A 57,671-nucleotide genomic window follows, 5' to 3' on the forward strand; every position below is an offset into this window, starting at 1 on the left:
ATTTGTGTATAAGAGACAGGCTTAAACCTCCCTATCGAATAATTTGTTCAAGGCGCAGAAGTAATGAATTTACTTACCCAAGGCTTCTTTATAGTGCTGACGACATACCGACACGTATTTATCGTTACCACCAATAGAGACTTGATCACCTTCGGCAATCGCCACTCCATGTTCATCGGTGCGAATGACCATGTTCGCTTTACGGCCACAATGACAAATTGTTTTCAATTCCACCAGCTTATCGGCCCAAGAAAGTAGATATTTACTCCCTTCAAATAGCTCACCTAAAAAATCGGTACGCAAGCCATAGCACAGTACCGGAATGCCGATTTTATCGACCACTTCAGTCAATTGATAGACTTGCTCTTTGGTTAAGAATTGGCACTCATCAACCAAAATGCAGTGACGCTTTTGTTGCTCGTGCAGTGCGTTGATCTCATCATACAAATTCGTTTCAGCGGTAAAAAGCTGGGCGTCTGATTCCAATCCTATTCTTGAACTTACTTTACCAACACCATAACGGTCGTCGATGGCGGCGGTATAGATCACGGGCGTCATACCACGCTCTTGATAGTTGAAAGAAGATTGTAGAAGAGTGGTTGATTTACCTGCATTCATCGCAGAGTAATAGAAATACATTTGAGCCAAAAGAGAGATTCCTGTCACTAAGTCAATTGGCGAGAGAACAAGGTTCACTCAAATAAAAAAGGATAACCCTACGCGGGGGCAAAAAAGAGGGTGACTTTCGCCACCCTGCTACCGTTGCGTTTATTGCGCTTTTTCTTTTGCGACCGTCACCGCAATCGCCAACTCTTCGAGCGACGCTGGGTTAGCCAGACTCGGTGCATCCGTTAGCAAACAAGCGGCTGCGGTTGTTTTAGGGAAAGCGATCACGTCGCGAATATTTTCCGTACCACACAACAGCATCACCAAACGGTCAAGACCGAATGCAAGACCTGCGTGTGGTGGTGTACCAAATTTCAGCGCATCCAATAGGAAGCCAAATTTCAGTTGTTGCTCTTGCGCATCGATACCTAAAATATCAAACACCACAGATTGCATTTCAGCATTGTGAATACGCACCGAGCCACCGCCCACTTCATAGCCGTTTAATACCATGTCGTAAGCATTTGAATTTGCAACCGCGGGGTTGGCTTGCAGCTCTTGCGCGGTTAAGTTAAGTGGCGCGGTAAATGGGTGATGCATAGCATGCAAGTTACCTTCGTCATCTTCCTCAAACATCGGGAAATCAACAACCCATAGTGGAGCCCATGAATTTTCATTGGTGATCGCCAGATCTTTACCCAATTTCAAACGCAGCGCACCCAAGGCTTCAGTCACCACTTTTATTTTATCGGCACCAAACAAAATGATGTCGCCAGACTCAGCGTGAGTCCGCGCCAAAATGCCTTCCACAATGTCAGCCGAAAGGAATTTCGCGACCGGAGATTGAACGCCCTCTAAGCCAGCAGCGCGGTCATTGACTTTCATCCACGCCAAACCTTTCGCGCCATAAATACCAACAAACTCAGCGTAGCTATCAATTTGCTTACGAGTTAATGCCGCGCCACCCGGTACACGAATAACCGCCACGCGTCCTTTAGCATCATTAGCGGGACCAGAGAAAACATTGAAATCCACATCTTTTACAAGGTCTGCAACATCAACCAATTCCAGTGGGTTACGCAGATCCGGCTTGTCGCTACCATAGCGACGCATCGCTTCGCTGTATGGCATCACAGGGAAATCGCCTAGATCAACGTTTAGTAGTTCTAGCCACATGTTGCGAACCATTTTTTCGGTCACTTCACGCACTTGATCTGCCGTCATAAATGACGTTTCAATATCGATTTGAGTAAATTCTGGTTGACGGTCAGCACGTAAATCTTCATCACGGAAACATTTTACGATTTGATAGTAACGGTCAAAACCTGACATCATCAACAACTGTTTAAACAGTTGTGGCGATTGAGGAAGTGCATAGAAACTGCCTTTGTGCACACGACTTGGCACTAAGTAGTCACGAGCCCCTTCCGGCGTTGCTTTCGTCAAAACTGGCGTTTCAATATCGAGGAAACCGTGTTCATCAAGGAAGCGGCGTACAAAGCTAGACGCTTTAGCGCGCAGCTTAATACGATCACTCATTTCTGGACGGCGTAGATCTAAGTAACGATATTTTAGACGTTGCTCTTCTGAGTTCTTTTGGTTGAAATCCAGTGGCAAAACATCACTGCGGTTGATAATCGAAATCCCACTCGCGAGAATTTCTACTTCGCCAGTCGCCATCTCTTTATTGATTTGACTTTCTGGACGCGCGCGTACTTCACCAGTTAGCTTAATGCAGAATTCATTACGCAGTTGGTTAGCTACTGCAAATACATCCGCCATATCTGGATCAACCACCACCTGAACGATGCCTTCACGATCTCGCATATCAATAAAGATAAGACCGCCTAAATCACGACGGCGATTAACCCAGCCGCACAACTCCACAGTTTGTCCTGCGAGGGACTTGTTCAGGTGACCACAATAATGGCTACGCATAATGAATTTCCCAATCTCTAATTAGTTATCAATTCTAAGCCGCTCAGCGTCATTATCTGAGCAGCGCAAAGTTCCATTTATACGCTGAAAGATGTGCAAAATCGACCTTCCAGAATACAATTTGTTGTGTTTTATCAAGGGTTGCTGCTTTTTAAATCAATAATCAACCAAAATAGCAACACCGCTGAGAAATTGCGGCTGATTATAGCGTTAAAATACCAAAATCATCAAAACTCTCGTAGAGTATTTATTTTTAGTAATGGATGAAAGGTCAGTATGATGAATTTACCACTGCGACTCGGCCTTACCATGTGGTCACACGCGGGCTGGCAAAGTACGTTTTACGGCGCGGGAACGCCTGCTGCGCAGCGTCTTGAAAAGTATGCGAGGGTTTTTCATACCGTAGAAGGCAACACTACTTTCTATGCGTCACCTTCCATGAACACAGTGCAGAACTGGCGCGCCGCCACTCATGATGATTTTCGGTTTACGTTCAAACTGCCCAAAGCTATTACCCACGAACATAAGCTCACTGGCTGCCAAGATCAGTTAAAAGATTTTATGATGCTCATGGAGCCTCTGCACTCTCGTGTTGGATTATGGACCATCCAACTGCCAGCTACTTTTGGCCCACAGCACTTAGAGCAGTTGAAAAAATTCTGCGCCTATTTTCCCGCAGGTTTTCCACTGAGTGTTGAAGTGCGGCACCTTGAGTTTTTTGCTAAGGGAGAAGCTGAAAAAGCGCTTAATCAATGGTTAGTTGAATCGTCGGTTGACCGAATCATTATGGATAGTCGTCCTATCTTTTCGGCCAAACCGACAACTGACGTCATCATTGATGCTCAGAAAAAGAAACCTAAAGTCCCTGTTCACGCCATTGCCACGGCACAAACGCCGATGATCCGTTTTATCGGCCACCCAGAATTAGAGGCCAATTACCCCTTTTTTGAAGCGTGGATGACCAAACTGCCACATTGGATCGAACAAGGAAAACAACCTTATCTTATGGTCCACACGCCAGACAATATTGAAGCCCCATTATTAGCCGCCGAACTATACCAACAGCTGCAACAACGACTCACATTACCTACATTGACAACATTTCCAGCCCAAGATGACCAGCACCAAATCACCCTATTTTGATACTAAAACTCACCACTAATACACACCCCCTATTGTGTAACGAAAGGGGGAATCCAGTTCATGCGAACACATAAAAATGTGGGGTAACAAACCATCAGGCTTTTATGAATGCCACTATCTTTTGGTATTCAGTTTCATGAATTCACAAAATTAGACAAACCTTTTATCTTTTTCCATGCGTCTCTATCACCAATTCTCTTTCTTTTTAGAGACAGTTCTGCTGAGCTCAGCATCCAAGGTGTTTTTGTACACACTTTATTCCCCTGAGCTCCTCCTGTGTTCGATTCCTGAATTTGTAAGTTACCACTGTTGAGTAAAACCTTCTGTAGTAGTTTCTGATCTTCACTGCCAAGTGCTCCCCAAGGAGTAACCGATTCATTCTGATGTAATTTAATCACTTCTCGCTTAACTTCTCCGTCAAGAAAACCCGTACGATCTTTACCACTTTTGCAATTCCAAGCAGGAATAATCCCAATTTCATACGTTAATAACACAATGCATCTTGCCATTTTGTATGGGTCACTCTCATCGGTATTATGTGCTTTAGCTTCCCAAATCTCTTTTATTTGTTGTACCAATTGCAAAACAACCGATTTATTTTTAGGGTTATCGGCCAAATATTTACCGACCCAACCTTGTGGATCAGTACTATTGCAAAAACCATCCCCCAACAGAATCTTTAAACCCTCTAGGTTTATACTGTCCGATTTCTTTTGACCAATTTTAAATTTCAAAGAAAGCTCGTTTACTCCAAAATTAAAAGGAATGATCTCTGGTTTAACCTTAATTTTTTGACAATTTCCTGATTTGTCTACCACCTCTAATTCTATAACTTTATTTGATAATTCATTCCATGAATATATTTGGTCCTCTAATTGATCACCTTCAGTGACAGACCAAACATTACCAGCGGTAACTAGAGAGGTTGATGTTAATTGTAAAGGCACCACTTCATCAGGGTTTTGTATAGCAGACTCTAAGATCGCCTGATTAGCATACAAGGCAGCCAATATAACCTCTTTCCCTCGATTGACTCTACCGACTTTGCGCTCTTGACTATTTTTATCAAGTCCATACGGTGACAAAACCCCATGCCTTATACCTTTAAAAAGCACATCTCCCGATGTTGATGTCAGCTCAGACATCCATAGATTTACCGCATGTTCAGATTCACATATACTTCCACTGGAAATACCTTCATCATTGTAACTATGACTGAATATATCACTATCACCTAGCTTCATTTTCCCTGCAGGCGTCATAATATTATTATATGTTTCACCTGTAGGTGTAGTAATATTATTTTTTAAAATAACCCAGCTATGCTTCGTTTTATTTAGCATAGATAACTTCTCTCTCTTCCATTTTTTCTTCATTAATTTAACATCTTTTTTTCTTAAGCGATTTCTGAAGGAACTATCTATTTTCAATGTTTTTTCTATTTTATTTTCTGTAGCTTTTATCATTTCAGCTTCCTCTTCAAGAGGTAGACACTGCTCCTCTTCAGGAAGAGACTCTTGAAGTATTTTTATGCGTCTCTCTTTATTTTTTAAAATACCTTGACTTTCATTTATTGCTTTAATCGCGGTTTCTATAAGAAACGTTCTATAAAATGGTTTACTAAAATCATGTGAGCTATTTTTATTTTTTCTCTTCTTAAGCCGTTTAACTTTTTTAACTTGTTTAGAAAATGAGTTATTATTTTTTTTAATAGCTTGACACCCAATTCCAGAAATAGAGGATGAAAATAGAAAAGAAGGATATATCATTTTTTTGACCTATAAGAAATGTATGTCTTTATGCAAATAATTATTCTTTCACTAGCTCAGTAATTCAAATGCAAAGATGTGAATCTTTCGCGTGCTATTAGATTCATCTTTATTCATCAAAAACGTCTTGACACTGTCAGCGTATGATAGAGTTGTTATCAGCTTAAAAACCCATTAAAGACCGGACCAGTTTTAATTTTAATATAATCTCATCGAGAGTCGTGCGAGGTTAATGACACGCGCACGCTTTTCTCTTAAAATGTGCGCCTTTTTTAAGGTAGTGCAGCCGTCAGCACTGCTTGTTGCGCGCCGCTATGAGGTACACCATGAGCAATCATAAAGACATCATCTTTTCTGCCCCAATCGATAAGATTGGTGATTTCACCTTTGATGAACGTGTTGCTGAAGTCTTCCCTGATATGATCCAACGCTCAGTGCCGGGATACAGCAATATTATTTCGGCCATTGGCATGTTAGCTGAGCGCTTTGTTAAACCACACTCTACCATTTACGATTTGGGTTGCTCTTTAGGCGCGGCTACGCTTTCGATGCGTCGTCATATTCGCCAAGAAGGTTGTAAAATTGTGGCGGTTGATAACTCGTCCGCCATGGTTGAACGATGCAAGCTGCACATTAACGCCTATCGTTCGGATACGCCTGTCGAGGTGATTGAGGCCGACATTCGTGAGATTGAAATTCGTGATGCCTCTGTGGTGGTGCTCAATTTTACGCTGCAATTTCTATCGCCAGAAGATAGGCTCGCGCTGCTTGAAAAAATCTACGCGGGCCTTCGCCCGGGTGGCATACTGATTTTATCTGAAAAGTACATTTTTGAAGATGAAACGGCGCATGAGCTGCTAATTGATCTCCACCATGACTTCAAGCGAGCCAATGGTTACAGCGAATTAGAGATCAGTCAAAAACGCAGTGCGATTGAAAATGTGATGTGCCCAGATTCCATCACAACACATAAAGCTCGCTTTAAACAAATTGGCTTTTCAAGCTATGAAGTGTGGTTCCAGTGTTTCAACTTTGGTTCAATGTTCGCCATTAAATAATAGAATGCAGTTTTGGCTTTTTTCCCTAGAAGGGCCAAAACCTGATTTGCCATTTGTCTAGGGTCTTTTTACCTAATCTAGGAATACGCTTTGCATGTTTAACTTTGCCAATTTTTATCAACTGATCGCTCAAGATACCCGTCTCCAACCTTGGCTAAACGTTTTGCCACAACAGTTGACGGACTGGCAAAATGCAGAGCATGGCGACTTTGATCGCTGGGTTCGTGCGTTAAATAAAATCCCCTCGGGTACACCTGATCTGATTGAGCTCAAACAGTCAGTCACTCTCTCAAATAGCACACCGCTGGCGTTAGGCGAACAGAAGAAATTGGAAAGTTTGCTTAAAACTTTTCATCCTTGGCGCAAAGGACCCTATCACTTACACGGTATCCATATCGACACTGAGTGGCGATCCGATTGGAAATGGGACCGCGTATTGCCCCACATTTCACCGCTGAAAGACCGTTCCGTGCTGGATGTTGGCTGTGGTAATGGTTATCACATGTGGCGTATGCTTGGCGAAGGTGCTCGCCTGTGTGTGGGTATCGACCCTTCGCACCTGTTTTTAGTGCAGTTTGAAGCGGTGCGTAAACTATTGGGTGATGACCAACGTGCTCATCTTCTGCCACTAGGCATTGAACAATTACCCGAATTGAACGCCTTTGACACCGTATTTAGCATGGGTGTCCTATACCATCGCCGCTCACCGCTAGATCATCTGATCCAATTGAAAAATCAGTTGGTCACAGGGGGCGAATTGATTCTTGAGACGCTGGTTATTGAAGGCGACGAAAATGCGGTGTTGGTCCCTGTCGACCGCTACGCACAAATGCGTAACGTCTACTTTTTCCCTTCCGCAAAAGCGCTCAAAGTGTGGCTTGAAAAATGTGGTTTTGGTGACGTGCGTATCGTTGATGAGAGTGTCACCTCCGTTGGTGAACAACGTACCACACAATGGATGACGCACAATTCGTTACCTGACTATCTTGACCCAAACGACCCAAGCAAAACCTTAGAAGGTTATCCGGCACCAAGACGCGCTATTTTGGTGGCAAAAAAACTATAATTGACACAGTTTTAACGCTTGATTCTGCGTATAATATTACCCTTATCGGAGGATGCTACACGCATCCTTTTTTATCAGCTAAACTTCGGTTTATCAGTAGTTATCCATCACACATACATAAGGTCGCAAATGTTTAAGTCAATAGCATCCGTTGTTGCAATTGCTTTACTGTCAGGCTGCACCCTAACAAATGGTGAACAATACCACCAAGCTACCCTAACAGCGATTCAGACTTCGGAATCGAACCTCAACAGTACAATGACCAATCTGGAACTTCAGTTGAGTAACCAGAATGATTACATTGAAAACCTTGAAAATCAGATGTTAAAGCTCGATCAAAAGCTCTCTAAACTCAAGGTGATTGCCGCTAACGCCCAAAAGTCACATACAGAAGCAACAACCGGCGATGACCTTATCGTTCCGGCTGCGACTCCATCGATGCCAAGATCTCGTTATGACGTTATTTTAGGTGAAGTTGAAAAGGTAACGATTGATTCGATCAAACAAACATTTGACGCGCGTGTTGACACAGGAGCCGCGACTTCTTCGCTTAATGCCATTGATATTGAAGAATTTGAGCGAAACGGAAAGAACTGGGTGCGTTTCCACCTTTCCGATGGTGAGAAAGCAACAGATGAAACGAACTGGATAGAATCCCCTATTATTCGCTACGTTAAAATTCGCCAATCGACCAATGAAGAAATGGAACGCAGAGCCGTTGTTGAGCTGTGGGTAAAATTAGGCAGTATTCACGAAAAAGCACAGTTCACCTTGGCTGATCGCTCTCAAATGAGCCATCCTATCCTCTTAGGACGCGAATTTATTCGTGATATCGCCCTAGTCGATGTCAGTCGCAAATACATCCACACCGAAACCAAATAACAGCAAGGATATTTATGACGTCACGAGTTCCATTTTATCTATCAGTCTTGTTACTGATAGCAGCTGGCATTACATTGAGTGTAGTTCGCCACCAAACTTATGGGGTGCCATGGACACCCGGGGAAACTCGCCAAATTTGGGATATTGAAGCACGTGTTGAATTCAATGCGTTAGGCAAAGAAGCCAAAGTCTCTTTAGCTGCGCCTCATACTCAAGATGGATATACTTTGATCAATGAATCGTCATCATCACCAGGTTATGGCGTAGCTTACGTGACTACTGACACGGGCAAACGTGTTGAGTGGTCAATCCGCAAAGCAACTGGCCCACAAACGATTTACTACAAAAGCCAATTTTTAGTCGATCCTCAAGCGAAAGCGGACCCTATCCCCCCGATGGGTGATGTGGTTAAGCCAACCTTTGATGGCCCAGAAGAAGCAGCGGCTATCGCATTAATTGAACGAGCGAATCAACGCTCGGCGGATAACATCACTTTTACCCGCGAACTGATTAAAAATCTCAATGACGCCGATAGCCAAAACGCCTCTTTGCTGCTTAATAAAATGAGCAAAGTGGACGCCACACAAAAACTGCTGTCATACTCTCAAATTCCCAATAAAGTCGTTGGTGTTATCCAGCTCGAAGATGGTCGCCGCCGTCAAACGATTCAACACATGAACGAAATATGGAATGGCGATCAGTGGGTACTTTTTAACCCTGAAACGGGTACGCAGCCCAACCACCCTAACCTACTGGTTTGGGATGAATCCAACGTTTCACTGCTGGATGTCACGGGTGGGCAAAACAGCCAAGTTCACTTCACTATGCTGTCTCAAGATGTTTCACCTCAAACGGCAACCAATAATAAAATTGAGGCCGACAAACTCTTAAACTTCTCTATTCACAGTTTGCCGCTTGAAGAGCAAGCGATGTTCAAGACCATCATGTTGATTCCTATCGGCGCATTAATTGTGGTGTTCTTGCGGGTGATTATTGGGCTAAAGACCTCAGGTACTTTCATGCCGGTACTTATCGCCGTGGCGTTTGTTCAAACTCAATTACTGACAGGTATCGTGGGCTTTCTGCTTATCGTCGGTACGGGTTTGATCATTCGTAGCTATTTATCGAAATTGAACCTGCTACTGGTAGCACGGATATCGGCGGTCATCATTGCGGTAATACTCATCATCTCTGTCTTTACCGTCGTTGCCTTTAAGATCGGGCTGACCGAAGGGTTATCCATTACCTTCTTCCCGATGATCATTCTCTCTTGGACCATCGAACGTATGTCGATTCTGTGGGAAGAAGAAGGAGCAAAAGAGGTGATTTTACAAGGTGGCGGCTCGCTCTTTACTTCCATCTTAATCTACTTAGCAATGACTAACTCTTATGTCCAACACCTAACCTTTAATTTTATTGGCTTACAGCTGATCGTATTAGCTGCCATTCTGCTATTGGGAACCTATACTGGATACCGTTTAACTGAACTTCGCCGTTTTAAACCGTTAGCCGAGGAGTAAAGATGTTTTCATTATCCGAATACACTTCTCCATTTAAGCTACGCCGTAAAGGCATTATGGGCATGAACAAGCGCAACCATAGCTACATTGGTCGCTATAACGATCGCTCAAAATACCCATTGGTTGATGATAAGTTACAAACTAAATTGATTGCGCAGCGTGCGGGTTGTACTGTGCCAAAACTGATTGGTGTGATCAGTAATCAAGCGGATGTGAAGTCGATCCATGCCATGGTTAAAGAGTGGCCGGGCTTTGTGATAAAACCTGCACGCGGAAGCGGTGGTAAAGGAATTTTAGTGATTATGTCGCACAAGGATGGTGTGTACACTAAACCTTCTGGTGCGACCATCAACCAGCAAGATGTTGAGCGCCACATCAGTAATGCCTTGGCCGGACTATTTTCACTAGGCGGTAAAAATGATGTTGCTGTGGTTGAAAACCTAATTAAGTTTGACGATTGTTTCGAAGGCTTTAGCTATGAGGGTGTGCCTGATGTACGCATTATTGTCTTCAAAGGTTACCCCGTCATGGCGATGATGCGCCTTTCGACTTCGGCTTCTGATGGTAAAGCCAACTTACACCAAGGCGCTGTTGGCGTAGGTCTTGATATTGCGACAGGAAAAGCAGTACGAGCCGTGCAGTTTAATTTACCCATCACTGAGCACCCAGATACCGGCAAAGAGCTCTCAACGCTGCAAGTACCACATTGGAAAAAGCTACTCACCTTAGCCTCTAGCGCTTGGGAAATGACTGGCCTTGGTTATATGGGAACCGACATGGTGTTGGATAAAGAAGAAGGCCCGATGGTACTTGAGCTTAACGCTCGCCCAGGGCTTGCTATCCAGATAGCCAATGGCGCAGGGCTGCTACCACGCTTGCAGCATATTGAAAGTTTAGGTACGCAACTTATCTATCCCAGCCCCGAAGAACGCGTGGCTTATGCCGCAAAGCAATTCGGTTCAGGTGAGGTAAGCGAGTAACTCTCACCAAATTTAATCACTAAAAAGCCCAATCTCTATCAGGAGTATTGGGCTTTTTTATTAGCGATGGAGGCGATGCTTACAGCATTTCGGCCATCTGCTGTGCTTCTGATTTTGGTTTTTCAGTTTGACCAAAACCTCGCAGACCGACCACATGAACGTGTTCGTGATCTTTAAACACTTTGCGCACTAATTTATAGGTCGTGCCTTTCTCAGGGCTAATATTCTCTGGCGCAGCAATTAAAAGTTGCATATCTAGACGCTCGCACAGTTCAAACAAGGTTGAAATGGATTTGGCATCCAAACGCGCCGCTTCATCTAAAAACAGTAAACGGCATGGAACGATGTCTTTACTGCGTAGACGACGAGATTCCTCTTCCCAACTTTGAATTACCATCAATAAAATAGACTGCCCAGTACCAATCGCTTCACCAGTCGATAACGCGCCCGATTCTGCTTGCAACCAGCCATCGGATCCGCGATTTACTTCAACACTCAGCTCTAAGTAGTTGCGGTAATCCAATAGCTCTTCACCCAATATTTGCGGTGAACGTTGCCCCATATCGATATGCGGGTTAACACGCTGGAACAATTTCGCCATCGCTTCGGAGAAGGTATAACGAGTACTCTCAAACAGATCTTTATGCTGACTCTGTTTTTCAGATAATCCCGCGAGTAGGATTTCATGGCTCTCGCGCACTTTCACGTTAAGGCGAACGCCTTTCACCTGACCAAAGTTAATGTTAGACAAACCTTGGTTGAGCATCCGAATACGATTTTGCTCACGTTGAATGGTTTTTTTGATGATGCTGGCCACCGATTCAGAGCTTATTGCTAAACGGTTTTCACGTTGAGTCAACTCTTCAGTTAGACGCGCAAGCTCCACTTCCATCTCTTCAATCGCTTCAACAGGATCATCAGTGCGAATGATGTCTTGGCGAATACGCTCACGCAGATGTTGATACACGGCGATGTAGAACAACACTTTGCGTTCTGGATGCGCATTGTCTTCCGACAAGCGCAGTGCATCACGCAGGTCGTCATTACTTGCGACCGCTAAACGCAGCGCGCCCAGTGATTTATCCGACATGGAACGCAGTTCATCGGCCGATAAATACGCCAGCTCACGTTTATGCAAGCGGCGCTCAACATCGTGATCACGCGCCAAACGTAATACAGAGCACCACCCTGCTTTTGCATTCACCACAAATGTGCGCAGATCTTGATAATCTTTCTGCACCTTTTTCAACCGTTTAACTAATGCTTTCATTTCAAGATCAGTTGCGGTTAGTGTACGTTCATACTCGCTCTTACGGGTACGTGAGGCATGCAGACGCTGTTGCAATTCATCACGACGACGTTCAGCACGCTCTTGCGCACCTTCATCGGCATGCACACCAAACTCTTGTAGCTCCTGCTTGAACTCTTGAACCGTTTCCAACTTAGCTTGATGCGAGCTTTTTAAGGCCGCTAACACTTGGTTATATTGGTTCATTTGGCTTTGAGCCTGTTTGAGCTCATCACGAGTACGGGTACGGGCGCTTTCTGCCTCGACCAATTTGTTTTTGAGCTGCTCACTTAGCTCGCTGCTTTTACTGAGCAGAGCAACCGAATCGGAATAGCTAAAATAGTGGCGGCGTTCAATCACGTCTGAAAGTGCAAAGATCTGCACTTTCAATGTCTGAAGAGCTTGATCCGCTTGCTGATATTGTGCAGTGAGTGCATCAAATTGCTGCGGGTCAACCTCAAGCGCTGAAGCAAGCTGTTCTAACTCCGCGATGGCTTTACCGTGCGAGCTTAAAAACGCTTTCGCTTCCGCCAGTTGATTAATGTTCAGCTCGGCTTCATCGAAACGTGCTTGCAATGCCTCATCTTCAATGAGCAACATGTTAGGAGCCAGCTTATCGAGCATCGTTAACGCTTGTTTGCTTAGCTGTAACTGGTTGCGCTGCTGCTGCTCTTTTGCGTCCAATTCAGCCAATACACGGACCAGTTGATTGCGTTGCTCACGTGCCGCTTGCAACGCTTGTTCTGGATCGGCTTCAAAAGCGACTTGGATGTGCGAAGCAACAAACTGGTTAAAGCTGTGGTATAGACGTTGCAGTTTTTGTGAATCAAACGCCGCTTTCGCGTGCTCTTCCACCACTTCTTCGCGCTCGTTACGCAGTAACTCTAAACGTTGTTCGCGCGCGGCGCGGCCAAAGAGTGGGATCTCAGGTAAACGAGAATAACGCATTTGGCGGTTATTGAGCTGTACACATACCGCTCCTTCCAATTCGTCAGCATTGAACGAACTATCATCAAAGGCATCGACATCCCCTTCAATGATGTACAGATCTTCTGGGCAGTCATCAAGCTCGACCAGCTTCTCTTTGATGCCAGATAAATCCGAAACCACAATCGCATGACGAGCTGGGCCGTACATGGCACTGAAATACGGTGCATCGTCAATCGTGATGTCATCGTAAATTTCAGACAATAAAACGCCACCTAAGCTATCCGCTAATCCTTTCAAGCGAGGATCATTTGAGCCACCAGGAGACGCCAAGCGCTCGATTTCATTTTCAAGCTGCGCGCGACGTTCTGCCAGCTTATCTTTAGCGATTGATTGTGCTTTTTCTTGCTCAAGCACTTGCTGCATCTGCGTCATCACAGCTTGGCTATTTTCTAATGTTGCACCACTTTGTTCGCGTAAGGTATGCAATGCATCGTTAGCAGCAATCCAAGTCGGAGCGATCGATTCCAGTCGTTGAATTTCAGCCTGTTTATCTTGCTCGGTACGGCGCTGCTCACTGCGCTGTTCACGTAGCGCTTCTTGTTCATATTCCAGCGATTCAATCAGAGCGGCGTGGCGCTCGCGCTCTTGCTCTAGTGTTAGCTCATCGTGCAAGTCAATATGGTGTTGCTTTTGGTATTCAGCCACGGACTGACGCGCCACTTGCTGCTGATTTAAGCGACGTTCCAGATCTCGCTGCTGCGCATACCACTGTGCTTCATTTTGGCTAATTTGCTGGGCGTTACGCGCTTGCTGCATGATGGCTTTTGCATGCTGAGCGGCATCGTGACGAGACACTTCACCCACCACACTGCGCACCAGTTGCAGTGCCTGCTCAAACTGTTCGACCGCGGCCGAAGACATGTCCAATTTATGCTTTAACGCTAATAAGGTGGTAGTGTTAGCGTCTTGCTGATGCTTGAGATCAGAAACCTGCGCTTGGGCACGCTCTGGTGTTAACTGATCATCATTTAGCAACTGTTTGGCTTTATCGAGCGCCTGTACGGCTTGTTGATATTGCAATGCTCGCGTTTGTTGAACATCTAATGCTTGTTGGTAATCGGCCAATTGACTCTTTAAGCTATCGACCTCATCTTCAGAGATAATCGCTTGCTCTTCAGCCATCATGACTCGCTCTTGCGCCTCTTCCACCACCATCATCTGCTCTTCAAGGCGAATAGTGAGCTCTTGCAAATCCTCTTGATAGCGTTCAATTTTCTCTTGCTGACGCAGTGCGTTTTGCACCAGTTGCAAGTGATCAGAAGCGGCTTGGTGATCTTGCTCTAAGGTAGATTCTTGCTCTAACAGCAGTTCAAGCTCTTCTTGAACTTGATTGAGTAATCGATTTTGCTCAATCAATGTATGGCGAGAGCCGAACAACTCATTACGCAACGCGAGCGTTTGCTCTAGCTTATTGTGGCGATCGTTGGCGTGGCGCATGTAATCCGCGGCCACGTAATTTGTCGATTCGGTAATCAGGTGCTTGAAGAGATCGCGATCCGCTTGCGTGGTTTTGATCGCTTCTAATGTCATGCGGTTTTCACGTAACGCCGATTCCATATCTTGGAATGCTTTCTTCACACCACCATTTTGTGGCAACAGATAATCACGCAACGAGCGAGTAATGGCACTGGAAATACCGCCGTATAAAGAAGCCTCAATCAAGCGATAGAATTTTGAACGGTCACTGCTGTTACGCAGTTTTTTCGGCACCACGCCAAATTCAAACATTTGCGCGTGATAATCCACAATGGAGCTAAATGCTTTAAAATGCGCCCCTTCAATTTTCGCGACAATCTCTTTCACTTCATTGAGTTGACGCACGCGCGCGTGGTTGTCTGAGACGTTTTCAATCAGCACATCGGTTGGTTTGACATGGCTTGGCAAGCCTTGAATCACAAACGGTTTGATATCCACTTTTTTATCGCGCCCCGCCACCTGTTGTAGCTTAACGCCAAACAGTAAACGCTGTTTGCGTGAATTCACTACATCCAACGCGGCGTAACATGCGCCCGCTTGCAGTTTACCGTATAAGCCTTTATCGCGAGACGCTTGTGAGCTGCCCGCTTCGGTGGTGTTTCTAAAATGGAGCAAACTTTGATCTGGGATCAAGGTGGTGATGAATGCCGCCATGGTGGTCGATTTGCCCGCACCGTTACCGCCTGACAAGGTGGTAACTAATCCATCAATATCAAAAGTACGAGCAAAAAAGCCGTTCCAATTGATCATGGTTAGCGATTGATATTTACCTCTCTCAATCATGCTTCACCTTCCCATTCTGTTTGCTCGTTAACATTTTGTTCTTCAATCTCGTCTTCGTTATCCAGCAAGCTGCCTTGATTCGGTTCTTGGGCGTGGACAACCGCTTCACCATCGCGGATCAAACGCAGTTGTGCTTCACGCATGTCGTCACCAATACGCACATCGGCACCAAAACGAAATACGGCTTCGCTAATGCGGAATTTATTGGTATCACCTAAATGGATGATCATCCCCAAACGACGTAAACGACGCAGTGAGGTACGCACTTTTTCAAACAGCTTTTCTTTATCTAAGTCTGAACCGCTGGCTCGGTTGGTGACGAGCTTCATCAGTTTTTTTTCATCGGCCAGAGACAGTAGCTCTTCGTACAATTCTTGATTAGTAAAGATGCCTTCGTGCGCAAGGCGTTCCGGACTCAAATAAAGAAAACAGAGCACTTTGCCGACCAGCATATCCAACTCAGACAGCACGCTACGATTGATTAAAGCAGTAGAGCGAGGACGCAGGTAAAAAAAGCCTTCCGGCGCTTTGACTAATTCGGTGTTATAGCGTTGGTAAAACAGCGCTAAATCGGGCTCAAAATCCAATAAAAAGGTGTGATTATCCAAATCATCACTAGAAACATGACGCCCAGCTCGAAGCTGGCTATCTAGCGCAGGAAATAAAGGATTTGAAATCGCTTTAGCCAGATTTTCTGGCATGTATTCATTAATATCTGTCGATGACATTTGCTTGTACCTTTGCACCAAAATCGTTGATCGCTTGCCAGTCAGGTTGGATGGCTTGGTAATCTTGCTCTGAGTAGCCAAGCCTCACCGCTTGATCAACAATAATTCGAGCTAAATCAAAATGATGTGTATGAGGATGAGTGGCGAGGTAGTCTCTCAGTACTCGTCCTAAATCAATTGGCATCCCTTGATCTTTATGACCTTTGAGCATGCTGCCGATACGCAAGGAGAGCTCATCATTGACTTGCTGGAACTCTTCGTACTCCACTTCTGGAGGCACTTGCCCCATCACCTCATCATCTCTTAAGACGAGAGCTTCATCACGAAGGTCGGTTAAACGCTCAGCATCGGCATAAGTGAGATACCAAGGCGCGTCAAAATAGTCGCTCAGTGATTGACGTAAACGCTGGCTAAACGCTCGGTTTTGGTCCATATCAATGGCGGTACGAATGAATTTATGGACATGTCGGTCGTAGCCAATCCAGAGATCGATCGCTTGTTGTCCCCAACTGGTGATGCGATCAAGTTTCATCTGTAATCCAAACAGGATTTCTTCAATAAATTCGAGTTCAGCTTCGCCATAAACCAATTCTTGGATATCCAAAATTTGCGTTTGCAGCTCATCCCCCGCCGCTTGTAAAGTGTCTTGCAGTTCACGCAGCGTTGAAGAGGTTTCAGACAATAACGATTCACAGTTGTTGATCGCTTCACGCCAATCTTTATTCAGCAACTCTGCGATTTGCAGTTTGACCGATTGCTGCTGCTCGTCCATCACACGTTGGTTTAAATCGATACGATCAAAAATTTCCCCTACCGAGTATTTTAATACGCCGTAGACGTTCTTTTTCCAATGCCCTGGGGTACCACCTTTATTCGCGGCTTCAATCGCCTTTGCCATTTCATCGGCGACCATAGAAAGCTGAATTGAGAGCTTCAGCTTGGAAAACTCTCTATGGCGGACGTAGTAGTCCGTAATACCAATAGCCAACGGTGATAAACGGTAAATGCTAACGCCATCAGTCATCTCGCTGGTGAAGCGGCTCATTAAGCGCTGTTTTACCAACTCATTGATCGCATTATTAGCACGAAACGCGGAGGCTTCACCGGTTTCTTCAAATAAGCGAGTTACGATGGCAAACGCATCGTGTAACTCACCTTCACCTAATTCTTCATCAAACCTTTCGTTACTCAATACTGCAATGGCAATAAGGAACGCCAGTCGTTCTGTCGTCAGGTTCAATGAGAAATCATGCTGCTTTACCCAACTAACCAATTCATCAATAGGTTGCTGTGCAGCGTTCTGAGTCATCTCACTCATTGCTATTCCTGCTCTATTTTCTTTTTCGCCCATACATGAATGTATCGACCTAGCGAGAGGTACGGCTCTTGTCTACATAATTGTTGTTCGAGTGCCAGTACATCTTCATATTGGTAGTCACCCATATTTTTCACATTCCCAATATAGTCACTGAATGATCGGATGCCCGATTTTCCACAAATCTCAAATCCTGATTCTTCGACCCATTGATACACTTCTTCAGGTTTTAGCCCTTGCTGAGGCTGGAGCTTAAACCGCTTGCGATGCGGCATGCCCTCCAATACATGGGGAATGTTGCCGCAGACAACATTTTTGTACACCAAGCCATGATGGTTATAGAACATGATTGATGCCATACCACCTGCCCTAACTTGCTCTAACAAATTCTGCAATGCGGGTTTTGGCTCGGCTAACCATTCCATCACCGCGTGAAACAACAACACATCCACTGGCGCACTAAGGTGCGATTGGATGGATTGCACGGAGGAATGTACCAACCGATACTGCTCAAGCAGACCATTTTTGCGGATCTCTTGTTCGGCTAGCTGGAGCATTTCCGAGGATAAATCACACAGCGTGATTTGGTGTCCCAGCTTGGCTATTTTTTGTGACATTTGTGCCAAACCGCCGCCAGCATCAAGCACTTGCAAAGGTTTTGGGTGGTTGCTCAACAAAGCGAGCAGTTGCTCAAGATCTTGCCAAACAATGACTTGACGAATTTCACCTTTGTCAGAGCCGTATATGTTTTTTGCAAATTTGTGGGCAATATCGTCGAAATTCCGGTCTTCAGTCACAGTGGCTTGAGTTATGATAGCGAATCGTGCTGCTATTCTGTCATAGGAATGGCAGGAATAAAGGGGCTTTGTTCCTTTTTATTATCAAGTGGTGTTTTTTCGGACTATTTTGTATATGTTTGAGCTGAAAAAAGTTATTTCCTCATTATTAATGCCTCTTCCGGCAATGCTAATCCTCGGTTTTGTCGGATTAATGCTCATAATGTTCACCGTCAGACGTAAGACTGGCTGTATGTTTGTCCTCTTCTCTTTAGTGGGGATATTTCTTATCTCTTTCCAACCCTTTGCAACGCGCATGTTAATGCCTTTGGAAAGACAATACTCAGCTTTTCTCCCCGTTGATGGCACCATCGATTATGTGATGGTTTTAGGTAGCGGCCACGTAGTGGATGACCAAATCCCGCCGACCTCGGAACTCAGCCGCACTGCGTTGGTACGCTTAAACGAAGGCATACGTGTCATGCGTATGTACCCCGGCTCAAAGTTGATTTTATCAGGCTACTCTGGCGGGTCGGAATTTAGCCATGCTCGCATGCTAGCCGTGGTGGCACTCGCGCTTGGAGTGAATAAATCCGATATTATTTTGCTAGAAACAGCTAAAGATACTTGGGAAGAAGCACGACAAGCCGCCGCCTTTGTTCAACAGCGTAGGCTGGTTTTGGTAACGTCAGCCAGTCATATGGAAAGAGCGTTAAAAGAGTTTAATTCTGCAGGTATTGACCCAATACCTGCGCCAACCAATTTCTTAGCGCAAACGAATATTGAGCAACCTTGGGAAAAATACGCTCCTCGAGCACGTTATTTAGAACAAACCGAGCGTTACTGGTATGAAACGTTAGGGCTGCTGTGGCAAGACTTACGTGATTGGGCCTCCGGGCATGGCGATACAGAATTGGACATCAATAGCAATTAGCAATTGTATTCAACCCAAAACGGAGCCACTTATGTGCTCCGTTTTTCTTGGTAATCGCGGCTACAAAAAATCATGGGAATAAAAAGGCACGGCCCAACGCCAATTTTACACACACGACCACTCAGCTAATCACCAGCGAACATATAACCTTCACCGTGCACAGTCACAAAGATTTGCGGATTCTTGGGATCAAACTCCATCTTCGCCCTCATGCGTCGAATCAGTACATCAATCGTTCGATCGTTAGGTGCATCCACACGGTGGCTGATCATATTTAAAATACGTTCACGGCTAAGGACTTGATTCGGATATGACGACAAGGCAACTAATAGCTCATATTCCGCTTTGGTCAGTTTTACGGGCTCACCATTACGGCTCAGCGCTCGGCGCTGGATATCAAAGGTCCACTCGCTAAAGCGCACTAAATTCGCATTGTGAGATACACCGCTCTCTTCGTTCAGTTTGTTTTTTGCGGTCGAGATCCGCCACAGCAAGTTTTTCACTCTCACCAGCAACTCGCGCAATTCAAAAGGTTTCGTTACGTAATCATCGGCCCCCATTTCAAGACCAACAATCTTATCAATGCTATCCGTGCGCCCTGTCACTAATATGATGCCAATATCAGATTGGCTGCGTAGCTCACGCGTTAACATTAAACCATCTTCACCGGGTAAATTAATGTCTAGCATAATCAGATCTATCGCGCTGTTTTTCAAAGCATCTCTCATCTGAGTACCGCTTTCCGCTTGCGTTACCATATAACCTTCGCTTTGAAAGTATCCAGCTAGCTTACTGCGAGTGACTGCATCATCTTCAACTACTAATACGTGATAGCTCATTTACACCACTTTACTCTATAGAAATGTTCAAACCTCGGCTCGAGATTCTGTACAAAGCCATTCTATTCATAAATAGTCATAATTCTAGTCGTATCACTTTTAAAATTAAGAAAGATGAGAGTTTATTGATTCAAAACAACCTTCCAGACATCCATTAACTTAATGAAAAAATCACTCATATTTTTTCATTTTCTTAGCGACTGCTATTCATTTTTATTAGTTACACTTAGATCAATTACTTTTTAAAAACGATTTTCGCAAAACCACCCCCTTGGAGAGCCAATACCATGCAAGACATCAAAGCTTTTAATGAACAGCGTGCCGAGATTTATTGGTGGCTTTCGAGCTTATTTGTGAAAGAACTTTCGGAGCATGAATTAGAGCAATACTATACGCCCGCTATTCGCACATTTCTTTCAGGATTAGCAGAAAACGCGACACTTAAACCTGCCATTGATAAATTAGTTGATGCACTGAACCGATTGCAAGACAAAGAAGACGCACAGCTTGAGCTCGCAGCCGATTTCTGTGATCTTTTTTTAAAATCCAATAAGGAGTCCGCGCTACCCTATGCCTCAATTTACATTGGAAAATCAGGGTTGCTCAATGACGAACCAGCCAGAGCAATGTCGGATTTGATGGCAGCCCATCACATTGCAGTCAACGATACACTCAACGAACCCGCCGACCACATTGCGATTGAACTGGATTTCTTAGGTAACTTGATCATTCGCTCCAATGAGCTTGAACAAGAGACACACCTTGAACAAGCCTTTACACAGCAGTGTGATTTTATTGAACAACATTTGCTCTCTTGGATCCCACAATTCCATCTTCGCTGCCAACAAATTGATCAATTTGGTTTTTACGGTGCCGCAAGCGAATTGTTGGTCGCGTTTCTTCACTTAGACCGCGACTATTTATCAAACTAATGAGATAACCTGGTTAATACCTATTACTAAATCGGTCAATTGTGACTGTTGACCGATTTATTCGGTGGATTTTTCGTTGCTTGATGGACATTTGCGGACTAGAATCTTGACCGCAAACGATAAAAAATGAATTTAAGATGCAACCGCTGATTAGAGGCGGTTTTTGTGTTTTTACTACTTTTAGGCTTCAATATAACACCGATAGGCCTAATACCGCTGAATTGCTCTTCGTGACTATCACTTTCAGCAGTTATCGACAGGACAGAGAATTTATGGCTACGATTAAAGACGTTGCACGCTTAGCGGGCGTATCAACCACCACGGTATCGCATGTAATCAATAAAACTCGCTTTGTGGCTGAAGCAACCCAAGAACGAGTGATGGAAGCGGTATCAGAGCTTAACTATGCACCAAGTGCAGTCGCTCGCAGCTTAAAATGCAACACCACCCGTACCATTGGTATGTTAGTGACCCAATCGACAAACTTATTTTTTTCTGAGGTTATCGATGGTGTTGAAAGTTACTGCTACCGCCAAGGCTACACACTTATTTTGTGCAATACTGGCGGTATTTACGAGAAGCAACGCGACTACATCCGCATGCTAGCGGAAAAACGTGTCGATGGTATGTTGGTCATGTGCTCGGACCTCACCCAAGAACTGCTTGAGATGCTTGATCGTCATTCAGACATTCCGAAAGTTATCATGGACTGGGGCCCTGAAAGTTCTCAAGCCGATAAAATTATTGATAACTCAGAGGAAGGCGGATATCTCGCCACCAAATACCTTATTGATCATGGCCATACTGACATTGCTTGCTTAAGTGGACACTTCGAAAAAGCGGCGTGCCAAGAGCGTATTCAAGGGTTTAAGCGGGCTCTTGCCGAAGCAAGCCTAACCGTTCATGAAGATTGGATTTTGGAAGGTAACTTCGAGTGTGATACTGCGGTGCTCGCCGCCGACAAGATCGCCGCCATGGACAAGCGCCCAACGGCTGTTTTTTGCTTTAACGATACAATGGCTCTCGGTTTAATGAGTCGCTTGCAACAAAAAGGCATCCGTATTCCTGATGACATGTCTGTTATTGGTTATGACAATATTGAACTTGCTGAGTATTTCTCGCCACCGTTAACCACGGTTCACCAGCCAAAACGACGAGTAGGGAAAAACGCCTTTGAAATCCTATTGGAACGCATTAAAGACAAAGAGCATGAACGTCGTGTGTTTGAGATGCATCCCGAGATTGTTGAACGCAACACAGTAAAAAACATAACGAAATAGTGTCATTATTTAAAGCAAGCGACAAATGTCAATTTTGTGGATTTTCCTATATTCGAGACAGAACGCCGTATTAAATAATAGTAAATTTGGAATGAGCATCACGCAAATAATAAATAAACGTGATGCTCATCCAAAAATTTATATATTCTTACTATTAGAAGTCACGCACAGGGCAAACCATTTGAAAAGATGGGACGCAAAGCCTCCGGCCTAAACCGACTATTCGGTAGGTAGCGGGGTTGCCGATGGCAAATATGCAAACGTTAAGTTTACCCCTTACTGACACTCTTTCTGCATAAGTTTGCTAATCTCTCGGACCTGATTTTGGTGGCGTTTTTCCCATACACCGAGAATTTACAGCATGGATAAACCAGTACTTAAAGATTCAATGCGACTCTTCGAACAACTTGGACGCGTTAAGTCTCGTTCAATGTTTGGCGGCTTCGGCATTTTTGTCGATGACACCATGTTTGCTTTGGTCGTAAACGATAAACTTCATATTCGCGCAGACGATCTATCAACCTCTCGCTTTAAAGAGCAAGGCTATGAGCCCTATATCTATAAAAAACGTGGGTTCCCTGTCGTCACAAAATACTTCGCATTACCTGACAATTGTTGGGAAAACCCTTCGCTTATTTTACGAGATGCTGCTGTCGCACTCGAAATCGCCAAACAAGAACGAGAAGTTCAAGCCCAAACGAAGCCAGAACGCCTAAAAGATCTCCCGAACCTTCGACTCGCCACCGAACGTATGCTTAAGAAAGCAGGGATAGAATCAGTAACGGATTTGCATACAAAGGGGGCTTTGGAAGCCTATAAAGCGATTCAGCAAACCCATTCTTCTTCAATCAGTCTTGAATTGCTATGGGCCCTTGAAGGTGCGATTGAAGGCAAGCATTGGTCGGTTATCCCACAATCTCGACGCGATGAATTAGCTAAAAGCCTTTAACTTCAGAGTAAATAAATCTCTCGATTAAATAATCAAATACGCTCGCATCACCATGCGGGCGTTTTTTTAATCCCGTTTTGAAATATAAATTCGACTTCCTCTGTCTTCTTCACTATATCTAGTAAAATATGTCGTTTTGAGGAATACCATGAATAAAAAACTTCTCTTAGGCTTGGCTTTATTTGCCTTTATTGTCTTTTTGATTGTAAATTTTGGCCAATATCTAACGTTAGATAATGCCAAAGCACAGCAAATGCTATTAAACGAATACATTAGCCAAAACGTGATCAGCGCTGCTTTGATCTATTTTTCACTCTATATTGTGCTCACCGCTTTCTCTATCCCAGGAGCGGCGGTCGTCACGTTACTGGGTGCTGCGCTGTTTGGTTTTTGGACTAGCTTACTGCTTGTCTCCTTTGCCAGCACCATAGGCGCAACTATCGCCTTTTTGAGTAGTCGTTTCTTACTACGTGAATGGATTCAAACAAAATTTGGTCAAAAGCTGCAAACGATTAATCAAGGCGTTGCAAAAGATGGTGCATTTTATCTATTCTCACTGCGCTTAATTCCGGTTTTTCCTTTTTTCTTGATTAATTTATTAATGGGCCTAACACCCATATCAACCGCTCGCTTCTACCTGATTAGCCAACTCGGTATGCTGCCCGGTACTGCCGTTTATCTGAATGCTGGTACTCAACTAGCTGAAATTGAAAGCTTATCCGGTATTGTATCTCCTTCGGTTTTGCTTTCATTTGCTCTATTAGGTCTTTTTCCTATTCTCACCAAGTGGATTATGGCCAGATTGAACAAAAACCCAACTTCCGCCTGAAGTGAATAATGATGAAAATTTGTGTTTCAAACCACCCGATAGAGGCATATATAGTTTGTCAGTATTTACAGCAATTCAATATTCGCTGTGAAGTGAGAGGCGATAACTTATACGGCTTAGGTGGGGAGCTCCCTTTTTCAGAAGAAACCTTGCCCTATATATGGCTGTTGGATGAAACTCAAATTGCCGAGGCTCAAGCACAATTATTGGCCTATCAGATAGAAGAGATAAACGAAGAACCTAACTGGGTTTGTGGACAGTGCAACGAGGAAAATGGGCCGCAGTTTGCAGCCTGCTGGTACTGCGGTTGTTTAGATTCAGACTAACGAGTCTGATGCTGGCGGATGAACTCAATTGAGTGGTGGTTAAACATCTCAGATTGTTCAACATTACACACGTGGCCGCAATCTGGGATCTCTAATAACACACTTTGTCTATGCATTGCCACCATGTCTTTAACGGGTTGAATGAACATATAGTCTCTCTCTCCCATAAGATAAAGAGTGGGAATGGGCAGCTCTTTATCTTTGAAGCATTTCATCAGAGGATTGACTTCGGAAGTCAGCATAAACCAGCGTTTAAACTCTTTTTGGCACAGCTTCTTCGCTTCTCGAATAAAAAGATGCCGTGACTCTTTTTGGTTGCGTTGTGGCATTACAATGTAAGCAAACAGACGATAAAGCCACATGTAAGGAATGATGTGTTTACTCAAATTACCCAACTTTACGAGCACTTGAGAGCGCACATTCAAACGGGTTATCGCTCCACCCAAAACCATAGAGCAAACTCGCCCAGTCGCCATTTCAGCAAGATTACGTACAATAATGGTGCCGAGTGACATTCCAACAAAATGGGCAGACTGAATTTTCAAATGATCGAGCACTTTGAGAATATCAAGAGTGACGGATTTAAACGTGTAACGATTTGCCATCAACTCTTTAAACAGCTGGTTTGACTTGCCATGACCTCGTAAATCAACTAATAACAGGTTGAAATGCTCACGGTACGCTTTGATTTGCTTAAACCAGATGGATGAACTTCCACCTGCACCATGCACAAAAACAACCCATTCATCACTGGTGGGATGCAGGTAGGTCTTATGGAAAAGTAGGCTATGAGACATACAAAACCGTTAATCAGCTTCAATTTGAGAAACGCAAGACTACCATAAAACGGGGGCTGAATAGCAAAAAATCATGCGGGCTCGTTCGGCTAAACAAGTAAGGCGCCAAAGCGCCTTACTTGTTATAAAAACATCAGTCATGAAACGCGAGATGATACATCTTGATGTACTCTTTCGCTGAATCCTGCCAGCTAAAGTTTTGTCGCATCGCCCTCTGCTGAACCTCCAACATAGTTTCGGGATGTTGAAGATAAAACAGCATCGCTCGCTGCATTGCAATAAGCAGTGCTTCTGGAGAAGGATCATGAAAACCAAAGCCGGTCGCTTCTTCAGGAAACTTATCATAATCACGCACGGTGTCTTTTAAACCACCAACTTCACGAACGATGGGCAGCGTGCCATAAGCCATGCTGTAGATCTGATTCAAACCGCAAGCTTCAAATTCTGAAGGCATTAAGAAGAAATCAGAACCGGCTTCAACCAAATGTGCAAAACGATTGCTATAAGCTTCAACAAACGCAAATTTATCAGCATGCTTCGCCGCCATTTTATGTAGCTGAACAGCAACTTCAGGCTCTCCTGTGCCAACAATAATGAGCTGAGCATCATTGCGTAAGAACGACTCTAGTATAGGTAAAATGTAGTGGAAACCTTTTTGGTGGGTGAGTCGACAAACCATCCCAAACAAAGGCAAGTCACGCTGAGGTAATTGCAGCTCCTCTTGCAACATGCGCTTACTCGCCCGTTTGCCCGCTTGAAGTGATTCAGCTTCATCACAGTAGCCAAGAGGAAGAAATTCATCGTTTTGTGGATCCCACTCGCTATAATCACACCCATTAACGATACCGTGCAAATCTCTAGCTCGGTGAACAAAATCATCTACCAACCCATGAGAGCCAAGCGGTGTTAGCAGCTCGGAAGCATAATTAGGGCTAACGGCATTGATTTTGTCAGCAAAGGCAATCCCTGCTCTTAGCATACTGACGTGATCGTGTCCGTAGCGTAAAAATTCCATGCCAGATAAGTTCAATTCTGGGATGATCTCTAATTGATGATAAGAAAAAATACCTTTAAAAATCGCGTTGTGAACGGTCAATACGCTTTTCATATCAGAAAAATAAGCGTCATGCTGGTAACGCGTTTTCAACAAAAATGGAACCAACCCTGTATGCCAATCATTTGCATGGATAATCTGTGGTTTTTTACCGAGCTTAGGTAAAACATCTAGGCTAGCTGCTGAAAAGAAACCAAAACGCTCACCATTATCAGCGTACGCTTGGTTATTTTCACCATACATTTGTGCTCGGCCAAAATATTGTTCACATTCAATTAAGTACACGGCCACTCCATCTAGCTCCATCTGGCGGACCAGATATGCAGTATGAGGCCAATGGGTAAGCTCAGTTTCTAGCACAACAGGAGCATCTGAAATGCCCAATATAGAACGATAAGCAGGTAGCACAATAGCTACCTGATGACCTAACTCTTGCAGTGCTTTAGGCAGTGCTTTGGCCACATCGGCCAAACCACCACTTTTGATCAAACCTTGAGCTTCTGAAACGGTAAACCAAACATCGATTTTTTCCATTCTAGAATCCAACTTTTGTTCCTTTTGCGATAACAACGATGCCCTCATCAGAAACATGGAAACGTTGTCTATCGAGTTCTAAATCTTCACCAATGATAGTACCTGGTGCTATTTCGACATTTTTATCAATAATCGTACGCTTAATTGTACATCCTTCACCAATTTTAACATCACCGAGGATCACGGATTCACTCACTAAAGTGTTGGCTCCGATGTTACTGCGGTAGCCTAGTACCGATTTATAAATTTTCGCACCTTGAATGTAGCTTCCGCCGGAGATCAAGCTGTCGGTGATCTGTACTTTACGATCGTGTGAATCAACAAAGGTTGCAGGTGGCAACGGTGGATAATAAGTGTGGAGAGGCCAGCTACGGTTATACAACGAGAAATCGGCATCATGCTCTAATAGATCCATGTGCGCTGCCCAGTAGGCCTCAATCGTACCAACATCACGCCAGTAAGTTGTGTCTTTTTCGCCTTTGATTTTATTGGTTGAAAAATCATAGACATAAACCTCCCCTTCTGGGAAAAGTTTAGGAATAATATCTTTGCCAAAATCATGGCTGGAGTGATTATCTTCAGCATCACGACGCAGTTCTGCACAGAGTTTATCTGTATCGAATATGTAGTTACCCATAGAAACAAGTGCAAGGTCTGGGTGCCCAGGGATCGCTTTAGGGTTGCAAGGTTTTTCTTCAAAACCGACCATTTTTCCGGCTTCATCAACTTCAATCACACCAAACTGAGACGCTTCTTTCAGCGGCATTCTCAGCGCAGAAACGGTCAGTTTTGCGTCTACACGTTTATGGAAATCGAGCATCTGGCGGATATCCATTTTATAGATATGATCAGAGCCAAAAATACATACTTGGTCGGGGGTAGAGAGTTCAATAAAACGAATATTCTGGTAGATAGCATCCGCAGTACCTTCGTACCAGCGCTTGCCATCACGCATCTGTGCGGGGATTGAATCGATAAACCGATCAGTGATGCCCGAAAGGTTCCAGCCTTTCTTCATATGTAAATACAACGATTGTGATTTAAATTGTGTAAGCACGTAGATACGCATCAAATCCGCGTTTACAAAATTATTCAAAGCAAAATCGATTAAACGATAACTGCCACCAAATGGCACTGCAGGTTTACTACGAGATTCCGTTAAAGGCATCAAGCGCGAGCCTTCGCCACCAGCAAGGATCATTCCTAAAACACCAGCCATTTTAATTCTCCTTATTTCATTCTTATATTTGCATTCCATACCTTAATTTACAGGGGATGTATGGATGCTATCCTTATTGGCCACTTGCAGTGGGCTGTATGAAACTCCCTCACCACCCTAAATGCAATTGGTTGTTTATACGTTATCGAATTAAAGAAATAATACAATTTTAAATACGCTGTTCTGACTTGTCTGAACCCTTTAGTTTGCTAACTCCTAACCTAGCTCACATTTACAGCTCGGTGTAACATATAAACATAACAATGTATTAACTAATCATTTTTATTCACTTTATTGATGCATTCTTAATTTTATATACACTCTCTTTTTATTAAAAATACAACGAATTTATGACGCTATGTTTACTAGGTTAAAGACATAAATATTAATTACACCAAATAGCTCCATTTTAGTTGTTGAACCGACTGAACAATTCACAACATGCTGGTGCAATAGGGCTATCTCCTGTGTACAAGACTCTGAACATCAGACACTCCGCCCGCTCACGGATAGTTAATCAATACTGCCTTACACATGGAATGTCAAAATATTGGCGACACATTTTCCATGAATAGTATGAATAGTTGAACTTGCTCAAACTCCAGCCAAAAAAAAAGTAGCCCGAAGGCTACCTTTTCGCATTGATCACATTAAAGGCTATTTTTTAGCGTTTTTACGCTTATCGGTAATTTCCCACCGCCCATTATCGTACAACGCCGTCCAACCTGAGGGTTTACCATCTATCTCAGTGCGTACATAGTGTTCTTTTGACTTACGACTAAAGCGTACAACCGCCGCCACACCATCAGGATCATGTGTAGGCGCATCCGCTAAGTATTGATACTTTGGTGCTAGGCGCTCTTTAAAACGAGCCAATTCTTCAACCAATGGCGCACGTGTCTCGCGAGATTTCGGGAAATTGCTCGCCGCAAGAAACAGGCCTGAAGCGCCATCACGCAGTACAAAATACGCATCCGAGTTTTCACAAGGCAATTCAGGGAAATGGATAGGATCTTCTTTTGGTGGAGCAACTTCGCCGCTTCTTAAGATCTTACGCGTATTTTTACAGTCATCGCTGGTGCAATCCATGTACTTACCAAAACGGCCATTTTTCAGTACCATGTTTGACCCACACTTGTCACACTCGACAACTGGGCCATCATAGCCTTTAACTTTAAACTCACCGAATTCTACAACGTAACCTTCGCAGTTCGGATTGTTCCCGCACACATGCATTTTACGTGTGTCATCGATTAGATACGCATCCATCGCCGTTTCACAGATAGGACAACGCTTTTTAGCGCGCAGTGCAGCCGTTTCAACATCTTCTTCCAAGACATTGATGACGCCTTCTTCGTCACCTAGGTTAATGGTGGTTTTACAACGCTCTTTAGGCGGCAGTGCATAACCAGAACAACCGAGGAACACCCCTGTAGAGGCTGTACGAATTCCCATTGGACGTGAACATGTCGGACATTGAATGTCGGTCATCACGATGTGGTTGGGTTTCATACCACCTTGTTCTTCATCCAGTTCAGCCGTTTCTAAATCTGCAGTGAAATCTTTAAAGAAATCGTCCAAGACTCCTTTCCAATTTGCAGATCCTGCTGCAATTTGGTCCAGCTTTTCTTCCATTCGCGCGGTGAAGTCATAGTTCATCAAGTCATTGAAACTGTCATCCAGACGATCGGTGACGATTTCACCCATTTTCTCAGCATAAAAACGTCGCTGATCCACTTTCACATAGCCGCGATCTTGAATGGTAGAGATGATAGAAGCATACGTCGATGGTCGGCCTATACCACGCTTTTCAAGCTCTTTTACCAACGCAGCTTCCGTATAACGTGCCGGTGGCTTAGTGAAATGTTGTTTTGGATCTAACGTTTGCAATAACAACGTTTCGCCCACTTTCACTGGAGGTAAAATTTGGTCTTCATTCTTACCCATTGGACGTTGAACTCGTGTCCAACCATCAAATTTAAGGATGCGACCTTTCGCCTTAAGGGTAAATTCTGCCGCTTTCACGCTCACAGTGGTCGAATCGTATTGAGCTGGCGTCATTTGGCAAGCAACAAACTGATTCCAGATTAGCGCGTATAGCTTATGAGCATCCGCTTCCATACCTTGTAAATCATCGGCTTTAACATCCACACTGGATGGACGAATCGCTTCGTGCGCTTCTTGAGCGCCCTGCTTACTTCCATAAGCTAACGGATTCTCAGGTAAGTAGGCTTGTCCAAACTCACTACCAATATAGCTGCGAACCGCTTCAACCGCTTCAGCACTTAAGTTGGTTGAATCGGTACGCATATAAGTGATGTAACCTGCCTCATACAAGCGCTGAGCTAGCATCATCGTTTTCTTCACTCCGTAACCCAAGCGAGTACTGGCTGCTTGCTGTAACGTCGAGGTGATAAAAGGAGCGGAAGGTTTACTGCTGGTTGGGCGGTCTTCACGTTTACACACTTCGTAAGAAGCTTTTTCTAAAATCGAAACCGCTGATTTAGCTTCCGCTTCGTTGACAGGTTTAAACGCTACATCATTTTTTTGCGCAACCAACAGACGGAAATCCGTTTTATCTTGCGTTTTCGTATCAGCATGGATATCCCAGAACTCTTCAGGGACAAACGCGTTAATTTCACGCTCACGCTCAACAAGTAATTTCACCGCCACCGATTGGACGCGACCCGCAGACAAGCCACGCGCCACTTTTTTCCAAAGTAATGGAGAGACCATAAAACCCACCACACGGTCCATGAAACGACGCGCTTGTTGGGCGTTTACACCGTCGATATTCAATTCACCCGGTGTTTGGAAGGCTTGTTGGATTGCATTTTTAGTAATTTCGTTAAATACAACTCGTTTGTATCGCTGTTCATCGCCACCGATGATCTCACGAAGGTGCCAAGCGATGGCCTCTCCTTCGCGGTCCAAATCGGTTGCGAGATAAATGCAGTCGGCATCTTTGGCAAGCTTTTGCAATTCCGCCACTACTTTTTCTTTACCCGGCAAAATTTGGTAATTCGCTTCCCAGCCGTGATAAGGGTCGATGCCCATCTTCTTAATTAACGAACTGCGGTCTTTCTCGCTTTTCAAGCGTGCTTTCTCTTCAGCGCTAAGGTTCTTTGAAGAAGAACTAGGCGTTGCTTTTTTAGCGGTACTTTGACCTGCGGTTGGAAGATCACGAACATGCCCTACGCTCGACTTAACAATAAAATCTTTACCAAGATATTTATTGATCGTTTTAGCCTTGGCTGGCGATTCCACTATAACGAGTGATTTACCCATAATTGACTCAAATGCCCTTAATCATTACGCGAAAGTAAATCGCATGACGTTCTAAATTATTGCTTCTTTTTTTACTATCGAGCCAGTTAACAAGAAGATCAACATGTTTTTTAAAAATAAAATTCAACCACTCAATAATTGGTCAAAATGCAACCAGAGCTCAGTGGCCTATTCTCCGCCAGCCTTCCAACCTAAATTGAAAAGTTTAAAATCGAGTCCTGTGGCGCTTGTGAGCTTGACTTTCATTGCTGCAGCACTCTACTAAACGTGCTTTGGCGCTCATACTAAAGTGAGTATTATCAGTTCGCGAAATAAATCCAATGAAATATGCCGTAAGTCACACATTCTCATTGCATAAAAAATCGGCTTTCTTGACTAAGCTTAGACGTGACTTCTCTCTTTGGTCAAAGCTTGAGAATCCACTCCATCGAATTTTGCGCCGAATTCTATTTGAAATCATTGAAATTACCTACCCTTTTACGGCACTATCCTCGCACATCTACTCATAGGACCGTAAAAGATGAGCGAAAAACAATCTATTACTGAATTTGATTTGTTACTTATTGCAAACCAAATCATTCAAGAACATGACGCTTATATCGTTGGCATGCGCGCCGATAGCGTTGAAGAAAAAGAGGATGTATTAGTTTTTAAAGGCAACTACTTTTTAGACGACAAGGGGCTGCCAACACCTAATACCACTGCGGTATTTAACATGTTCAAGTACCTTGCCTTGCATTTATCAAAGCAATTTACTCTCGTTCAATCGTAATTCTTGATGAAAAAAAGCCTCATTCGAGGCTTTTCATTATTGGGTTTAAACGCTCAATGCCTAGTGGCTTAGTTGCGCAAGCTGTTCAAAATAATCAGGAAACGTTTTCGAAGTACATTTAGGATCATTAATCGTCACTGCGGTATCGCTCAGTGCAACCAGCGAAAAACACATCGCCATTCGATGATCGTCATAAGTGTCGATTGCCGCATGCTGTAATGACGTTGGTGGTGTAATGATAATGTAATCATCCCCTTCCTCAACCTCTGCACCCACTTTACGCAGCTCCGTCGCCATTGCGGCTAAACGATCGGTTTCTTTAACACGCCAATTATATACGTTGCGAATGGCTGTGGTGCCTTTGGCAAATAATGCGGTCGTCGCAATGGTCATAGCCGCATCAGGAATGTGATTAAAATCGAGATCAACCGCATTAAGCTCTCCACGACGAGCGATGACATAATCATTCCCCCATTCGATGACTGCGCCCATTTTTTCTAGCGCATCGGCAAATTGAATATCTCCTTGGATACTGTTTTTACCAATACCAGTAACTTTTACTTCGCCACCTTTGATAGCCGCCGCCGCGAGGAAGTAAGAAGCAGAGGATGCATCTCCTTCCACCAAAAACTGCCCAGGAGAAACATACGATTGCCCAGCTGGGATCACAAATTGAGTGTAGTTATGGTTGATCACTTTTACACCAAACTGCGCCATGATGTGTAACGTGATGTCAATGTAGGGCTTTGAGACTAAGTCACCGACGATGTTGATCGTCATTTCACCATCAGACAGTGGCGCAGCCATTAAAAAGGCGGTCAAAAATTGACTCGAGATTGAACCGTCAATCGCCACGGTTCCAGCTTTAAGGCCGGTTGCCGTAATTTTTAACGGCGGGAAGTCTTCGTTTTCAAGGTACTCAATATCAGCGCCCGCTTCACGTAACGCCGTAACGAGATGACCGATTGGACGCTCTTTCATCCTCGGCTCACCAGTCAAAATGAATTCACCCTGTCCAAGAACTAATGCTGCCGCAAGTGGACGCATTGCCGTCCCTGCATTACCTAAAAACAGCTCAACGGATTGCTCGATGCTAAAAGGCCGACCCAAACCTTTTATCTCACACACCGTTTTGTCGTCTGACAAACGATACTCCACACCAAGTTTTTCTAGTGCGTTGAGCATGTGGCGAATGTCGTCACTGTCTAACAAGTTCGTTAGCTTAGTCGTACCACTTGCCAGAGCGGCAAGCAGTAGCGCTCGGTTTGAGACACTTTTGGAACCGGGTAAATTGACTTGCCCATTAATTTTTTTTATTGGTTGTAACGTGAGGCTTTCCATTCGAGTTGTGTTTCCTTGCATCTTCCAAAGAGCTCCTGTTTGCTCTGGGAAAATGAAAATTCTTCGTACTTGCAGCCTATCTAAAAATAAAAGCGAACTCCAGTACAAATATGGCCTGATAGTAATGATTGGCAAACTATTGAAAAATCCCTACTATCCTCATTCCGTGGCCTTATCTTGATGGTTAACCCAGATCGGATCGAACATGACTATTTACCTTCCTCAACTTGCGCTTGATGATTTCTCTTTTCCTTCCGCTGATGAGGCGCTAGAAGAGCCAAATGGACTGCTCGCGTTTGGTGGAGATTTACAACCAGAACGTATTTATAATGCTTATCGACACGGAATTTTTCCTTGGTATGGCCCACAAGAGCCTATTCTTTGGTGGAGCCCCGCTCCACGAGCTGTGTTTAACCCACAAACTTTTTCTCCAGCTAAAAGCGTTAAAAAATTCCAGCGAAAACATCAATATAAAATAAGCCTTAACCATGCAACTAAAGAGGTAATTACAAGTTGCGCCAACGTAAGACCCGCAGATCAAACTTGGCTAAATGAAGAGATGCGCAGCGCCTACCTCGCCCTTGCGGCTTCTGGCCGTTGTCATTCGGTTGAGGTGTGGCAGGAAGATAAATTGATCGGCGGGCTCTATGGCATACAAATGGGCCAAATGTTTTGCGGTGAGTCGATGTTTAGTATCAAAGCCAATGCATCAAAAATTGCGCTTTGGTATTTTTGCCAGCATTTTCAATCACACGGTGGACAGTTGATTGATTGTCAGGTGATGAATCCGCATCTGGCATCATTGGGAGCTTTCGAATTAGAGCGCGACGATTTTCTCAAATCCTTGCTATCTTTTAGAGATAGCTCTGTCGATGAGCGCTGCTTTACACCCCAGTGGATCACCTTGCCTAATGAAGGATAACCATGAGCTCAGATTTACAGCAAATACGCATCGGTTTAACCAATAACCACCCTTGTAGCTATTTAAAAGATAGGCAAGAACGTGTCGCTGTGACTTTAGACTCCGCCATGCAATCGCCTGAGAATTATGAAATTCTACTCGCAAATGGTTTTCGACGCAGTGGGGATACCATTTACAAACCTCACTGTGACAATTGCAACTCCTGCCAAGCATTGCGTGTTTTTGTTGACCAAGTCAAGCTATCAACCAGCCAAAAGCGGTTACTCAAAAAGGCACACGCTTTTCAGTGGCAGCTGAAACCGACCATGGATTCGGGTTGGTTTGCACTCTATGCCCGCTATATTGAAGCGCGACATAAAGAGGGCAGCATGTATCCTCCCAACGAGCAGGAGTTTGAAACCTTTTCCGCTTGTCGTTGGCTAGATACTCAATACCTGCATATTTATCAAAATGGACAGCTGGTCGCGATTGCGGTGACGGATATTTTACAAAACAGTGCCAGTGCCTTTTATACCTTTTATGATCCAGAGTCAGATCTGTCACTCGGGACACTTGGCGTTTTATTTCAACTGCAATATTGCCAAGCCACACAGAAACAATGGTTATATTTGGGTTATCAAATTGATGAATGCCCAGCAATGAACTACAAAGTACGCTTTGAGCGCCATCAAAAGCTAGTAAATCAACGTTGGCAAGGGTAGAATACGCCCCAACTTTACATATTTATCTTTTAGCGGCAGAATGCGTCCGTTAAAAATCGCCAAGTTTCTAAAGAGGATTAAATGGCTAAAGAAGACGTAATTGAGATGCAAGGCACTGTCCTTGATACTCTTCCAAACACAATGTTCCGTGTTGAGCTAGAAAACGGCCACGTAGTAACAGCTCACATCTCTGGTAAAATGCGTAAGAACTACATTCGTATTCTTACTGGTGACAAAGTAACTGTAGAGATGACTCCATACGACCTAACTAAAGGCCGCATCGTCTTCCGTGCTCGTTAATCTCTGATTTTCGAACGCAACAAAAAACGGAGCTAAATGCTCCGTTTTTTGTTGCTTATAGAACTGGATTAAATGCAATGCATAGAACAAAGCACGCCTCAGCGTGCTTTTGTTATTAGGTGATAAGCATCGGGATTACCGATTAGTGAACCGCTTCTTCACGAGAACCAATATACTTAAACTTAAGCTCTTCGCCATCTAAATCCACTTTCACTGTGCCACCATCGACCAACGAGCCAAACAACAACTCATTCGCTAATGGCTTTTTCAGCTTATCCTGAATCACGCGGCCCATCGGACGAGCGCCCATCTCAATATCGTAGCCTTTCACAGCAAGCCAATGACGAGCATCCTCAGAAACCTCTAACGATACACCTCTCGCATCGAGTTGAGCTTGTAGTTCAACAATAAACTTATCAACCACTTGATGGATTACACGCTCATCCAAACGATTAAACCAGATGATGTTATCTAAACGGTTACGAAATTCGGGTGTGAATACTTTCTTAATCTCTGACATCGCATCAAAACTATTGTCTTGTTGGATAAGACCAATCGATTTTTTCACTGTCTCTGCAACACCTGCGTTGGTTGTCATCACCAAAATGATGTTACGGAAATCTGCTTTTCGTCCATTGTTATCCGTTAAAGTGCCGTTATCCATGACTTGAAGTAGCAAGTTGAAAATATCAGGGTGCGCTTTCTCAATCTCATCAAGTAGCACCACTGAATGTGGATGTTTAATCACAGCATCAGTTAGCAAGCCACCTTGGTCATACCCAACATAACCAGGAGGAGCACCAATTAAACGACTCACTGAGTGGCGTTCACCATACTCAGACATATCAAAACGCAGCAGCTCAATGCCAAGTAGCTTCGATAACTGCACTGTCACTTCTGTTTTACCCACGCCTGTTGGCCCTGCAAACAAGAATGAGCCCACCGGTTTATTGTCAGCACCTAAGCCAGCGCGTGAGAGTTTGATCGCCTCACTCAATACATCGATAGCGTCATCTTGTCCAAATACCAACATTTTCATTTTTCTATCAAGGTGCTGCAAAATATCTTTATCGGAAGAAGAGACCGATTTTTCTGGAATACGCGCCATTTTAGCAACCATAGCTTCAATATCGGCCACTCCAACGGTTTTCTTGCGGCGACTTGCTGGTGCCAACCTTGAACGTGCTCCCGCTTCATCAATCACATCAATCGCTTTATCTGGCAAATGACGTTCATTGATGTATTTTGCAGAAAGCTCTACGGCCGCACGTAACGCTTTATTGGTGTAACGTACATCATGGTGCGCCTCGTATTTTGTTTTCAGACCCATAAGTATTTTAGTGGTGTCATCCAACGATGGCTCGACCACATCGATTTTTTGAAAACGACGAGCCAGCGCGCGCTCTTTTTCAAAGATGTTGTTGTACTCTTGATAAGTCGTTGAGCCGATGCAGCGCAATTTACCGCTGCTAAGCAGAGGTTTGATTAAGTTAGCCGCATCCACCTGACCACCAGAAGCGGCACCCGCACCGATGATGGTATGAATTTCATCAATAAATAGGATCGCGTCCTGCTCTTTTTCAAGCTGTTTCAAAATGGTTTTAAAACGCTTTTCAAAATCGCCACGATACTTAGTTCCAGCGAGCAATGAGCCAATATCCAGTGAATAAATAACGCTATTTTGAATGATTTCAGGCACTTGGCCTTCCACAATACGCCACGCCAGCCCTTCGGCAATCGCCGTTTTACCGACTCCCGCTTCTCCCACTAACAGCGGATTATTTTTACGGCGACGACACAACACTTGAATGGTTCGTTCTAGCTCTTTATCACGCCCAATTAGCGGATCAATCAACCCTTGCTTTGCCAATTGGTTGAGGTTGCTGGCAAAGCTTTCCAAACGTTCATCAGAACTGACTTCATCAGCTGATTCGCTGCTAAAAGAGTCGGAAGAGGCTGAATTATCACTTGCGCTGGAAGCTTTAGTGATGCCGTGCGAAATGTAGTTGACGATATCTAAGCGACTGATGTCATTTTTTTTCAGTAGGTAAGCCGCGTGTGACTCCTGCTCACTAAAGATTGCAACCAGTACATTCGCCCCTGTGACTTCATTGCGGCCAGAGGATTGCACATGAAATACAGCACGTTGCAGCACACGTTGAAAACTCAATGTAGGTTGCGTTTCACGTGTTTCGTCACTTTCAGGAATAAGAGGTGTGGTTTGATCAATAAAAATATCAAGCTCTTGGCGTAAGGCATCCAAATCCGCTTGGCAGGCTAATAAGGCCTCTCTGGCTGCATCATTTTCTAATAACGCAAGTAGGAGGTGCTCGACGGTCATGAATTCATGTCTTTTGTCTCGCGCTCGAGCGAACGCGCCGTTTAGACTCGACTCTAGTTCTTTATTAAGCATAAGTACCTCCTTAAGGAACCACTTTGTTGCTCCAGCAAGCGACTACGCTTGCTCCATAGTACAAAGCAGTGGATGCTCATTTTCCCTTGAGTACAAAGTAACTTGAGCTACTTTGGTCTCTGCAATCTCAGCACTGAACGTGCCACAAATTGCTTTCCCTTCATAATGCACCTTGAGCATTATCTGTGTTGCTTTGTCGATATCCATCGAGAAGAATCGCTCAAGGATTTCAATCACAAACTCCATCGGCGTGTAGTCATCGTTATTAAGAACTACGTTGTACATCGCTGGTGGTTTAATTGCTGTCTTCTCTTTCTCCAGAAGATCTGAGTCTGGAGTCACCCATTCAAAATGTTTACTCATGATGACCGTATTTAGAGTGCTTCTCTACCTAGTGGAACCGTGTGCCTCTCAGTAACCATTGTGTCGTTCGAATCTATTAATGTTATTAGTGCTACCGACACAGTTGAAAAACAACCCTTACTTAGAGACTAATGCAGCAATTGTATCGCTGCAAATAAAACATTGCTATTCCGAACTATCAACGGCGTAGTTGATTAAAAAGAAAACAAAAGCAACTGCTTTCTTTAACTATTTCATTCTTAACGCCCTATTTAATCGTTACAACAATGTAAACCTTAAAAGTGATTTATTTGCAAATATGTCGAGTATCATACCTTTTGCCTATTGACTGCGCCGAATCATTGACTACATTGGTCAATTAGTGACTAAAAATTTGGCAGCGGCTGAATTGATATTCACATTCGGGTAACGTTTTTAGGATAAGTTTCTCGATAACAACATCAGTAACTAAAATGCAATGAGGGATGTAAAGCATGGCTACAGGTACAGTAAAATGGTTTAACAACGCCAAAGGATTTGGGTTTATTTGTCCAGAAGGTGAGGATACCGATATTTTTGCTCACTATTCAACCATTCAAATGGAAGGCTACCGCACACTCAAAGCGGGCCAACAAGTTTCCTACGAAATTGAACAGGGGCCGAAAGGTTATCACGCTAGCGCTGTTGTTCCAATCGAAGGTCAACTTGCAAAATAATCGCTGCCAAACGTGTATTTGATGAAAAACCCGCCGAACTGGCGGGTTTTTTTATTGCTTAGAGGTGAATAACTGAAGGTTAAGCGCCAATGATCGCGTTCAAGGTTTGGCTTGGACGCATTAGTGCTGATGCTTTTTCAAACACTGGCGCATAGTAACCACCCAAATCACCCGGAGTACCTTGTGCCTGATTCAGCTCAGAGACGATAACCTGTTCATTTTCTTGTAGCTGCTTCGCAATCGGTGCGAATTCCGCCGCTAAATCAGCATCCGCCGTCTGCTCTGCTAAGGCCTCAGCCCAATAGGTTGCAAGATAGTAGTGACTGCCACGGTTATCAAGCTCACCAACTCTGCGCGATGGTGATTTATTGAGATCAAGGAACTTACCTGTGGCTTTATCAAGCGCATCGGCTAGTACTTTCGCTTTCGCATTTCCAGTGACAACACTCAAATGTTCCAAAGACGCCGCCAGCGCCAAAAATTCGCCTAACGAATCCCAACGCAAGTGGTTTTCTTTCTCAACCTGCTGAACGTGTTTTGGCGCAGAGCCACCAGCACCTGTTTCAAACAAGCCACCGCCATTCATCAAGGGAACAATCGACAACATTTTAGCCGAAGTACCGAGCTCAAGAATGGGGAATAGATCCGTGAGGTAATCACGCAGTACGTTACCCGTAACTGAGATGGTATCTTTACCCGCTTTGAGACGCTCAAGTGTGAACAGAGTCGCTTCAACGGGTGATAGGATCTGAATATCTAAGCCAGCCGTATCATGATCAGCAAGGTAGACGTTGACTTTTTTGATCAATTCACGGTCATGCGCACGCTGATCGTCTAACCAGAAAATCGCAGGAACGCCAGTAGCTCTGGCACGAGTCACGGCCAGTTTCACCCAATCTTGGATCGGTGCATCTTTCACTTGGCACATGCGGAAAATATCACCAGCTTCAACAGCTTGCTCTAGCAATACTTTGCCGGAGGTATCCACAACACGTACCGAACCCGCAGCATCGAGGATAAAGGTTTTATCGTGCGATCCATATTCTTCAGCTTTTTGCGCCATAAGGCCCACGTTTGGCACACTGCCCATCGTGGTGGGATCAAATGCGCCGTGCTTTTTACAAAAATCAATCACCGCTTGATAAACGCCAGCGTAGCAGCGATCGGGGATCAGTGCTTTGGTGTCTTGTTGCTTGCCATCTGGCCCCCACATTTGACCAGAAGCGCGCAGCATTGCTGGCATTGACGCATCAACAATGATATCGCTTGGGACATGTAGGTTAGTAATACCTCGGTCAGAATCGACCATAGCAAGCGGTGGCTGCGTGTTATAAACCGCTTGAATCGCGGCTTCAATTTCTTCTTTCTGTGCTTGTGGTAATGCTTGTATTTTCGCGTAAACATCGCCTAGGCCATTGTTGACATCAACACCTAATGAATCAAACAACGCGCCATACTTCGCAAATACGTCTTTGTAGTACACTTTAACGGCATGGCCGAAAATGACTGGGTCAGACACTTTCATCATGGTTGCTTTCATGTGCAAGGAAAGCAGCACATCTTGCTGTTTCGCTGCTGCGATTTGTTGCTCGAAAAACTCAACTAACGCTTTTTTGCTTAGAACTGAAGCATCGATAATTTCTTTATCAAGCAGCGCAAACTCTTTCTTTAAGACTTTAGTCGAGCCATCATGGCCGACAAACTCAATTTTGACCTTAGTGTCACCTTCAATGGTGACTGACTTTTCTGTTCCATAGAAATCTTTGTCTTGCATGCTGGCAACATGTGAACGGGATTGCGGTGACCATGCGCCCATTGAATGTGGGTTTTTCTTCGCATAATTCTTGACTGATAATGGTGCGCGGCGATCGGAGTTTCCTTCACGCAACACAGGGTTAACCGCACTACCTTTGATTTTATCGTAAGTCGCTTTAATCGCTTCTTCTTCGTAGGTACTTGGTTCTTCAGGATAATTTGGTAGGTCGTAACCTTTTTCCTGCAACTCTTTAATCGCGGCTTTCAATTGTGGAACCGATGCAGAAACGTTAGGCAGTTTAATAATATTCGCTTCTGGTTTGGTCGCCAGTTCACCTAATTCGGCAAGCGCATCACTTACACGTTGATTTTCTTTTAAATGTTCTGGGAAGCTGGCAAGGATACGCGCAGCCAGTGAAATATCGCGGGTTTCAACGCTAATGCCTGACGAGGCGGTAAAGGATTGGATAATCGGCAATAAAGAATAAGTGGCCAGTGCTGGTGCTTCGTCTGTGATGGTATAAATAATTGTAGGTTTTTCTGTAGGCATGAAAAATTTCCCTATTTGTTCTAGCAGCACCATTGGATGAAACAGCGCTGTGTGATTGTCCGTGTCAAGTGGGTTAGCATCCTCGCGACTTGAACACGATAGCGTCACTCTTTCAAAAACTGAATCGAATGTCGTTGAGCGTTATCCGATTTTAGTCATTGAGTGAAAATACGTATACACCCAAACCCTTTATTGATACTGAATCCAAATAGCATGGGTTGAGTATAATTAAACAAAACTAGGATAATAGTCTATTATCTTGTGCGTCAATCCTGTTTCTGGGCGCGCAAATCATAGCTTAAATCCAAAGTTCAGAAAACTTTCAAACACACTTCATTTACATTTTTGCAAGGTAGTTAACATGTCATCCCGCTTGCGTCGTGATTCTTCATCAGTATCAAAACCCTCTGGCTCTTCTCATTTTAAACGGCGCGATCCACATCAGCGTTCAACCGCCCGCTCCTCTTCATCTGCAGAAGAGGTAAAAAAACGAATATCACTTGCTGATCGAAAAGTCATCATCTTTAATAAGCCTTTTGATACACTAAGCCAGTTTACTGATGGTGATGGGCGCAAAACTCTCGCTGATTTTATTCCCGTAAAAGAGGTGTATGCCGCAGGTCGCTTGGACAGAGACAGCGAAGGTTTGATGGTGCTCACCAATGACGGCATCTTGCAAGCAAGACTAACGCAGCCGCAGTCAAAATTACCAAAAACGTATTGGGTTCAAGTAGAAGGAGAACCCGCTCAAAACGATTTAGATAAATTGCGCCAAGGTGTAGAGCTAAAAGATGGCATGACGCTGCCTGCCAAGGTTGAGATTTTGCAACCGCCTACCTTGTGGGAACGTAATCCACCGGTTCGTTTTCGCGCACAAATCCCAACCACATGGCTTGCGATTACCATTACTGAAGGTAAAAACCGGCAAGTACGACGTATGACAGCGCATATTGGCTTTCCAACACTGCGCTTAGTGCGCTACGCGATGGGCGACATTGTTTTAGGCGATCTACAACCCGGTGAGTGGAAAGAAATTACCCTCTAACACCGCTCTCAAAAAACGGAAGCCTCTTTATTTAAGAGGCTTCACTGTGTTTATTTATGGCGTTCTTTAAGCTTATCAATCACATCACTCAACGCCAATCCTTGGTCTTGCAATAGCACCAATAAGTGATAAATCAAATCAGCAGACTCACACACTAACTCCGCCTTATCGCCCGACGTCGCCGCAAGTGCAACTTCAACGCCCTCTTCGCCCACTTTCTGCGAAATACGCTTTGTTCCACGGGCATAAAGGCTAGCGGTGTAAGAGGAATCAGGGTCGGCACTCTTGCGGGCAGCCAATAGCTGCTCAAGCTGATGAAGCCACACCATTTGAGACTCTTCTTGTGCATCGTTATCCCAACAGGTTGTGGTTCCAGTATGGCACGTTGGCCCAATGGGATTCACTTTGACCAATAAAGTGTCGTTATCACAATCGAGCGCCATGTTTTTTAACTGTAACACATGACCAGAGGTCTCTCCTTTGGTCCAAAGCCGCTGTTTGCTGCGAGAAAAGAACGTCACTTGGCCTGTTTGCGCGGTTTTTTGCAACGCATCTTGGTTCATGTAACCCATCATAAGCACTTGACTTGATTGAAAATCTTGCACTATCGCCGGAACAAGGCCATCAACTTTGTTCCAATCAATACGCTCAGAAAGTGCAACCGCACTCGATACTTGAAAACTCATCGTCTTACCTCTACACCTTCTGCTTGTAAATATTGTTTTAATTCGCCGATATTGATGATCTGCTTGTGAAAAACCGATGCCGCCAACGCGCCATCGACATGAGCTTGTTGGTAAGCTTGCGCAAAGTGCTCCATCGTTCCCGCCCCGCCAGAAGCGATAAGTGGCACGCGACACACAGCACGTACCTTCTGGAGTTGCTGTAGATCATAACCATTACGCACGCCGTCTTGGTTCATCATATTCAATACGATTTCACCCGCACCACGTTTTTGTACCTCTTGTACCCAATCGCAAGTTTGCCACTGTGTTGCTTTGGTGCGCGTCTCATCGCCAGTAAATTGATAGACCTGATACTGACCCGTTTCTTGATCGAAGTAAGAGTCAATGCCGACCACAATACATTGCACGCCAAATTTATCCGCCAAGTCAGTAATCAACTGTGGGTTAGCGAGTGCTGGAGAGTTAATGGAGACTTTATCTGCACCAAATTCTAAAATTCGTGCAGCATCTTCGGCAGATTTAATACCGCCCGCGACGCAAAATGGAATATCAATCACTGCCGCGACACGCGCAACCCAACTTTTATCCACCACTCGGCCATCACTCGACGCGGTAATGTCATAAAATACCAACTCATCCGCACCCTCTTCGGCGTAGCGTTTTGCAAGCGGTACGATATCACCAATGATTTCGTGATTGCGAAACTGCACCCCTTTCACTACTTGTCCATCGCGGACATCCAAACAAGGAATTATGCGTTTTGCCAACATTCGAATGCCTCCTGAGCGGTGAACTTACCATCTAATAAGGCACGACCGACAATCACGCCTGCGACGCCACTGCCTGTTAAGGCTTTGATGTCCGCTAAGCTACCGATACCACCTGAGGATTGAAACTGTACTTGTGGGTACTGTTTGCATAAATCGATATACAATTCAACGTTAGAACCGGCTAGTGTGCCATCGCGGGAAATATCAGTGCACAATACGTGCGTCAAACCAACCGTTAGGTAATCATCAATCAAGGCTTCTATCGTTACACCTGAATCTTCTTGCCAACCTGAAATGGCCACTTTACGTGTGCCGTCTTGATCAATGTTGATGTCTAGCGCTAGCACAATTTTTTCTGCGCCATACTTTTCCATCCATCCTTTGACTAATTCAGGCTGTTTTACGGCCGTAGAACCGACAACCACGCGCTGCGCACCCGCATTTAATAAATCCACCACATCTTGCTCACTACGCACACCGCCACCAATTTGAATATTGGCAGGGGTACTGGCAAGCAGTTTGGCAATCAGATCAAGCTGTCGGGCTGAGGTATCTTTTGCACCCGTTAAATCGACAAGGTGCAACCAGTTAGCTCCAGCCTGATGATAGAGGCGAAACTGCTCTGCAGGGTCCACTTTGTATTCGGTAACTTGACCATAATCGCCTTGAAATAAGCGAACCACTTGGCCATCAATTAAATCTAATGCTGGAATAATCATTGCTAATTCCCTTTTATAATTCCAAGAAGTTCTTGATCAGTGCCGAGCCGGCTTTGGATGAGCGCTCTGGGTGAAATTGGACACCATAGTAATTACCGCTTTGCAGCGCCGCGGTGAAAGGCTTGCCGTATTCACATTCGGCAATCGTGTATTCACCGACGGGCATGGCGTAGCTATGGACAAAATAGAAATATTCGCCTTGCTCAATGCCTTTAAACAGAGGATGGCCTCTTTCGGCATTGACCGTATTCCAACCCATATGTGGCAGTGGTAAATCGCCTGTATCCATCAGGCGAACCTCGCCGTCACATAACCCCAAGCATTCAACAATGTCATTAGCTTGATCGTTAGCTTGCTGTCCTTTTTCTTCTGACAGCTGACCTAACAGTTGCATGCCTAAGCAGATGCCGAGCAGTGGCTTTTCAACCTGTTTCACCAAGGTGATTAAATCGCGCTGTTGCAGATTTTTCATCGCCTCACTTGCCGTACCGACACCGGGTAAAAACAGCTTATCTGCCGTCAACACCACATCAGGATCTTTTGAAATAGTGACTGGGTAACCCAAGCGTTCGATGGCAAATTTCACGGAAGACACATTAGCGCAGCCTGTATCAATGATGACGACCTTTTGCGGCTGGCTGCTGTGATCACTCATCGCTTCGCGGACTGACGACATTACAGTACTCCTTTGCTGCTAGGTAGTTCATTGCCTTCCACTTTAATGGCTTGACGCAATGTGCGGCCAAAAGCCTTAAACAAACTTTCAATAATATGGTGATCATTCTCGCCACTGGATGAGAGATGTAGCGTACAGGCCAAAGTGTCGGTTAATGAACGGAAGAAGTGATATACCATTTCAGTGGAGAGATCGCCCACTTGCTCACGTGTAAAGGTGGCCTCAAATTTCAGATAAGGGCGACCCGATAGATCGAGTGCACATTGTGCTAAACACTCATCCATCGGCAACGAAAAACCAAAACGACCAATGCCACGCTTATCGCCTAATGCCTCTTTTAAGGCTTGCCCGAGTGCTAATGCGGTATCTTCAATGGTGTGGTGATCATCAATGTGCAGATCACCATTGACGCTCAACTTCAATTGAAAACCACCATGGGTTGCGATTTGCTCAAGCATGTGGTCAAAAAAACCTAACCCCGTTGTAATTTGATTACCACCCGTTTCATCCAAATTGACCGCAACTTTAATGTCGGTCTCTTTAGTGGTTCTTACCACTTCGGCGCTGCGCGCTTTCACGGTTAAGTCTTTAACTATTTCACGCCATCCCATACTTTTCGGATGATATTGAATACCACGGATCGCCATATTTTCAGCCAGTTGCAGGTCGGTCATTCGATCGCCAATCACCACTGATTGCTGAAAATCGACTTTGCCTCCTTGCAGATACTCTTTAACCATCCCCAGTTTGGGTTTGCGGCAAGAGCAATTATCTTTTTCAAAGTGCGGGCAAATCAGCACATCATCAAAGAGCACTCCTTGGGACTGAAAAATGTCCATCATCATCGCATGAGGGGCATCGAAATCCGCTTGAGGATAGCTATCCGTCCCTAGCCCATCTTGGTTGGTGACCATCACCAGCCGATAACCCGCAGCCTGCAAAGCCAGTAGGCTTGGGATCACATACGGCTCTAGTTTCAGTTTGTCTAAACGATCAACTTGGAAATCGACCGGAGGCTCAACAATTAAGGTTCCGTCACGATCAATAAAGAGAATTTTTTGCTGTTTGCTCACTGGAATATCCTTTTCTATTGGCCAGTAACGTCACTTAAACGACTGGCTCTTATTCATTTTGGGCTATTTATGGTGCTCGATTACTGATAATAATTGCGAATAAAAGCGAGTGTTTTTTCACACTCTTCACGATTACCGATACTGATCCTCACGCAATTTTCAATCGGAGAATTGCGTAAAATAATGCCGTGATCCCAAGCGGCTTTAAACAATGAATCACCATCGGGAAATTTCACTAATAGATAGTTTCCCCACCCTTCAAACACAGTTAAATGGGGCACCATATACAACCCTGCTTGTAAGTAAGCACGGTTTGCATTGAGATCCAACACTTGGAATTTGGTACGAGCCAGCCCAGCTTCCGATAACGCTTGCACGGCAATGTCTGCTACCGGAATTGGCACGGGATAAGGTGCAATTACCTTCTGCAGCACATCAATCAGCTCTTTACTGGCCAAGGTAAAACCGCAGCGCAAACCTGCAAGCGCAAACGCTTTGGATAAGGTGCGTAAAATCGCCAGATTCGAGTATTGCGCTAATAAATCAACGGTTGAGGCTTCTGGACAGAAATCAATGTAGGCTTCATCCATCACGACAATAGCGCGGTCTTTAGTCATTTCCAGCAAAGCAATAATATCTTGGCGCTTAACCAAATTGCCGGTTGGATTATTAGGACTACAAACGAAGATCAACTTCACGCTGTCTAAATTGGCACGAATGGCTGACAGATCGAGCTGCCAATCCGCTGTTAATGGCACAACTTTACGCTCGACACCGAACGTTTCAGCGCTAATCGCGTACATACCATAAGTCGGCGGACAGTATAAAATAGCGTCTTGATTGGGCTCACAAAATGCGCGGATCAAAAGTTCAATCCCTTCATCAGCACCGCGTGAGGTCAACACCTGCTCTGGCTGTACCTTGGCATAAGCCGCATACGCATCGATCATAGCTTTGGGTTGGCAATCACTGTAACGGTTCAAACGCACAAAATCGGTTTTGTACTCATTATTGAATGGCGATTCGTTGGCATTGAGCCACACATCACCACTGCCGCCAATACGGCGAGCCGATAAGTAAGGTTTTAGTGCTTGAATTTGCTTACGAGCCAGTTTTTCCATTATTTTTTCGCCTTTTGCAATTTTTCGACTCGAATGGTGACCGCACGTTTGTGTGCATCCAATCCTTCAGCTTCTGCCATTGTGACCACGGTTGGCGCTAACCCTTGTAAGCCCTCTGCGCTGAGTTCTTGCACCGTCATGCGCTTACTAAAATCAGCTAAACCAAGGCTAGAATAAGTACGGGTGTAACCGTATGTTGGCAAAACGTGGTTGGTACCCGAAGCGTAGTCACCGGCTGATTCTGGTGACCAATCACCTAAGAAAATTGAGCCGGCGTTATCAAGTAACGGCAACAGTTCACGAGGGTTCCGCGTTTGCACAATTAAGTGCTCTGGGCCGTAGTAGTTCGAGATAGAAACCGCTTGGGTCAAAGAGTCAGCGATAATGATCAAACTAGAAGCCAAGGCCTTTTCTGCAATGGCGGCGCGAGATAAGCTTTTTAGCTGCTTTTGCACTGCATCTGTTACTTGATCGGCAATCACCGCTGAAGGGGTCACTAACACAACTTGTGAATCAGGCCCGTGCTCAGCTTGGCTAAGCAGATCAGCCGCGATGAAATCGGCATCAGCCGTATCATCAGCAATCACCAACACTTCCGAAGGACCCGCTGGCATATCAATCGCTGCACCGCGAAAGTCATTGCTCACTTGACGTTTTGCTTCTGTCACGTAGGCATTACCGGGGCCGAAGATTTTGTCCACTTTAGCAACGGATTTAGTCCCATAAGCCATTGCTGCAATCGCTTGACCACCACCAATGTTATACACCTCATCAATGTTACACAGCTTGGCCACGTAGAGGATTTCGTCCGCAATCGGTGGCGGTGAGCAAAGCACCACTTTACGGCACCCTGCAATTTGTGCAGGAACACCCAACATTAATACGGTAGAAGGTAAAGGCGCACTGCCTCCGGGAATGTACAAGCCCACCGTATTAATTGGACGCGTGACTTGTTCACACACCACTCCCGGCTGCGTTTCCACTTTGATCGGTTGCAGCTTTTGTGCTTTATGGAACTTAGTAATGTTCTCATAAGCTTGTTGAAGCGCTTGTTTCATCTTGTCAGAAAGACGCTCGCACGCCGCATCAATCTCACCACTTGAAACGCGAATTGAATCCGGTTTCACGCGGTCAAATTTTTCAGTTAACTCAATTAAAGCTTGGTCACCTTGCGCTTTCACCTGCGCAATCACGGCGCTCACGGCAGCAGTGACATTGGCTCCTTCAGTAATGGCCGGGCGTTCTAAAATTGAATCTTGCTGAGTTTCACTCAACGATTGCCAAACGACAGTTCTCATCGCCGTTACTCCATCATTTTATCGATAGGTAAAACCAAAATAGAACTCGCCCCTAATGCTTTTAGGCGCTCCATGGTTTCCCAAAATAGGTTCTCGGTACTGACCACATGTACTGCAACACGATTTTTCTCCGCCGATAAAGGCAGCACTGTTGGGTCTTCCGCTCCCGGAAGTAAGTCTTTAATCGCTTCTAATTGATCAACCGGGGCATGCAGCATGATGTATTTGGACTCTTTGGCTTGAATCACGCCTTGCATACGCGTCAATAAACGAGCAATCAATGCTTGCTTATCTTCACTGAATTCACCTTGACGCTGAATGAGTGTTGCTTTGGATTGGAAGATAACTTCAGCCTCTTTGAGACCATTCGCTTCTAATGTTGCGCCGGTAGAAACAAGGTCAGCAATCGCATCAGCTAGGCCAGCTCGTGGCGCAACCTCAACAGAACCTGTGAGCACACAAGTGCTAAAATCAATGCCCTTTTCATCCATGTACGCTTTGAGTAGCTGCGGATAAGTTGTGGCGATGCGTTTACCCGCCAAATCTTGAGGACCGTTGTATTGCTGATCTTTATTGATCGCGATGGATAAGCGGCAACCACCAAAATCAAGACGGCGCAGTGAAACAAACTCACTTTTCTTATTTTGCGACAAGCGTTCTAAACGCACCTCTTCCAGTTCATTCTCACCAATGAAACCGAGATCAACCACACCGTCCATCACCAGCCCGGGTATGTCGTCATCACGCACTAGCAGTAGGTCGATCGGCATATTGAGAGAGTGAACGACAAGACGCTCACCCATGATATTGAATTTCACGCCGCATTTTTTAAGTAGGTCTTGGCACTCTGAGCTCAAGCGGCCTTTCTTCTGGATGGCAATTCTTAGGCGTTGTGTTTGCATGACAATTTCCCTGTGCAATGTATTGAATGTATTTGGAATTGAGTTAAAGCAAAATGAAAAAACCCTCGGGAGATTTGCGTTCTCCCGAGGGTTTTAATCTAAATGCTTTGACTTAACCACCGGGAGTTTCCTGCCTCCCGGGTATGCGTACATCTCCCCGAAAGATTATTTAGGGTGATGGTGATGATGAATGTTCATTACAAAATTACGCATACTTATCAGCTCTTATTGGTTTGCTGTCTTGACTCCACACTAACCAAGCTGATGTTCTTTTTCAACTAAAAATTTTGCTTTTTTAAAATCTTTTTTCGCCGTCGTGCACCAGTAATAAAAAAGGGAAACTTTCGTTTCCCTTTTATCAACTCTATTTAACCAAAATACGGCTACAACGTCTCGCAATGTGTCATTTTTGATTTCGCCATAGCGGCCATAATCATGCACACAATGATAAATGCAACAGAGGCACAAGCCAACGAGATCAGCACTGACGCTGTCATTCCTAAAACAACAAAACCGACACTCGAAACCAAGGCCGTAGCCAGTGCATACGGCAATTGTGTCGCAACGTGATCGATATGGTTACAACGCGCGCCTGTCGACGATAAAATGGTGGTGTCAGAAATAGGAGAACAGTGGTCACCAAAAACGGAACCAGCGAGCACCGCGCTCAGCATAGGGAGTATTAGAGCGATATCGGTCGCCGCAGCCATATCTCCAGCAATGGGCAACATGATGCCAAACGTTCCCCAAGAAGTGCCGGTTGAAAACGCCATCACGCCCGATAGTAAGAATAAGATGACCGGTAGCCAATGCGGATCAATATTACCTTGAACCAAAGATGACATGTACGCACCGGTTTTCATGTCCCCAATAACAGAGCCAATTGTCCACGCAAAAATCAGGATCAAAATCGCACCAAACATCGATTTAGCACCGATCCACAATGTATTACTGATGTCATTCATTGGCAGCTTTTGCTTAAATACAGTAAACAGAGCCATCGCCAAGCCAACTAGCCCGCCGTAAATCAATGAAGCGCCGACATTGGTGTTTTCAAACGCACCCAGTAGATCAAATGCTTTACCGTCTGCGGCTAAAGATTGACCACCCGTAAATAACATGGCTGAAACCGTTGCAATGATGAGTAATACGATAGGCAGAACCAGATCCAACACTTTGCCATGTTCGCTCTCTTTGATATCAAGCTCTTCATTTAACTCATGTGCGTCTTGGCTATCGTTTTCATTTGCGTCGTCAAATCCACGGCCTTGGGAGGCATTAATTTCATGCTGGCGCATTTGACCAATATCTAATTGGAACCACACCACCGCAAACACCATCAGTAATGCAAAAATGGCATAAAAATTCATTGGTACTAAACGCATGTACGCGCCCAATGCCGAATATTCGGTAATCCCGTGAGAAACGAGAATACCGCCAATAATCGTCATAATGTACGCGCCCCAGCTAGAAGCTGGCATCACAACGCACATTGGTGCTGCAGTTGAATCAAGGATATAGGCAAGTTTAGCGCGAGATACATAAAAGCGGTCAGTCACAGGACGAGAAATAGAACCTACGGCTAAACTGTTAAAATAATCATCAACGAAAATAAACACACCCAAAAATGCCGCCAGCAGTTTTGAGCCACGTTTACTTTTTACGCGGACTTGTGCCCATTCGGCAAAAGCACGAGTACCGCCAGACAAAGTTAATAGCGCGGTCATCATACCTAATAAAAGCAAAAATCCGACGATACTCATATTCCAAGTATTAATGCCGCCATCAGCAACAAAGACGCTTGATACCTTAGTAGCAACATAACTGAATGCACTACCAAAAGAATAATCCGCGAGTAATACCGCGCCTAATACAATACCGACACCTAATGAAACAAGTACTCTGCGTGTAAGAACAGCCAAACTTAATGCTACCAGAGGCGGTAACAGCGACAGAGGAGATGATGCAAAATCGATTAAATTCATGATCTTCAAAAACCAGTAAGTAAATGGTTAGAGATCTACTGCAGACAAATTACGAGCTAAGATAACCACGTAATTCATGTTGAACTAAGCGAAAGGGAAGCGAACACTTCACCCAACCCTACAGTAGCGCTCCATAGTTTAAAAAAAGAATAGACTATGGCAGTGTTGTTCCTATTCGAATACAACCCCAGCAAGCTGCTTTAATGTGCATACTTACTTCGGCGATAAAACCTTTCACTTTTGTTCATTGGCATTACCCCAACAAAAGTTACTATTTTTTACCGCACCTCTACGTCAAAGAAAGTACAATAAATCACCGTTATTAAGTCATTTTAACAATGATAAATGTCTTACTTCGCTTTAGGTAAATGACATTGTACTTAACAACGAATGCATTGCAACCGATCATGTCATCAAAGTGCATCAATTATTGGTCACATTCATTAAGAAACATTGAGACTTCTTTCATAATGTGGTGCAATGAATATCACGAAGATTATAATAAAAAACATTAATTATAAGTCTATCTAAAAATCATTGATGATCTTCTTGATACTACTACTTATGTATGAAATTAGCTCATCACTAACAAGTTCATATTTTTTTGATTTTTATTTATCTATAAAATTTTCATTAATATTTGAATCTAATATTGTAAGTACCAATTCAGCAGTTTATTATTGCTGTGTCGACTAAATTAAATCAAATAGGAATAGTCATGTCTGAATTAACAAAAACTCTACTTAATATTCGTAGCCTACGCGCTTTTTCCCGTGAACTCACTCTAGAGCAGCTTGAAGAAGCACTAGATAAATTAACGATCGTTGTTCAAGAACGCAGAGAAGCGGAAGAAGAAGAACGCTCTGCTCGCGCAGAACAAGAAGCGAAGCTGGCTGCGATTGCAGAACAGATTGCCAAAGACGGTATTGATGTAAGCGCATTAATTTCTGCACTTTCTGGTGAAACTAAGAACAAAGTTAAAGTTCAAGGCAAACGCGCACCTCGTCCAGCAAAATACAAATATCTTGATGCCAATGGCCAAGAAAAAACATGGACAGGTCAAGGTCGCACACCTTCTGCAATTCAAGAGCAACTTGATGCAGGTAAATCTCTAGAAGAATTCGAGATTTAATAACTCTTTAGCAAATAAAAAGGCTCCTAACGGAGCCTTTTTATTATTTTAATCTTTTATCTTTCCCAATACGCTTCTTCTAAGCTGTCTTCACGTTCAGGTAAACCACGTGACAGACGAGGTGAATGCTGGGCTAGCACCTCATAACTGGCACGGTTGGAATATTTGCAAACTTGCGAGAAGGATGAATAGGTTAAAAAGTTATTCTGATGCTTGCTCGAATTAGGGACGTTCTCTTTATGATATTTATTGGCTGCCATATCATGCAGCAATGCCGACAACGCCGCATCTCCCGCACCATTAGTATTTTTAATTTTCTCAGGCCCACCCATATACGGTGAAATATGAGAATAAACACGTATCGGATTTTCACAACTTATTTTTGATGCTGGGCGACTAAATTCATAACGATTGAATTCAGCAATAGAACCAGGTAATAGTGGCAACGATGTTTCACGTTTCGCCGCATCTTCAGTATATCCTGCCATAAATAAACCGACTGGGCCTGCGGTGCATAATACAAGATCGACCCAATCTAAAGCTTTATTTGACGCTGCAAGAGGATCACTTTCCCCGGTTAATGCTTCGGCTTCATCTTCATTCATGGCAACAACAGTGACATGATCACGCAAAAAATTTTGCCAAAATTGAGGGTCATCTTGAATAACAAATTTAGTACCTAAGGTTAAAACAACAGGTACATCATATTTCTTAGCATATTCAATCGCTCTCATTGTTGCCTCTGGCATTGGATCACCAGTTTTGCAGCGAATTAAATAAGCAGTCAGTACTAAGGCTGAAGCACTTTTAAATATTTTTTCTGGAACACTTTCTGCGCGAAGTTGGTTCATTTGCCCTTCACTAATAGCAAAGGTTCTTTCTCCATCCTCTGTGATCAAGGCAAAGCAGCGCCCAATCGCTCCATCGACCGCTTGTAAATAATTCAGATCCATCCGACTTGATGTATTACATAAATAACGATAACCGTAGCTACCAATTTTTATATCTTGGCTCATCACACCTAACAACGTTGAGCGATCATCTGCCAGCACCGAATAATTGTGTAATGTGTTGCCAATCGTTCCCCCAGCATATTCGTTAGTAATCAGACCATTTTGTTTGAGCTCAGTGTACAAAGCTTCGGCCTTCTGATCGTCAATCACTAACGAATGGCCTTTACTAAGCTCATATTTTTCGATGAGGTCAGTATTTACTTTCGCTTCTATATCCACCAAGGTCTGGTCGATACCAATAATATGTGTACGTGACATTTTTTTATTTTCTTGTGCTTGGATAACAAGTGGGTCACGTGCATGAACAGGAAAGTAATGCTTTGATTTGCGTTGGCCAGGAAATTTCATAACGTCAGTCTGAGTAGAGGAGAAAAAGATGCGCGATTCTACCGCGCACCCATTAGCGCGGCAACTAAGGCAATTATAGCAAACGTTTGCTCTTGATTATTTTTATTCACCTTCCATAAAGCTGAGATCAGGTAACCTATCTAAATGCTCTGAATAGCGTTTTAGGTCAAATTGCCCTTCGTTTTTCATCACATCAAAAATCTCAATTGCAAGCGCACAAGCAATAGAGGCAACGGCATCCTCCCTTGAGTGACCTGTCATCATCAAGCGCATCAAGGTTTCTTTGACCTTTAACGGATTTCCGTCCGCGAGTTGATTCTCTACTGTTTCGATGAGGAATGCGTCATCCATAATCTGATTGTCATCTTGCATTTTGTGGCCTTTTATTACGCTTTAAAATGGCACGCACTATGCCATAAGCCATTGTAGAATTCTAAAACTAATTTCTGCTGACATTGACAGATACGACGCCAATTAAACCAGATAGAAGTGTGATTGCTGTCTCGGATCTGTCGCGACGAAAATCTTTCTGCTAGAATCTGCGACCAAGTCAATTGAGTGGTATTAAGTAATGTCAGACAACCGCAGCGCAAACAGCCAAAAGAAAGTCATCGTCGGCATGTCCGGTGGCGTTGACTCCTCCGTTTCGGCGTATCTTCTCAAAGAGCAAGGTTATCAAGTCGAAGGCCTGTTCATGAAGAACTGGGAAGAAGATGATAACGAGGAATATTGTACAGCGGCGGAAGATTTAGCCGATGCACAAGCCGTGTGCGATAAGTTAGACATCCCTCTTCATACCATTAATTTTGCCGCCGAATATTGGGACAACGTATTTGAATATTTCCTTGAGGAATATAAAGCAGGGCGAACTCCCAACCCAGACATTCTTTGTAACAAAGAAATCAAGTTTAAAGCCTTTTTAGAGTTTGCAGATGAAGTGCTAGATGCCGATTATATCGCCATGGGCCACTATGTTCGACGCACCTTCCCTGAAGGTAATGACAAACCAAAAATGCTGCGCGGCTTGGACAACAACAAAGACCAAAGCTACTTCCTCTATACATTAAGCCATGAACAAGTGGCTCGTAGCTTATTTCCTGTCGGTGATTTAGAAAAACCCGAAGTTCGACGCATTGCGGAAGAACAAGGTTTGGTGACGGCGAAGAAAAAAGATTCAACTGGTATCTGTTTCATCGGCGAGCGCAAATTTACCGACTTCTTGTCTCGCTATTTACCAGCACAACCGGGTAAAATTGAAACACCAGAAGGTCTCGTTATTGGTGAACATCAAGGCCTGATGTACCACACTTTAGGTCAACGCAAAGGGTTACACATTGGTGGCCAAAAAGGCGGTGGCGGTAACGAAGACCCATGGTATGTCGCTGATAAAGATCTTAAACGTAACGTTTTGATTGCAGTCCAAGGCGCTGATCACCCATTATTGAAATCTCATGGCTTGATCGCTTCCCAATTACACTGGGTTGATCGTACACCAATCCAAGCAACGCTAAGCTGCACGGTAAAAACACGTTACCGTCAAACGGATATAGCGTGTACCATCATCCCTATTGATGATGAAAACATTAAAGTCATTTTTGATGAGCCACAAGTGGCCGTCACGCCTGGTCAATCCGCGGTTTTCTATCAAGGCGATGTGTGTCTTGGCGGTGGAATTATTGAGCAGCGAATTTAAACAACTTAGGAGTAATAAACGTGGCTAACACCCTTTATGACCGTACCATCGCTTTTGCGGGTATCTGCCAAGCTGTCGCTTTAGTGCAACACGTAGCAAAAAATGGTCACTGTGATTCAGACGCGTTTGAAACTTCTCTAACGGCTATCTTAAGTACTAATCCAAACAATACACTTGATGTCTTCGGCTCTGAGGCCAACTTAAAAATTGGCCTCGAATGTTTGGTGAAAGGTATTGATAGCACGCCATCAGGGAGTGAAATCACTCGCTATATCATTAGCCTGATGGCATTAGAGCGTAAATTAAGCGCTCGTCGTGATGCGATGTCACAGCTGGGCGATCGTATTCAAACGATTGAACGTCAAGTCAACCACTTTGACTTGCTTGATGATCAGATGATCAGCAACCTTGCCAGTATCTACTTGGATGTTATCAGCCCTATTGGCCCGAGAATCCAAGTCACTGGAACCCCTACCATACTTCAACAAACTTCAACCCAGCACAAAGTGCGCGCCTTACTCCTTTCAGGAATTCGTTGCGCTGTCTTGTGGCGTCAGGTTGGAGGAAAGCGTCGCCATCTGATCTTCGGTCGTAAGAAAATGATCGAACAAGCTCAGATTTTATTAGCTCGAGTCTAATATTGACGCAAAGAATTCACTCTCACACTTAACCTCAAAATTCAGGAGAAAAACATGGAACTGTCAGCCTTGACTGCTGTTTCACCGGTAGACGGCCGCTACGGAAGTAAAACGATTGCGTTACGCAGTATCTTTAGTGAGTTTGGTCTCCTCAAGTATCGGACCATTGTTGAAATTCGTTGGTTACAGAAGCTTTCAGCCACTGCTGGAATTGCCGAAGTTCCAGCATTCAGTGATGAAGCCAATCAATTTCTTAATGCGATAGCAGACAATTTTAGCGAAGAAGATGCCGCTCGTATTAAAGAAATTGAACGCACAACGAACCATGATGTTAAGGCTGTAGAGTATTTCTTAAAAGAAAAAGTAGCGGGTGTTCCTGAGCTGCACGCCGTTAATGAATTCATTCACTTTGCTTGTACTTCAGAAGATATCAACAACACATCTCACGCGCTAATGCTCAAAGAAGCGCGTGATACCGTGCTTCTTCCTGAAATGCGCAACATTATTGATGCGATTCGTCACTTAGCAGAAGAGTATCGCGATATTCCGTTATTGTCTCGTACCCACGGACAGCCAGCATCACCAAGTACTATGGGTAAAGAGATGGCTAACGTAGCGTACCGTATGGAACGCCAATATAAGCAGATTGCCAATATCGAGATTCTCGCAAAAGTAAACGGCGCAGTAGGTAACTACAACGCTCACCTTTCAGCCTATCCAGAACTCGACTGGCATACCTTTAGCGAAGAGTTTATCACTGAATCGCTAGGTGTGGCGTGGAACCCTTACACCACACAAATTGAGCCGCATGATTACATCGCAGAGCTATTTGATGCCGTTGCCCGCTTCAATACTATTCTGATCGACTTCGATCGTGACATTTGGGGCTATATCGCTTTGGGCCACTTCAGACAAAGAACCATTGCGGGTGAAATTGGCTCATCGACAATGCCACATAAAGTCAACCCGATCGATTTTGAAAACTCAGAAGGCAACCTAGGCCTTGCTAATGCCGTGTTCAATCACCTAGCACAAAAGCTGCCTATCTCTCGCTGGCAACGTGACTTAACAGATTCAACCGTGCTGCGTAACCTTGGTGTGGGTGTTGGTTATGCGATCATCGCCTACACTTCAACGCTAAAAGGGATCAGTAAACTGGAAGTGAACCGTGATGCGCTGCTTGCTGAGCTCGATAAAAACTGGGAAGTCCTTGCTGAACCAGTGCAAACGGTTATGCGCCGCTACGGCATCGAAAAACCGTACGAAAAATTGAAAGAACTCACGCGCGGTAAGCGAGTCGATGGTGAAGCAATGCGCCACTTTATTGATGGCCTTGCGCTACCTGAAGCTGAAAAAGCACGCTTGAAAGAGATGACACCAGCCAACTACATTGGCCAAGCGATTGAGTTAACCGACAAATTGTAATGCTCTTCAATCTAGCCGATTAATGACAAAGCCCAC

The 57,671-nt window shown here is 44.3% G+C and carries 48 protein-coding genes, 2 pseudogenes, 2 riboswitches and 1 other annotated feature; of the genes and pseudogenes, 23 read left to right on the forward strand and 27 right to left on the reverse strand.

Annotated elements, in window-relative coordinates:
• Positions 1-69: 69 nt before the first annotated feature.
• Both DD616_RS12290 and aspS read right to left on the reverse strand, forming a co-directional pair.
• The gene (locus DD616_RS12290; protein ID WP_026027614.1) at positions 70-648 is read right to left on the reverse strand and encodes a thymidine kinase; all 579 of its coding nucleotides are present in this window, start codon (positions 646-648) and stop codon (positions 70-72) included.
• 120 nt (positions 649-768) lie between these two features.
• Entirely contained in the window at positions 769-2,544 is a 1,776-nt protein-coding gene (gene aspS / locus DD616_RS12295; protein ID WP_019282187.1) for an aspartate--tRNA ligase, read from the reverse strand.
• Between the two features lie 276 nt (positions 2,545-2,820).
• Here aspS and DD616_RS12300 point away from each other — a divergent pair, with 276 nt between their 5' ends.
• The gene (locus tag DD616_RS12300; protein ID WP_017047720.1) at positions 2,821-3,687 is read left to right on the forward strand and encodes a DUF72 domain-containing protein; all 867 of its coding nucleotides are present in this window, start codon (positions 2,821-2,823) and stop codon (positions 3,685-3,687) included.
• A gap of 134 nt (positions 3,688-3,821) precedes the next feature.
• Here the strand turns inward: DD616_RS12300 and DD616_RS12305 are convergent, their stop codons facing one another.
• Positions 3,822-5,456, reverse strand: coding sequence for an inositol phosphate phosphatase SopB (locus DD616_RS12305; RefSeq protein WP_208871736.1), 1,635 nt, complete (start codon positions 5,454-5,456; stop codon positions 3,822-3,824).
• Positions 5,457-5,782: 326 nt separating this feature from the next.
• Between DD616_RS12305 and cmoA the strand changes: the two genes are divergently transcribed.
• From cmoA to DD616_RS12330, 6 genes and pseudogenes are all read left to right on the forward strand, one after another.
• Entirely contained in the window at positions 5,783-6,514 is a 732-nt protein-coding gene (cmoA, locus tag DD616_RS12310) for a carboxy-S-adenosyl-L-methionine synthase CmoA (protein WP_208871737.1), read from the forward strand.
• Positions 6,515-6,608: 94 nt separating this feature from the next.
• Positions 6,609-7,580, forward strand: a complete 972-nt coding sequence (cmoB, locus tag DD616_RS12315) for a tRNA 5-methoxyuridine(34)/uridine 5-oxyacetic acid(34) synthase CmoB (protein ID WP_013857061.1) — start codon at positions 6,609-6,611, stop codon at positions 7,578-7,580.
• 129 nt (positions 7,581-7,709) lie between these two features.
• Positions 7,710-7,905, forward strand: a pseudogene (locus DD616_RS17515) (ATP-dependent Zn protease); the annotation flags it as partial.
• A 125-nt stretch (positions 7,906-8,030) separates the two neighbouring features.
• Positions 8,031-8,462 (forward strand): annotated as a pseudogene (locus DD616_RS17520) (ATP-dependent zinc protease family protein); the annotation flags it as partial.
• A gap of 14 nt (positions 8,463-8,476) precedes the next feature.
• Positions 8,477-9,982 carry an inactive transglutaminase family protein gene (locus DD616_RS12325; protein ID WP_013857063.1) on the forward strand — a complete coding sequence of 502 codons (1,506 nt, stop codon included), beginning with the start codon at positions 8,477-8,479 and terminating at the stop codon, positions 9,980-9,982.
• A 2-nt stretch (positions 9,983-9,984) separates the two neighbouring features.
• A complete protein-coding gene (locus tag DD616_RS12330) occupies positions 9,985-10,962 on the forward strand; it encodes an alpha-L-glutamate ligase-like protein (RefSeq protein ID WP_019280854.1) in 978 nt (325 codons plus the stop codon).
• A gap of 79 nt (positions 10,963-11,041) precedes the next feature.
• Here the strand turns inward: DD616_RS12330 and mukB are convergent, their stop codons facing one another.
• The 4 genes from mukB to cmoM are packed head-to-tail and all read right to left on the reverse strand — an operon-like array spanning position 11,042 to position 18,339.
• Positions 11,042-15,499 (reverse strand): chromosome partition protein MukB, encoded by a 4,458-nt coding sequence (gene mukB / locus DD616_RS12335; RefSeq protein ID WP_208871739.1) that lies wholly within the window; start codon positions 15,497-15,499, stop codon positions 11,042-11,044.
• Positions 15,496-16,227 carry a chromosome partition protein MukE gene (gene mukE, locus DD616_RS12340; protein WP_017044662.1) on the reverse strand — a complete coding sequence of 244 codons (732 nt, stop codon included), beginning with the start codon at positions 16,225-16,227 and terminating at the stop codon, positions 15,496-15,498. The genes mukB and mukE overlap by 4 nt, the downstream gene beginning before the upstream one ends.
• Positions 16,208-17,545 (reverse strand): chromosome partition protein MukF, encoded by a 1,338-nt coding sequence (gene mukF, locus DD616_RS12345; RefSeq protein ID WP_017047723.1) that lies wholly within the window; start codon positions 17,543-17,545, stop codon positions 16,208-16,210. Before mukF ends, mukE begins: the two co-directional genes overlap by 20 nt.
• 2 nt (positions 17,546-17,547) lie before the next feature.
• On the reverse strand, positions 17,548-18,339 hold the full coding sequence (gene cmoM / locus DD616_RS12350; protein WP_208871740.1) for a tRNA uridine 5-oxyacetic acid(34) methyltransferase CmoM: 792 nt from the start codon (positions 18,337-18,339) through the stop codon (positions 17,548-17,550).
• An 88-nt stretch (positions 18,340-18,427) separates the two neighbouring features.
• Here cmoM and elyC point away from each other — a divergent pair, with 88 nt between their 5' ends.
• The gene (gene elyC / locus DD616_RS12355; protein ID WP_013857069.1) at positions 18,428-19,252 is read left to right on the forward strand and encodes an envelope biogenesis factor ElyC; all 825 of its coding nucleotides are present in this window, start codon (positions 18,428-18,430) and stop codon (positions 19,250-19,252) included.
• A gap of 125 nt (positions 19,253-19,377) precedes the next feature.
• Here the strand turns inward: elyC and torR are convergent, their stop codons facing one another.
• Positions 19,378-20,091: a two-component system response regulator TorR gene (torR, locus tag DD616_RS12360; RefSeq protein ID WP_013857070.1), complete on the reverse strand. Its 714-nt coding sequence runs from the start codon at positions 20,089-20,091 to the stop codon at positions 19,378-19,380.
• 287 nt (positions 20,092-20,378) lie between these two features.
• On the opposite strand from torR, the gene torD reads away from it, so the two are divergent.
• The 5 genes from torD (at position 20,379) to DD616_RS12385 (ending at position 24,407) form a co-directional block, all read left to right on the forward strand.
• The gene (gene torD, locus DD616_RS12365) at positions 20,379-21,023 is read left to right on the forward strand and encodes a molecular chaperone TorD (protein ID WP_017044658.1); all 645 of its coding nucleotides are present in this window, start codon (positions 20,379-20,381) and stop codon (positions 21,021-21,023) included.
• A 272-nt stretch (positions 21,024-21,295) separates the two neighbouring features.
• Positions 21,296-22,303: an HTH-type transcriptional repressor PurR gene (gene purR / locus DD616_RS12370; protein ID WP_026028025.1), complete on the forward strand. Its 1,008-nt coding sequence runs from the start codon at positions 21,296-21,298 to the stop codon at positions 22,301-22,303.
• A gap of 161 nt (positions 22,304-22,464) precedes the next feature.
• Positions 22,465-22,550, forward strand: a riboswitch (cyclic di-GMP riboswitch).
• 114 nt (positions 22,551-22,664) lie between these two features.
• Entirely contained in the window at positions 22,665-23,252 is a 588-nt protein-coding gene (locus tag DD616_RS12375) for a TfoX/Sxy family DNA transformation protein (protein WP_013857073.1), read from the forward strand.
• 148 nt (positions 23,253-23,400) lie between these two features.
• A complete protein-coding gene (locus tag DD616_RS12380) occupies positions 23,401-24,081 on the forward strand; it encodes a TVP38/TMEM64 family protein (protein WP_047690896.1) in 681 nt (226 codons plus the stop codon).
• An 8-nt stretch (positions 24,082-24,089) separates the two neighbouring features.
• Positions 24,090-24,407 (forward strand): putative signal transducing protein, encoded by a 318-nt coding sequence (locus DD616_RS12385; protein ID WP_013857075.1) that lies wholly within the window; start codon positions 24,090-24,092, stop codon positions 24,405-24,407.
• Here the strand turns inward: DD616_RS12385 and DD616_RS12390 are convergent.
• The 4 genes from DD616_RS12390 to topA all read right to left on the reverse strand — a co-directional run bounded on the left by DD616_RS12390 (position 24,404) and on the right by topA (position 31,299).
• Complete coding sequence (locus tag DD616_RS12390) at positions 24,404-25,204, reverse strand: alpha/beta fold hydrolase (protein ID WP_208871741.1); 801 nt, start codon at positions 25,202-25,204, stop codon at positions 24,404-24,406. The genes DD616_RS12385 and DD616_RS12390 overlap by 4 nt on opposite strands.
• A 133-nt stretch (positions 25,205-25,337) precedes the next feature.
• Positions 25,338-26,792 carry a glycogen synthase GlgA gene (glgA, locus tag DD616_RS12395; protein WP_094147381.1) on the reverse strand — a complete coding sequence of 485 codons (1,455 nt, stop codon included), beginning with the start codon at positions 26,790-26,792 and terminating at the stop codon, positions 25,338-25,340.
• Position 26,793: 1 nt separating this feature from the next.
• A complete protein-coding gene (gene glgC, locus DD616_RS12400) occupies positions 26,794-28,011 on the reverse strand; it encodes a glucose-1-phosphate adenylyltransferase (protein WP_013857078.1) in 1,218 nt (405 codons plus the stop codon).
• 657 nt (positions 28,012-28,668) lie between these two features.
• The gene (gene topA / locus DD616_RS12405; protein ID WP_170889136.1) at positions 28,669-31,299 is read right to left on the reverse strand and encodes a type I DNA topoisomerase; all 2,631 of its coding nucleotides are present in this window, start codon (positions 31,297-31,299) and stop codon (positions 28,669-28,671) included.
• 520 nt (positions 31,300-31,819) lie between these two features.
• Between topA and DD616_RS12410 the strand changes: the two genes are divergently transcribed.
• Positions 31,820-32,071: a YciN family protein gene (locus tag DD616_RS12410; protein WP_013857082.1), complete on the forward strand. Its 252-nt coding sequence runs from the start codon at positions 31,820-31,822 to the stop codon at positions 32,069-32,071.
• Positions 32,072-32,131: 60 nt separating this feature from the next.
• Here DD616_RS12410 and aroA read toward each other — a convergent pair whose 3' ends face one another.
• A complete protein-coding gene (aroA, locus tag DD616_RS12415; RefSeq protein ID WP_029189739.1) occupies positions 32,132-33,412 on the reverse strand; it encodes a 3-phosphoshikimate 1-carboxyvinyltransferase in 1,281 nt (426 codons plus the stop codon).
• A gap of 205 nt (positions 33,413-33,617) precedes the next feature.
• On the opposite strand from aroA, the gene aat reads away from it, so the two are divergent.
• From aat to infA, 3 genes are all read left to right on the forward strand, one after another.
• A complete protein-coding gene (gene aat / locus DD616_RS12420; RefSeq protein WP_013857084.1) occupies positions 33,618-34,334 on the forward strand; it encodes a leucyl/phenylalanyl-tRNA--protein transferase in 717 nt (238 codons plus the stop codon).
• A gap of 2 nt (positions 34,335-34,336) precedes the next feature.
• The gene (locus DD616_RS12425; RefSeq protein ID WP_013857085.1) at positions 34,337-35,035 is read left to right on the forward strand and encodes an arginyltransferase; all 699 of its coding nucleotides are present in this window, start codon (positions 34,337-34,339) and stop codon (positions 35,033-35,035) included.
• 81 nt (positions 35,036-35,116) lie between these two features.
• Positions 35,117-35,335, forward strand: a complete 219-nt coding sequence (infA, locus tag DD616_RS12430) for a translation initiation factor IF-1 (RefSeq protein WP_006075347.1) — start codon at positions 35,117-35,119, stop codon at positions 35,333-35,335.
• Positions 35,336-35,477: 142 nt separating this feature from the next.
• On the opposite strand, the gene clpA is transcribed toward infA, so the two are convergent.
• Complete coding sequence (clpA, locus tag DD616_RS12435; RefSeq protein ID WP_013857086.1) at positions 35,478-37,748, reverse strand: ATP-dependent Clp protease ATP-binding subunit ClpA; 2,271 nt, start codon at positions 37,746-37,748, stop codon at positions 35,478-35,480.
• Between the two features lie 42 nt (positions 37,749-37,790).
• Positions 37,791-38,111, reverse strand: coding sequence for an ATP-dependent Clp protease adapter ClpS (gene clpS, locus DD616_RS12440; RefSeq protein WP_010319243.1), 321 nt, complete (start codon positions 38,109-38,111; stop codon positions 37,791-37,793).
• A 473-nt stretch (positions 38,112-38,584) separates the two neighbouring features.
• On the opposite strand from clpS, the gene cspD reads away from it, so the two are divergent.
• A complete protein-coding gene (gene cspD / locus DD616_RS12445) occupies positions 38,585-38,806 on the forward strand; it encodes a cold shock domain-containing protein CspD (RefSeq protein WP_013857087.1) in 222 nt (73 codons plus the stop codon).
• A gap of 79 nt (positions 38,807-38,885) precedes the next feature.
• Here the strand turns inward: cspD and DD616_RS12450 are convergent, their stop codons facing one another.
• Positions 38,886-41,111 carry an NADP-dependent isocitrate dehydrogenase gene (locus tag DD616_RS12450; RefSeq protein WP_026028830.1) on the reverse strand — a complete coding sequence of 742 codons (2,226 nt, stop codon included), beginning with the start codon at positions 41,109-41,111 and terminating at the stop codon, positions 38,886-38,888.
• 361 nt (positions 41,112-41,472) lie between these two features.
• On the opposite strand from DD616_RS12450, the gene DD616_RS12455 reads away from it, so the two are divergent.
• Positions 41,473-42,156, forward strand: coding sequence for a pseudouridine synthase (locus tag DD616_RS12455; RefSeq protein ID WP_208871742.1), 684 nt, complete (start codon positions 41,473-41,475; stop codon positions 42,154-42,156).
• 50 nt (positions 42,157-42,206) lie between these two features.
• Here DD616_RS12455 and hisIE read toward each other — a convergent pair whose 3' ends face one another.
• The 9 genes from hisIE to DD616_RS12500 all read right to left on the reverse strand — a co-directional run bounded on the left by hisIE (position 42,207) and on the right by DD616_RS12500 (position 51,386).
• Entirely contained in the window at positions 42,207-42,842 is a 636-nt protein-coding gene (hisIE, locus tag DD616_RS12460) for a bifunctional phosphoribosyl-AMP cyclohydrolase/phosphoribosyl-ATP diphosphatase HisIE (RefSeq protein ID WP_017043909.1), read from the reverse strand.
• Positions 42,839-43,612, reverse strand: a complete 774-nt coding sequence (hisF, locus tag DD616_RS12465; protein WP_017044649.1) for an imidazole glycerol phosphate synthase subunit HisF — start codon at positions 43,610-43,612, stop codon at positions 42,839-42,841. The genes hisIE and hisF overlap by 4 nt, the downstream gene beginning before the upstream one ends.
• Positions 43,594-44,331, reverse strand: coding sequence for a 1-(5-phosphoribosyl)-5-[(5-phosphoribosylamino)methylideneamino]imidazole-4-carboxamide isomerase (hisA, locus tag DD616_RS12470; protein WP_013857092.1), 738 nt, complete (start codon positions 44,329-44,331; stop codon positions 43,594-43,596). Before hisA ends, hisF begins: the two co-directional genes overlap by 19 nt.
• 13 nt (positions 44,332-44,344) lie before the next feature.
• On the reverse strand, positions 44,345-45,007 hold the full coding sequence (hisH, locus tag DD616_RS12475) for an imidazole glycerol phosphate synthase subunit HisH (protein ID WP_017044648.1): 663 nt from the start codon (positions 45,005-45,007) through the stop codon (positions 44,345-44,347).
• Positions 45,007-46,080 carry a bifunctional histidinol-phosphatase/imidazoleglycerol-phosphate dehydratase HisB gene (gene hisB, locus DD616_RS12480; protein ID WP_208871743.1) on the reverse strand — a complete coding sequence of 358 codons (1,074 nt, stop codon included), beginning with the start codon at positions 46,078-46,080 and terminating at the stop codon, positions 45,007-45,009. Before hisB ends, hisH begins: the two co-directional genes overlap by 1 nt.
• 80 nt (positions 46,081-46,160) lie before the next feature.
• Positions 46,161-47,201, reverse strand: coding sequence for a histidinol-phosphate transaminase (gene hisC / locus DD616_RS12485; protein WP_208871744.1), 1,041 nt, complete (start codon positions 47,199-47,201; stop codon positions 46,161-46,163).
• Complete coding sequence (gene hisD, locus DD616_RS12490) at positions 47,201-48,499, reverse strand: histidinol dehydrogenase (protein ID WP_094500218.1); 1,299 nt, start codon at positions 48,497-48,499, stop codon at positions 47,201-47,203. The genes hisC and hisD overlap by 1 nt, the downstream gene beginning before the upstream one ends.
• Before the next feature lie 5 nt (positions 48,500-48,504).
• Positions 48,505-49,401, reverse strand: coding sequence for an ATP phosphoribosyltransferase (gene hisG, locus DD616_RS12495; protein WP_026027608.1), 897 nt, complete (start codon positions 49,399-49,401; stop codon positions 48,505-48,507).
• A 53-nt stretch (positions 49,402-49,454) separates the two neighbouring features.
• Positions 49,455-49,591, reverse strand: a sequence feature (His leader region).
• Between the two features lie 193 nt (positions 49,592-49,784).
• Positions 49,785-51,386, reverse strand: coding sequence for a Na+/H+ antiporter NhaC family protein (locus tag DD616_RS12500; RefSeq protein ID WP_026028031.1), 1,602 nt, complete (start codon positions 51,384-51,386; stop codon positions 49,785-49,787).
• Positions 51,387-51,502: 116 nt separating this feature from the next.
• A riboswitch (Lysine riboswitch) is annotated at positions 51,503-51,686 on the reverse strand.
• A gap of 418 nt (positions 51,687-52,104) precedes the next feature.
• Here DD616_RS12500 and DD616_RS12505 point away from each other — a divergent pair.
• Entirely contained in the window at positions 52,105-52,518 is a 414-nt protein-coding gene (locus DD616_RS12505) for an H-NS histone family protein (protein WP_017043902.1), read from the forward strand.
• A 56-nt stretch (positions 52,519-52,574) separates the two neighbouring features.
• Here DD616_RS12505 and DD616_RS12510 read toward each other — a convergent pair whose 3' ends face one another.
• On the reverse strand, positions 52,575-53,879 hold the full coding sequence (locus DD616_RS12510) for an inosine/guanosine kinase (protein WP_013857102.1): 1,305 nt from the start codon (positions 53,877-53,879) through the stop codon (positions 52,575-52,577).
• Positions 53,880-53,981: 102 nt separating this feature from the next.
• On the reverse strand, positions 53,982-54,251 hold the full coding sequence (locus tag DD616_RS12515) for a hypothetical protein (RefSeq protein ID WP_013857103.1): 270 nt from the start codon (positions 54,249-54,251) through the stop codon (positions 53,982-53,984).
• Between the two features lie 199 nt (positions 54,252-54,450).
• Here DD616_RS12515 and mnmA point away from each other — a divergent pair, with 199 nt between their 5' ends.
• Genes mnmA through purB form a run of 3 tightly spaced genes read left to right on the forward strand, consistent with a single transcriptional unit; the run spans position 54,451 to position 57,635 of the window.
• Positions 54,451-55,572 (forward strand): tRNA 2-thiouridine(34) synthase MnmA, encoded by a 1,122-nt coding sequence (mnmA, locus tag DD616_RS12520; protein ID WP_017043901.1) that lies wholly within the window; start codon positions 54,451-54,453, stop codon positions 55,570-55,572.
• Positions 55,573-55,592: 20 nt separating this feature from the next.
• On the forward strand, positions 55,593-56,210 hold the full coding sequence (gene hflD / locus DD616_RS12525) for a high frequency lysogenization protein HflD (RefSeq protein ID WP_013857105.1): 618 nt from the start codon (positions 55,593-55,595) through the stop codon (positions 56,208-56,210).
• A gap of 54 nt (positions 56,211-56,264) precedes the next feature.
• Positions 56,265-57,635 carry an adenylosuccinate lyase gene (gene purB / locus DD616_RS12530; protein ID WP_013857106.1) on the forward strand — a complete coding sequence of 457 codons (1,371 nt, stop codon included), beginning with the start codon at positions 56,265-56,267 and terminating at the stop codon, positions 57,633-57,635.
• Positions 57,636-57,671 lie beyond the last annotated feature (36 nt).

The sequence above is a fragment of the Vibrio anguillarum genome (assembly GCF_003390515.1).
GTDB classification, from domain to species: Bacteria; Pseudomonadota; Gammaproteobacteria; order Enterobacterales; family Vibrionaceae; genus Vibrio; species Vibrio anguillarum.

What these genes read in the sequence shown, in the direction of transcription:
- aspS (WP_019282187.1), bottom strand. Translation starts at nt 2,544, where the DNA reads ATGCGTAGCCATTATTGTGGTCACCTGAACAAGTCCCTCGCAGGACAA.
- DD616_RS12300 (WP_017047720.1), top strand. Translation starts at nt 2,821, where the DNA reads ATGATGAATTTACCACTGCGACTCGGCCTTACCATGTGGTCACACGCG.
- DD616_RS12305 (WP_208871736.1), bottom strand. Translation starts at nt 5,456, where the DNA reads ATGATATATCCTTCTTTTCTATTTTCATCCTCTATTTCTGGAATTGGG.
- cmoA (WP_208871737.1), top strand. Translation starts at nt 5,783, where the DNA reads ATGAGCAATCATAAAGACATCATCTTTTCTGCCCCAATCGATAAGATT.
- cmoB (WP_013857061.1), top strand. Translation starts at nt 6,609, where the DNA reads ATGTTTAACTTTGCCAATTTTTATCAACTGATCGCTCAAGATACCCGT.
- DD616_RS12325 (WP_013857063.1), top strand. Translation starts at nt 8,477, where the DNA reads ATGACGTCACGAGTTCCATTTTATCTATCAGTCTTGTTACTGATAGCA.
- DD616_RS12330 (WP_019280854.1), top strand. Translation starts at nt 9,985, where the DNA reads ATGTTTTCATTATCCGAATACACTTCTCCATTTAAGCTACGCCGTAAA.
- mukB (WP_208871739.1), bottom strand. Translation starts at nt 15,499, where the DNA reads ATGATTGAGAGAGGTAAATATCAATCGCTAACCATGATCAATTGGAAC.
- mukE (WP_017044662.1), bottom strand. Translation starts at nt 16,227, where the DNA reads ATGTCATCGACAGATATTAATGAATACATGCCAGAAAATCTGGCTAAA.
- mukF (WP_017047723.1), bottom strand. Translation starts at nt 17,545, where the DNA reads ATGAGTGAGATGACTCAGAACGCTGCACAGCAACCTATTGATGAATTG.
- torR (WP_013857070.1), bottom strand. Translation starts at nt 20,091, where the DNA reads ATGAGCTATCACGTATTAGTAGTTGAAGATGATGCAGTCACTCGCAGT.
- torD (WP_017044658.1), top strand. Translation starts at nt 20,379, where the DNA reads ATGCAAGACATCAAAGCTTTTAATGAACAGCGTGCCGAGATTTATTGG.
- purR (WP_026028025.1), top strand. Translation starts at nt 21,296, where the DNA reads ATGGCTACGATTAAAGACGTTGCACGCTTAGCGGGCGTATCAACCACC.
- DD616_RS12375 (WP_013857073.1), top strand. Translation starts at nt 22,665, where the DNA reads ATGGATAAACCAGTACTTAAAGATTCAATGCGACTCTTCGAACAACTT.
- DD616_RS12380 (WP_047690896.1), top strand. Translation starts at nt 23,401, where the DNA reads ATGAATAAAAAACTTCTCTTAGGCTTGGCTTTATTTGCCTTTATTGTC.
- DD616_RS12385 (WP_013857075.1), top strand. Translation starts at nt 24,090, where the DNA reads ATGATGAAAATTTGTGTTTCAAACCACCCGATAGAGGCATATATAGTT.
- DD616_RS12390 (WP_208871741.1), bottom strand. Translation starts at nt 25,204, where the DNA reads ATGTCTCATAGCCTACTTTTCCATAAGACCTACCTGCATCCCACCAGT.
- glgA (WP_094147381.1), bottom strand. Translation starts at nt 26,792, where the DNA reads ATGGAAAAAATCGATGTTTGGTTTACCGTTTCAGAAGCTCAAGGTTTG.
- glgC (WP_013857078.1), bottom strand. Translation starts at nt 28,011, where the DNA reads ATGGCTGGTGTTTTAGGAATGATCCTTGCTGGTGGCGAAGGCTCGCGC.
- topA (WP_170889136.1), bottom strand. Translation starts at nt 31,299, where the DNA reads ATGGGTAAATCACTCGTTATAGTGGAATCGCCAGCCAAGGCTAAAACG.
- DD616_RS12410 (WP_013857082.1), top strand. Translation starts at nt 31,820, where the DNA reads ATGAGCGAAAAACAATCTATTACTGAATTTGATTTGTTACTTATTGCA.
- aroA (WP_029189739.1), bottom strand. Translation starts at nt 33,412, where the DNA reads ATGGAAAGCCTCACGTTACAACCAATAAAAAAAATTAATGGGCAAGTC.
- aat (WP_013857084.1), top strand. Translation starts at nt 33,618, where the DNA reads ATGACTATTTACCTTCCTCAACTTGCGCTTGATGATTTCTCTTTTCCT.
- DD616_RS12425 (WP_013857085.1), top strand. Translation starts at nt 34,337, where the DNA reads ATGAGCTCAGATTTACAGCAAATACGCATCGGTTTAACCAATAACCAC.
- infA (WP_006075347.1), top strand. Translation starts at nt 35,117, where the DNA reads ATGGCTAAAGAAGACGTAATTGAGATGCAAGGCACTGTCCTTGATACT.
- clpA (WP_013857086.1), bottom strand. Translation starts at nt 37,748, where the DNA reads ATGCTTAATAAAGAACTAGAGTCGAGTCTAAACGGCGCGTTCGCTCGA.
- clpS (WP_010319243.1), bottom strand. Translation starts at nt 38,111, where the DNA reads ATGAGTAAACATTTTGAATGGGTGACTCCAGACTCAGATCTTCTGGAG.
- cspD (WP_013857087.1), top strand. Translation starts at nt 38,585, where the DNA reads ATGGCTACAGGTACAGTAAAATGGTTTAACAACGCCAAAGGATTTGGG.
- DD616_RS12450 (WP_026028830.1), bottom strand. Translation starts at nt 41,111, where the DNA reads ATGCCTACAGAAAAACCTACAATTATTTATACCATCACAGACGAAGCA.
- DD616_RS12455 (WP_208871742.1), top strand. Translation starts at nt 41,473, where the DNA reads ATGTCATCCCGCTTGCGTCGTGATTCTTCATCAGTATCAAAACCCTCT.
- hisIE (WP_017043909.1), bottom strand. Translation starts at nt 42,842, where the DNA reads ATGAGTTTTCAAGTATCGAGTGCGGTTGCACTTTCTGAGCGTATTGAT.
- hisF (WP_017044649.1), bottom strand. Translation starts at nt 43,612, where the DNA reads ATGTTGGCAAAACGCATAATTCCTTGTTTGGATGTCCGCGATGGACAA.
- hisA (WP_013857092.1), bottom strand. Translation starts at nt 44,331, where the DNA reads ATGATTATTCCAGCATTAGATTTAATTGATGGCCAAGTGGTTCGCTTA.
- hisH (WP_017044648.1), bottom strand. Translation starts at nt 45,007, where the DNA reads ATGTCGTCAGTCCGCGAAGCGATGAGTGATCACAGCAGCCAGCCGCAA.
- hisC (WP_208871744.1), bottom strand. Translation starts at nt 47,201, where the DNA reads ATGGAAAAACTGGCTCGTAAGCAAATTCAAGCACTAAAACCTTACTTA.
- hisD (WP_094500218.1), bottom strand. Translation starts at nt 48,499, where the DNA reads ATGAGAACTGTCGTTTGGCAATCGTTGAGTGAAACTCAGCAAGATTCA.
- hisG (WP_026027608.1), bottom strand. Translation starts at nt 49,401, where the DNA reads ATGCAAACACAACGCCTAAGAATTGCCATCCAGAAGAAAGGCCGCTTG.
- DD616_RS12500 (WP_026028031.1), bottom strand. Translation starts at nt 51,386, where the DNA reads ATGAATTTAATCGATTTTGCATCATCTCCTCTGTCGCTGTTACCGCCT.
- DD616_RS12505 (WP_017043902.1), top strand. Translation starts at nt 52,105, where the DNA reads ATGTCTGAATTAACAAAAACTCTACTTAATATTCGTAGCCTACGCGCT.
- DD616_RS12510 (WP_013857102.1), bottom strand. Translation starts at nt 53,879, where the DNA reads ATGAAATTTCCTGGCCAACGCAAATCAAAGCATTACTTTCCTGTTCAT.
- DD616_RS12515 (WP_013857103.1), bottom strand. Translation starts at nt 54,251, where the DNA reads ATGCAAGATGACAATCAGATTATGGATGACGCATTCCTCATCGAAACA.
- mnmA (WP_017043901.1), top strand. Translation starts at nt 54,451, where the DNA reads ATGTCAGACAACCGCAGCGCAAACAGCCAAAAGAAAGTCATCGTCGGC.
- purB (WP_013857106.1), top strand. Translation starts at nt 56,265, where the DNA reads ATGGAACTGTCAGCCTTGACTGCTGTTTCACCGGTAGACGGCCGCTAC.